Genomic DNA, 55,494 nt, shown 5'->3' with positions numbered 1-55,494 from the left:
CGCGATGACCTCATCGCGCTCGCCGGCCCGCCACGCCGCCCGCAGCGCCAGCCCGACCAGGCCGCCGTGCAGCACCGCGAACACCGGGGCGAAGGCGTTGCCCGCCAGCCAGCCCAGGATCGCCGCGCCCCACATCAAGCCGGTACAGGCCACGAACAACGTCACGAACTGCCGCCCATTCAGCGCCCGCGGGGGTCGCAGCGTCAGCCGTGTTCCCCGCCCTTCCGGGCCCTGTGTCGCCACTTCGATCATCGCGCCTGCCGCGCCCTTGGCTGCGGAAAACGCCTGAATGGTAGCCCCGCGATCCGGCGTGCGGCAACCGACAAGAAATTGTGCAAACGCACATAAAAGCGTTTCCGGCTCAATGACTTGCACCCGGCCTCGATCGGCGCGTCCGGGTCCTGGCAGTTCGCTGCGACGATGGTCGTAGTCGGGCGGCCGACTCGTCGCCCGTGTACAACGGGCAGGCAGGCGTCAGCACGGCCGGATGCGCGTTGGGAAAACCACTGGCACGCTTTGTGCTGCACTGCGGGTAAGACCAATGATGAGGGACCGGCGCGCGGGGGTACGCCGGGATCGAGAGGGGAGTCGTCGCCATGGACAACTCGGTGTTCTTCAGCCTGATCAGCGACTGCCTGCTGGCGCTGGTGCTGTTCGCCCTGTTTGCCTACGTGGCCCACGTCTCGCGCACGCTGTACGGCATCGCGACCTGGGGCCTGGCGCACCTGGCCTACACCCTGGGCGCGGACAGCATCGATGTCCTGGCCAGTGCGCTGCACCAGGCCGGCCATCCGCTCGTGGCCATGCTGGCGATCAACCTGGGCGCGATGCTGGCCTGCGCCGGCATGGCGGGGCTGGCCTGGGCGCTGGTGCAGTTCATCCAGCAGCGCCGCCTGCACCGCTGGGAGTTGGCGTGGATGCCCCTGAGCCTGGTGCCGCCGGCGATCGCCTGGCTGGCGGCCGGCACCACCGATGCGCAGGGCCTGGCCCTGAGCCTGGTCGAAGTGGTGGCCCTGCTGACGATGATCTGGCAACTGCGTCGGCTGCGCGGCTCGCTGGACAAGGTGCCCGCGCGCATGATGATGGTCACCTGCGCGCTGCTGATCTGCATCTACAGCAGCGGGATGTCGGACTGGTTCGAAGGCCAGGGCCACTACGACATCAACGATGTGTGGGTCAGCGCGGATCTGGCGCTGTGGTTCATGCTCAACTTCTGCATGCTGATGCTGAGCAGCTTCCACGCCGCCGAGGCGCTTCGCCGCGGCGCGCTGGTCGACCCGCTGACCGGCGCGCTCAATCGCCGCGGCCTGAGCGACAGCCTGGACGAGCGGCGCACGCCCGGCGGCGCCGCCGCGCCCTACGGGCTGTCGGTGCTGGCGCTGGACCTGGACCGCTTCAAGCAGATCAACGACAGCCACGGCCACCGGGTCGGCGACCAGGTGCTGCAGGCGTTCTCCGACACGGTGCGCGCCTGCATCCGCCAGCACGACCTGTTCGCGCGCACGGGCGGCGAGGAATTCGTGGTGATCACCGCCGGCATGAGCTGCGAGGAGGCCATCCGCCTGGGCGAGCGCATCCGGCAGTCCACCGGTGCGCTGCGTCTGCTGCCGCACCTGGGCCTGCGCGTGAGCGTCAGCGTCGGCGTGGCCTGCGCGACGCGACGCATCGCCGTGGAGGACCTGATGGACCTGGCCGACCAGGCCCTGTACGAGGCCAAGCGCGGCGGCCGCAACTGCGTGGTGCACCTGCACGAGGCGCCCTAGGGCCTCATCGACGCCGGTTGCGCCGCGCACAAAAAGCGAACCCCGCACAAGGCGGGGTTCGCGAACGTCGGCTTGCCGCGTGGATCAGAACTTGTAGGTGTACGACCCGGCCAGCACGTCGCCGCCCACGTCGAACGCACCCACCAGCGAGCTGCCGGTGACCGCGGTCTCGTTGACGGTCGGGTCGGAGACGAACAGGTGGGTATAGCCCACGTTCCACTCGCTGCTCGGCGACGGCGTCCAGGTCAGGCCCAGCGACACCCACTTGCGGGTGTTGTCCGGCACGCGCACGTCGCGGTACCGCGCCTGGGTCGGGGTCTGGTCGTAGGCCAGGCCGCCGCGGAAGGTCAGCGTGTCGCTGTACTTGTAGTCCGCGCCGATCGAGCCGAACGTGGTGTCGCGGTAGTTGAACACCAGCGTGTTGTCGGGCTGGGCCGAGTCGAAGTCGACGGTGATCTTGTCGAACTTGCTCCACGCCGTGCGGCTCACGTCCGCCATCACCGTCCAGCGATCGTTGATGATGTGGGTGAAGCTGGCCGTGGCGCTGGCCGGCATGATGATCTTGGCGCTGCCGCCGGTGTTGACGTACTGGCCCGGCGCGGCCACGGCCAGCACGGCCTTGGCGAACGGCGGCACGTCGAAGGTGGCCTTGCCGTCGTCGATCTTGTGGTCCACGCGCGAGCGGTAGGTGAAGCCGATGTGGGTGTTCTCATCGACGCTGAACAGGCCGCCCAGGGTGAAGCCGACCTCGGTGCTGTCGCCCTTGACGCGGGCGAAGCCGTCCTGGCTGCCCGGCGTGGCGCCCGGCACGCGCTGGGCGTAGAGGGCGGTGCCGAAGTCGATGGCGTTGGTCAGGTCCACGTCCAGACGCTCGGCGAACACCGAGGCGCCGAAGGACACCCACGGATTGACGTCGTAGGAGAACGCCAGGCCGGCGTCGATGGTCTGCAGCTCGGTCTTGATGCCCTGGTAGCGGCCGACCCAGTCGCGGTCGTATTCGGTCTTGAAGCCGAACGGCACGGTCAGCGAAGCGCCGAAGTGCATGTTGTCGCCCACCGGCATGGCGAAGTACACCGCCGGCAGCGCGGCGATGGTGCCGGCATCGCCACCGTCGCCGCCGCTCACCGGCGCGCCGGTGCCCGGGCCGGTCGCGCCGACGTAGCGGCCGGAGCCCTTGAAGTCGGCGCTGAAGCTGATCGCGCTGGCGCCGATGGACAGCTGACGGCCATCGAGCAGGCGCATGGCGGCCGGGTTGTTGGCGACCACGGCGACATCGCCCGGGGCGCTGGCCGAACCGGCGAACGCGCGGCCCTGGCCCTTGGCGCTGTTTTCCTTCAGCTGGAAGGCGGCGGCGTGGGCGTGGCCGCTGGCCAGGGCACCGGCGACGCCGGCGGCCAGAAGCGAAATTCTGAATAGGTTCGAGGACAGCATGTGCATGGACTCCGGAAGACGAAAGAAAAAACGCCTGCGCCGCAACACGGGCCGGCGCGGCCAGACGGCCGCCGGACTTCCGTGCGCCGGAAATTCCCTCCCCGACATACGACGCCGTATGCAAGTATATCCCCGCAATCTAACGGCGCTGTCAGCTGGCCGGTTAGATTTTAGTCGCGTGTGCGCGACGATGGCACGCTGCCATTCCCGACTCTTCGAAGCCCTGCCTTGCCCGTGTTCGTCGCCACGCCTTCCCGCCGCAAGCCCTCCGTGCGCTGGGCCACGCCCGTGCTGTTCGCCCTGCTGTGGCTGGCCTTCCTGTGGGCCATCACCCGCCCGGTGGGCATGTACCGCGGCCTGCTGCTGCAGTGGGGCGCACTGACCGGCGGCCTGGACAGCCTGCAGGAGTGGCGCACCGGCCTGACCGACGGCTCGATCCTGCGCCTGTTCACCGCGCTGTTCCTGCATGCGGACTGGGCGCATCTGCTCGGCAACCTGGTGTTCCTGCTGATCTTCGGACTGCCCGCGGAGCGGGCGATGGGGCCGTGGCGCTTCCTGGTGCTGTTCCTGCTCGGCGGGGCGGTGTCCAACTTGGCCGCGGTGCTGGCGATCGGCGCGCCGGACCGGGTGATCATCGGCGCCAGCGGCGCGGTGTCGGCGGTGATCGGCGCCTATCTGGCGCTGTTCCCCGGCGCCAAGCTGGGCGTGGTGGTGCCGCTGGGCCTGTTCCTGCAGTTCGTGCGCGCGCCGGCGGCGGTGCTGATCGGGGTCTGGGCGGTGCTGCAGGTGGTATTCGCCTACATCGGCCCGGCGTTCGGCGCGGTGGCCTGGTCGGCGCATCTGGCCGGCTTCCTGTTCGGGGTGGTGTTCGCGCTGTTCGTGCGCGCAGCCATCGCCCGCCGCCTGCGCCGGCGCTACGGTTTCTAGCGGGCCACGCGCCCGGCGCGAGGTTGCAAAGCGCCGCCGGTGCCCAGATCTTGCCGACCTTCCTCCATCGCCTTTCGCACGCCGCAATGTCCAAGCCGCTCTACAAGGTGACCTTCCTCAACCACGGCAAGGTCTACGAACTCTACGCCCGCCGCGTGGCGAGCTCCGATGCGCTGTGGGGCTTCACCGAGGTGAGCGAGCTGGTGTTCGACGTGCACGACGGACTGGTGGTGGACCCGACCGAGGAACGCCTGCGAGAGGAGTTCGGCGACACCCGCGTGCTGCACCTGCCGATGCAGAGCATCGTGCGGGTGGAGGAAGTGGAGAAGAAGGGCGCCAGCGCGATCCGCGATGCCGCCAGCGGCGAGAAGGTGGTCACGCCGTTCCCGATGCCGGGCAAGCCGCGCTGAGCGCGATGCGCGTCCTCATCGCCGACGATTACCAGCGCGCCACCGCGGCGCTGCCGGCGCTGGCCGCGCATGCGCAGGGGCTGGACGTGCAGGTGCTGGGCGCGCTGCCCGAGGCCCTGGAGGCGCGCGCGGCGCTGCTGCAGCCGGCGCAGGCGCTGCTGCTGATCCGCGAGCGCACCCGCATCGACGCGGCGCTGCTCGAGCGCCTGCCGCAGCTGCGCCTGATCAGCCAGACCGGCAAGGTCGGCGCGCACGTGGATGTGGCCGCCTGCACCGCGCGCGGCGTGGCGGTGGCCGAAGGCGTCGGCTCGCCGATCGCGCCGGCCGAGCTGACCTGGGCGCTGGTCATGGCCGCGATGCGCCGCCTGCCCGCCTATGGCGCGGCGCTGCAGGCCGGCCGCTGGCAGGACACCGGCGATGTGGTCCTCGGCCGCACGCTGCATGGGCGCACGCTGGGCGTGTGGAGCTACGGCAAGATCGGCCGCCTCGTCGCCGGCTATGGCCGCGCGTTCGGCATGCAGGTGCTGGTGTGGGGTGGCGAGGCCGCGCGCGCCGCCGCGCAGGCCGATGGCGTCGACGTGGCGGCCTCGGTGGAGGCGCTGTTCGAACGCAGCGACGTGCTCAGCCTGCATCGTCGCCTCGTGCCGGCCACGCGGCACCAGGTCGACGCGGCGCTGCTGGCGCGCATGCGGCCCGATGCGCTGCTGGTCAACACCAGCCGCGCCGAACTGATCGCCCCGGGCGCGCTGCTGGCCGCGCTCGAGGCCGGCCGCCCGGGCATGGCGGCGCTGGATGTGTTCGAACACGAGCCCGCGGTGCCGCAGCGCGAGCCGCTGCTGACCCATCCGCGCGTGCTGGCGATGCCGCACCTGGGTTACGTCGAACAGGACAGCTACGCGCTGTACCTGGGCACGGCGCTGGACAACGTGCGGGCGTTCGCCGACGGCACGCCGCGCAATCTGGTCAATCCCGAAGCGCTGACGCGCAACCGCTGATCCCGGCAATCCCCGTGGGAGCCGGCATGCCGGCGATGAGGCTTTCCCGGTGAGGCCCCATCGCCGGCATGCCGGCTCCCACCGGGCTACGGCGTGGCCGGGACTTCGGCCGGCTTGGCCGGCGTGGGGGCGACAGGCTTGGCGGACGCAGGGGTGGTTGGCTTGGCGGCTTCCGGCACCGGCGCTGGCGCCTTCGGTGCGGGCTTGGGCTTGGCGGCGGCCGCCTTGGCCGCGGCGGCCTGCTGCGCGGCCGCGACCGAGCCCGGGTGCTTCAACTCGGCCAGCGCCTCTTCGATCGGCTTGTCGCCATTGAGCACATCGCCGGCCGCATAGCCCTCGGCGCCTTCCTGATCGCCGCGCAGGTGACCGGGCAACTTGGCCTCGCTGTAGTCGGCCAGCGAGGGCGGGATGTCGCGGTCGGTCGCTTCGTCGGGCTTGAGCACCACATCGGGCACGATGCCGGTGGCCTGGATCGACTTGCCGCTGGGCGTGTAATAGCGCGCGGTGGTCAGCTTGACCGAATCGCCGTTGTCCAGCGGCAATACGGTCTGCACCGAGCCCTTGCCGAAAGTGCGGCTGCCGATGATGCGCACGCGGTCGTTGTCGCGCAGCGCGCCGGCCAGCACCTCGGCCGCGCTGGCCGACCCGGCATCGACCAGCACCACCACCGGCACGCCCTTGAGGCGATCGCCCGGGGTGGCGTCGAACTTGGCGTCGCTGATGGCGATGCGCCCGCGCGTGGTGACGATGGTGCCCTTGTCCAGCAGGTCGTCGGCCACCTGCACCGCGCTGGTCAGCAGGCCGCCCGGATTGCTGCGCAGGTCCAGCACCACGCCCTTGAGCGGGCCCTTGGCTTTGAGCCCGTCGACCGCCTTCTGGAAGTCAGCGCCGGTGTCGGCCTGGAAGGCGCTGATGCGGATGTAGCCATAGCCCGGCTCGAGCAGGCGCGAGCGCACGCTGGCCACGCGGATGGTCTCGCGGGTCAGGGTCTTGTCGAAGGGCTTGGCGACCTTGTCGCGCACGATGGTCAGGGTGACCTGGGTGCCGACCTTGCCGCGCAGCGGCTCCATCGGATCGTTCATGCCGCCCAGCGGCTTGCCGTCGATGGCCACGATGGTGTCGCCGGACTGCAGGCCGGCGCGCGCGGCCGGCGTGCCGTCGATCGGCGAGATCACCTTGAGCGTGCCGTCGGGCTGGGCCAGCAGCTCCACGCCGACGCCGTCGTAGGCGCCGTTGGCCTGCTCGTCGAAATCCTTGGCGTCTTCCTTGTCCAGGTAGGCGCTGTGCGGGTCCAGGTCCAGCAGCAGGCCGCGGATGGCCGAGTGCATCAGCTTCTCATCGTCCACCGGCTCGACGTAGGCCTGCTTGACCGCGTTGAACACCGAGACGAAGCGGCGGATCTCGTCCAGCGGCACCTCGGAGGTCTTGGCCTCGGTCCCGTCCGGATCGTCGCTGGAGGGCACGGCCGGGGCGTCCTCGTCGCTGTCCTGGGCCGCCGGCTTGGCCGGCGCAGCGGCCGGCGCAGCGGCCGGCGCGGGCGCGGGCGCGGACTGCGGCGTGTCCTGGGCGGCGGGCGCGGCCTGTTGGGCCAGGGCCGGCGCGATCGCCAGCAGCAGGGACGACAGCAACAGGGACACACGCATGCGGCGACTCCGGGTGGATCGTGAGGGACCTAACGCCCCGGATTATGCGGGAAGCGGGAGAAAGGAAAGCGCAGCGGGCGAGGCGGCGTCAGGCGCGCGCAAGCGCAGGAGCAGCGCGTGCTTGCGGCGGCACCGGCTCACCGCGCGCTCCGCTTCATTCGCTGCTCTCCGCTCAACGCCGCTGCAGCCACGCCCCCGGATCCACCGGCGAGCCGCCCTTGCGCAGTTCGAAGTACAGCGCCGGCGTGCCCCAGCCGCCGGAGCTGCCGACCTTGGCGATGGGATCGCCCTTCTTCACCACCGCGCCGGCGTCGCGCAGCAGCGCCTCGTTGTGCGCATACAGGCTCATGTAGCCGTTGCCGTGGTCGATGATCAGGATCATGCCGTAGCCGGTCATCCACTCGGAGAACACCACCGTGCCATCGGCCACCGCCGAGACGGTCGAGCCCACCGGCGCGCCGATCAGCACGCCCTGGCTGGTGCGGCCATCGGGCAGCTGCCCGCCGAAGCGCGCCAGCAGGTTGCCCGAGGTCGGCCAGCTCAGGCCGCCGACCTTGAGCGCCGGCGCGCTCGCCACCACCGGCGGCGGCGGGGCGACCTTGCGCGGCGGCGGCGGCGGACGGCCTTCCGCCTTCGCTTCGGCGCGGTCCTTGGCCGCCTGCTCGCGGGCGGCGGCCTCGCGCGCGGCCTGCTCGCGCCGCGCACGCTCGGCGGCGGCGCGGCGTTCGGCCTCGGCCCGCGCGGCGGCCGCGCGCAGGTTGGCCAGCAGGGTCTCCAGGGCCTTGGCGTCGCGACCCAATTCCTGGGCCCGGTCGCTGCGGTCCTCGTAGCGTTCGTCCAGCTGGGCGACCAGCTGGGCCTGGGCGCTGCGGTCGCGCTGCAGCTGAACCACCTGGGTCTGCTGGCGCTTGTGGGCGTCCTGCAGCGCGGCGCGGCGCGCCTGGATCTCGCGCTCCAGCGTCTGCAGCTCCTGCAGCTGGCCGGTGAGCGCGGCGATCTTGCCGGCCACGTCGCCCTGCACGTAGCGGTGGTAGACCATGGCGCGGTTGGCGTCGGCCACGCTGTCCTGCGACAGCAGCACCTTCAGCGGTGCGTTGCTGCCGGCCATGTAGGCCGCGCGCAGCAGCTGTTCCAGCTCGGCGCGCTGGCCGGACAGGCGCTGCTGCATCTGCGCGCGCTTGTCCTGCAGCTGCGCCAGGGCGGCTTCTTCCTTGCGCAGCGCGGTCTGGGTCTGGGTAAGCTGGCGGCTGGACTGGCCGACCTGCTCATCGGCCGCGCGCAGCTTGCGCGAGGCCTCGCCGCGCTTGCCCTCCAGGTCGCGGCGCTCGGCGGCGATGGACTTGAGCTCCTTGCGGACGGTCTCGAGCTTCTTCTGGGCTTCCTTCTGGCTCTGCGCCCAAGCCGGTGCGCAGGCGCCCGCGGCCAGGACCAGCAGCGCCGCCAGCGTGGCGCGGCGGGCAGGCGTTGAGCGAAGCGACTGGGGCACGGATGCATCTTCGGCGACGGAGCAGGCCCCGATTGTAGCCAGGGCCGCCGTCGCATCCTGTCCAGGCGCCTTCCGCGCGTTTAAACCCTGGGCACGATGGCCGCATCCAAGCCCGTACATCACCCGCACAGGAACCGCATCCATGACCGTCTCGTTCTCCCGCCCCGCCCTGCTCGCGCTGGGCATCGCCCTGGCCCTGGCCGCCAGCGGCGCATCGGCCCAGCAGTCCATCGACAAGGTCCTGGGCAGCATCACCGCGCAGTCCGGCCAGGCCTACGGCGACCTGGAAACGGTCAACGGCAGCATCACCATCGAGGCCGGCGCCACGGTCAAGGAAGCCGGCACCGTCAACGGCTCGATCAAGGTCGAGGACAAGGCCGTCACCGGCGACCTGGAGACCGTCAACGGCAGCCTGAGGCTGGGCCGCCAGGTCACCGTCAACGGCAGCCTGGAGACCGTCAACGGCAGCGTCTTCGTCGACCAGGGCGGCAAGATCGCCAAGGGCATCGAGAACGTCAACGGCGCCATCGGCATCGTCGGCACCGAGGTCGGCGGCAGCATCGAAACGGTCAACGGCGATCTCACCGTCGGCGCAGGCTCGCACGTGCGCGGCGGCATCAAGATCGAGCGCAACCAGGGCTGGTCGAGCCGCAAGCAGGAGGGCAACCCGCCGCGCGTGATCATCGGCCCCAACGCGGTGGTCGACGGCGCGCTGGTGTTCGAACGCCCGGTCAGGCTGTACGTGCATACCAGCGCCAAGATCGGCCCGGTGACCGGCGCCACGCCGATCGCCTACAGCGGCAACACCGCGCCGACCGAGTAAGCCGCGCCTGCCGCGTCCCCGTTCCCGGCGGGGACCCCGTGCCTTGGCCCTCTCTCTCCAAGATCACGGGGTTCCCGCTTCCATTGCGACCACCGGTTCGCCTCCGCCCCAGGCGGACGTCCCACGTGGCCCTGTCCGGATCGACAGGCCCCGCGCGCCGAGGATCGGCCCAGTCTGGCTAGAATCCCGGGTTCCCGTTCACCGCAAGGAACCCGCATGTCCCGCACGCTGCTGCTGGGCCTGGCCACGCTGACCGCGCTGGCCGCCTGCAAGAAGCCGGACGCGCCGCCGGCGCCGGCCGCCTCCACGCCCGCCCCTGCCCAGGCCGCATCCGCGCCTGCGCCGCATGCCTTCTCGCCGAAGATCGACGCCGGCGATTTCGGCGAACTGGTCAAGACGCTGTCCTCCGACGCCTTCGAGGGCCGCGGCCCCGGCACGCCGGGCGAGGACAAGACCGTGGCCTACATCACCGAACAGATGCAGCGCATCGGCCTGAAGCCCGGCAACGGGGACAGCTGGACGCAGGACGTGCCGATGGTGGAGACCACGGCCGATCCCTCGACCACGCTGACCATCACCGAGGCCGACGGCAGCACGCAGACGCTGGCCTTCGGCGAGCAGATGGTGATCGGCACGCGCACCGGCAAGCCGGAGATCGATGTCAAGGACAGCGAGCTGGTCTTCGTCGGCTACGGCGTGGACGCCCCCGAGCGCAAGTGGAACGACTACGCTGGGACCAAGAGCTGGAAGGGCAAGACCGTGGTGATGTTCGTCAACGACCCGGGCTTCCACACGCACGATGAGGCGTTGTTCGACGGCAAGCGGATGACCTATTACGGCCGCTGGACGTACAAGTTCGAGGAAGCCGCGCGCAAGGGCGCCGACGCGGCGATCATCATCCACGACAGCGAGGGCGCCAGCTACGGCTGGGACGTGGTCAAGAACTCCTGGGCGGGCAAGCAGTACGACCTGCCGGCCGCCGACGATCCGTCGCCGCGCATCCCGGCGCAGGGCTGGATCACCGGCGAGGTGGCGCGCACGCTGTTCGCCAAGGCCGGGCTGGATCTGGACCAGGCCTACAAGGACGCGTCCAAGCCCGGCTTCAAGCCGGTGCCGCTGAAGGCCAAGCTGTCCTTCGACCTCAAGAGCACGATCGGCCAGGCCAAGTCGCGCAACGTGATCGGCGTGCTGCCCGGCAGCAAGCGCCCCGACGAGGCGGTGCTGTACATGGCCCACTGGGACCATCTGGGCAAGCACGACAACGAGGACGGCGACAACATCTACAACGGCGCGGTGGACAACGCCACCGGCGTGGCCGGCATCCTGGAGATCGCCGATGCCTTCGCGCATCAGGAGCCCAAGCCTGAGCGTTCGGTGGTGTTCCTGGCGGTGACGCTGGAGGAGTCGGGCCTGCTGGGTTCGAAGTACTACGTCGCCCATCCGACCTTCCCGCTGAACAAGATCGCCGGGGTGATCAACATCGATGCGATGTCGGTGGCGGGCAAGGCGCGCGATGTCACCGTGACCGGCATGGGCGCCTCGCAGCTGGAGGACCTCCTCAAGCCGCTGGCCGCCGCGCAGGGCCGCACGCTGCATGCCGAGGCCTCGCCGCAGAACGGCTCGTACTTCCGCTCGGATCACTTCAACTTCGCCAAGGCCGGTGTGCCGGCGCTGTACGTGGACGGCGGCGAGGACCTGATCGAGGGCGGAGAGGCCGCCGGCAAGGCCGCCGCGAAGGAGTACGGCGAGCAGCGCTACCACTCGCCCGCCGACGAGTACGACCCGGACACCTGGAAACTGGACGGCACCATGCAGGACCTGGAGCTGGTCTACGGCGTGGGCCGCGAGCTGGCCGGTGGCGACCAGTGGCCCAACTGGTACGACGGCAATCCGTTCAAGGCCGCGCGCGATGCGATGATGAAGGCGCCGGCCAAACGATAGGCCAGCGGTTCGAGTCGAGGAAAAGGCGCCGCACGGCGCCTTTTCTTTTTCCGCCGATGAAAGCCCTCGCGCTCAGCGCGCGTCGTGATCCCAGCCGAACAGGTCCAGCGCGCGCATGAACTGTGCATCCAGCGGCGCCAGCGCTTCGATGCGTGCGCCGGTGTGCGGATGCAGGAAGGCCAACCGGCGCGCGTGCAGCAGCATGCGATGCACGCCGCGCATGCGGAAGGCGCGGTTGTGGCGGCCCTCGCCGTGGCTGGTGTCGCCGATCAGGGGATGGAAGGCGTGCTTGAGGTGGCGGCGGATCTGGCGGAAGCGCCCGGTGTGCGGACGCGCGCGCAGCAGGGCGTAGCGTGAGGTCTCGAAGCCGCCGGACGGCACATCCAGTTCGCCGCTGGCCAGGCGCACGAAGCCGGTCATGGCCGGCTTCTTCTCCGGCTTGCCCGGGCCGCCGTCCAGGGCGTGGTCGATGGTGAACTCGGCTTCGGGCCAGCCGCGGCAGACGGCCAGGTAGTCCTTCTCCACCTCGCGCGACATGAAGCCCTGGCCGAGCACCGAGGCGGTGTCGCGGTCGAAGGCCACCAGCAGGCAGCCGCTGGTGGCGCGGTCCAGGCGATGGATCAGGAAGATCGGCCGATCCAGCTGCGCGCGCAGCAGATCGGCCAGGAACACCTCCTCGCCGCGGGCCAGGCCGCTGTCGTGGACCATCAGCCCGGCCGGCTTGTCGACCACGGCCAGATGGGCGTCCTGGTACAGGAGTGCGATGGGCGGTAAGGGCGAATCGGAAGCGAAGCTCATCGCGCCATTGTCCTCGGCCCACTGGCGTGGCGCGAGTCGGGTTGTCCGGCCATCAACGAGTCCTTGCGGAATGCCGACCCGATCCCGTGGGAGCCGCTATGGCGGCGATGAGGCTCTACCGGGAAGGCCGCATCGCCGCCATTGGCCGAAAAGGCCACAAGGGCGTCTCCTACCTGTAGAGCGGAGCTCGCTCCGCTGCTCTTCTTTCAGTTCGTGGGGAAGGCCCCAGCGGAGCAAGCTCCGCTCTACAGGCAGGCCACTGCGAAATGCGAGGGGACAGTTGCTCCCACCGAAGGATGGAGGCGCGGCCAATCCTCTCCCGCCAAAGAATCAGCCAGGAATGGCGACTGAGCCGAGGCGCGCGCCCGGTCGGGGCGAAGCTGGCTACCGAAGTGTGGGGCCAGCCTCGCACTCCAGAGAAGACCCAAACCAACAAAAAGGGCGACGCCGGATGGCATCGCCCTCGTGATCGCCAGGGCGTCCAACGCTCCGGCGCATGCGGCCGCGCTTAGAAGTGCAGGCCCATCTTCACGCCCACGGCCATGGCGCTGTTGTCCTTGAACTCGCCAGCGTAGCTGTGCGCGCCGGTTTCGGCGGTGGCATCGCCCAGCCAGAAGTACTTCACGCCCGCGCTCAGGTCGATCTTGGGCGTGGGGCTGTAGCGCAGGCCGACGCCCACGTTCCAGTAGCCGTCCGTCGGGCCCAGGGTGGTCACCGGGTTGCCGGCGCCGCCGTCCCAACCCACCGAGAACGAACCGGACACCGTTTCGGTCAGCTTGCGGCCCAGGCCCAGGTTGGCCGACCACTGGTCCTTGGAGTAGTCGACCAGATTGAAGCCGTCCGGCTTGCCGATCAGCGGGCCGACGGCCTCGGCGAGCTGGCCGAACTGGGCCGGACGCACCGCGAACTTGGACCACTGCACCCAGCGCACATTACCGAACAGCACGGTGTCGGCCATGATGCCGGTCTGGAAATCCAGGTTGACCGACTGCGGCGTGGTGATCGAGGTGGTGCCACCGCTCAGGCCGCCCAGCGAGCCCAGCGTCCCGGCCAGCGCCTGACCGGTGGCCGCAGGGAGGCGGCCGGCCAGCACCAGCTGCTGGATCAGGCCGGCCAGCTGCGCGCGGTTGGCGCCCAGCGCGGTGACCAACGGCATCGATTCGTTGGCGTTGATGTCGTAGTCGATCTCCGAGCGGTAGGTCAGCGAGACCTGCAGGGCGATCTCCGGCTTCTGGTAGGCGATGCCGGCCAGCCAACCCCAGTCGCGCTTGGACGGGATCGACAGGTCGTAGCCGTTGAAGGCCGAGTAGGTCGAACCGCGCAGCGACACCTCGCCCTTGATCTCCTGGTAGACGCCGCCGGCGTAGAGGTTCCAGTTCTCGGTCGGCTGGAAGCCCACCAGCGCCGACAGGCTCTTGGTGCGCACTTCCACGTCGGTGTCGCCGGTGATGCCGGCATTGAGGCCGTAGGCGGCCAGCTGGCCGTTGCTGACGACGCTGGGGCCGGTCACGATCGGCAGGCCGCTCAGCACCACGTCGCGCGGGTTGGCGGTGAAGGCGTTGGCGCCGTGGTACTCGGCCGACGCGCCGAAGGGCTCGTCGTAGATGAAGCCGAAGGAAAACTTCTCGGTGGGCTGGAACTTGATCGCGCCGCCGACGAAGTTGTAGCTGTTGGCCACGTTGCCGGTGTCGGTGCCGTTTTTGTCCTTGCCGTCCACCTTGGGGTTGAGGAAGCTGCCGCCGTATTCGGCGTAGTTGCCTGGCTTCAGGAACGGCGCGATGGACTGGCCGGAGCGGTCAAGCGCCGAGGCGAAACCCGCCCCGCTGGCGGCGGCGCAGATGGCGCCCACGGTGATGGCCAGCGCATTCTTCTTGTTCAACATGTATCCCCTCCGGATCCACGAGTTTGTCGTTGTCTTGCATGCCGATCGGCACGCGTCCTTGATTCATTGCATCTGCAACTTGTTCGCCCGCGGCGTGCCTAGCCCTCGCCGTACGCCACGGTACGGGGCCATTCTGGCCCAGCGGGACTGCGCAGGCTACTTACAAGAACAAAAGATTTACATTTTGGGCTTCGACTTTAGTCGTAGGGCGCGGCATGCCCGCCCCCGCCACGCCGCGTTCCACGCATGCGTGCGCTGGGCCATTGACGCCGGGGACCCGGTCCGCCAACCATCGCCGTTCCCTTCCCCATTGGCCTGTCCACCATGAAGCGCTTGATGCCGACCCTGCTGTTGCTCGCCGCCACCGGCGCCGCCCTGGCCGCCGACCTGCCCTACAACCCGCAGGCCAACGCCAAGGCCGAGGTCGCCCAGGCGCTGGCCGCCGGCAAGCAGGCGCACAAGCCGACCCTGCTGATCTTCGGCGCCAACTGGTGCGGCGACTGCCGGGCGCTGGATACCTCGCTGCACAGCGAGAAGAACGCCGCGCTGGTCAACCAGCACTTCGAGGTGGTCAAGGTCGACGTGGGCAACTGGGACCACAACCTGGACATCGCCAACACCTACGGCAACCCGATCGAGAAGGGCATCCCCGCCGCGGTCGTGGTCTCGCCCACGGGCAAGGTCGTCTACACGACCAAGGCCGGCGAGCTGGCCAACGCCCGCAAGATGAGCGACGAAGGCATCTACGACTTCTTCAGCAAGGTCGCCAAGGGCGGCTGAGGACGCTCAGTCGGGCGCGCGCACGGCGACCAGTTCGCCCTTGCCCACCGGCAGGAGGGCGCAGGTCAAGGCATCGTCCGCGCGCAGCATGGTCTCGAACGCCGCCAGCTCGGCGGCGTGCGAGATGGCGTTGTCCACCACCAGCGTGCCGCCGGGGCGCAACACCCGGCGCAGGTCCGGCCACCAGACCGGATAACGGCTGCGGTCGGCGTCGAGGAACACCAGGTCGGCCGACGCCGTCTGCGCCGCTGCCAGCCATCCACCCGCGTCGTCCTGCACCGAGGTGATCGTCGCGGCCAGCCCGCTGCGCGCGAACGTGGCCTGGGCCAGCTCCCACTTGTCGGGCGCGAATTCCAGCGTGGTGACCCGTCCGCCGAGGGCCGCGGCCGCTTCGGCCAGCCACAGCGTCGAATAGCCGTTGGAGGTGCCGATCTCCAGTACCCGGCGCGCCTGGGTGGCGCGCACCAGCACCGCCAGGAACTCGCCGGTGTCCGGCGTGATGTTGAGCATCCGCGCGCCACGCGCCTGCTGCACGGCGTCGTTGCGCTCGCCGTGGGCGAACAGCTCGGCCTTCAGGGCCTGCAGCGAGGTGTCGGCGTGCACCGTCTCGGCGCCTTCAGCGTCGCAGCCAGGCCGACAGCAGCGCCAGCGTGCCCAGCGCGCCGGTGAACCAGGTCCACAGCGGCACGCCCCACAGGCTCGGGCCGCCGACGCCGAAGGCGTGCAGCACCGCGGCCACCACCAGCAGGCCCGCGCCGCCGATGGCGGTGACCACGCGCCGCTGCAGGCGCTGCAGGGTCAGGTTGAGCGCGGCCAGGTCCTTCGAACGCATCGACAGCTCGTGCTGGCCATCGACCTGCTGCTTGAGCCAGGCATGCACCAGCCGCGGCATGTCCGGGGCGTGGGTCATGATCTCGGGGATGCGCTTGCGCAGCTCGTTGACCGCATGCAGCGGGCTGTAGCGCTTGACCAGGATGCGCTGCAGCACTGGCTTGGCCACCGCCCAGATGTCCAGTTGCGGATCGAGCTGGCGGCCGACGCCTTCGATGTTGAGCAGGGTCTTCTGCAGCAGGATCAGCTGCGGCTGCAGGGTCAGCTCGTACTTCTGCGCGGTGCGGAACAATTTGATCAGCACCTGCGCCAGCGAGATCTCCGACAGCGGCCGGGTGAAGTACGGCTCGCACACCGCGCGCGCGGCCGCCTCCAGCTCGTCGATGCGCACGGTGGCCGGCATCCAGCCGGCCTCGACGTGCAGCTCGGCGATACGCCGGTAGTCCTTGTTGAAGATGGCCATGAAGTTCTCGGCCAGGTAGTACTGGTCCTGCTGAGAGAGCTGGCCGACGATGCCGAAGTCCAGCGCGATGAAGCGCGGGTCGTCCTTGCGCAGCGGATCGGGATCGACCCAGATGTTGCCGGCGTGCGCATCGGCGTGGAAGAAGTTGTCGCGGAACACCTGCGTGTAGAACACGCGCACGCCCTTGGCCGCCAGCGCCTTGCGATCGATGCCGGCCGCGTCCAGCGCGACGATGTCGTCGGAAGGAATGCCGACCACGCGCTCCATGGTCAGCGCGCGCTCGGCGGTATGGGTCCAGATGATCTCCGGCACGTACAGGTCGGGCGAGTCCTGCCAGAAGCGGCGCATCACGCTGGCGTTGGCGCCCTCGCGCTGCAGGTCCAGCTCGGCGGCGAGCGTAGCCTCGATCTCGGCGACGATCTCCTTGGGCCGGATCTTGTCGGCCGACGGATGCGCGTAGTCCACCAGCGCCGCGCCGGACTTGAGCAGCGCGATGTCGCCGGCGATCTGCGCCTCGATGTCCGGGCGCAGCACCTTGACCACGACCTCGCGGCCGTCGTGCAGCGTGGCCGCATGCACCTGCGCGATCGAGGCCGAGGCCAGCGGCGTGGTGTCGAAGTGGGCGAAGGCCACCTCGATCGGCACGCCCAGCGCCTGCTCGACGATGGCCCGGGCGCGCTGCCCATCGAAGGGCTTGACCCGGTCCTGCAGCAGGGTGAGTTCCTGCGCGACGTCCGGCGGGATCAGGTCACGGCGGGTGGAGAGGATCTGGCCGAACTTGACGAAGATCGGCCCCAGCTCCTGCAGCACCAGGCGCAGGCGCGCGCCACGGCTGAGCGCGGCCACGTCGTCGCGGGCGCGCGGCACGAACGGCCGGGCCAGCCTCAGCCACGGGCCGGCCGGCGTGTCCTCCAGCAGCGCGTCCAGGCGGTAGCGGATCAGCACGCGGCCGATCTTGTTGGCGCGCACGGCGGCGCGCACGCTCTTCATCCCCGGCCACGCCATGCTCATGCGCGCGCCGCCAGGCGCGACAGGCGCGCAGCCAGGCGCTCGACATCGTCGCGCAGGCCGTCGACCTCGTCGTGGAAGGCTTCCAGCTCGGCCTTGGCGACCACGTCGCGCGATTCCTCGGTGACGAACTCGGCGGCGCTGCCGGCCAGCTCGCTGCCGGTCTCGCGCAGGCGCAGCAGGGTGGTGCGCAGCGCGCCGGCGATCTGCACGCCCAGCACCGGGCCGAACATGCTCACCAGCGGCTGCGCCCAGTCCGGGTCGAAGCGCCTGGCCAGCGTCTGCAGGCGCCGCGCCAGGTCGGCATCGCCGGACACGCGCAACTTGCCGACCGGCGCGGCATCGTCGCGGCGCAGGAACGGCAGCTGGCCCAGCAGGCCGCCCAGCGTGCTGCGCACGGCCAGGTCCGGCTCGCTGGCCGGGTCGACCGGCCCCACGTGCAGGCGCTGGGCCTCCACGGCGATCTCCAGCGCCAGCGGCGGGGAATCCAGCGCGATGGCGATGCGTCGGCCGGCCAACGGCGCCAGCGCATCGCGCGTGTCCGGGTCGAGCGCGACGGCACGGTTGAGCGCGGCTTCCAGCGCGCGGCCGGCCAGCAGTTTGAGGGCATCGAAGGGGGTGGGCGACATGGCGGGCATTCTAACCGGGGGATGCGCGTGCCCCGCGCGATGGCAGGCCTGCAGAAGCGTGCGAGTCGATACCTCCGGTGGGCGCGGGCTGGCTTTGCGGCGCCTGGTCGACCTGCCGCTAAGTCGCGCCGCAGCAAGAACCTTGCGGTCCGCCTGGCCTCCCCATTCCCCTGCCCCGACTGGGCAGCGACCCGCGGATCGGGTCATCCTGTGCGCCCTTGAAGAGCAGCGATGGACAGGTCGGTGGGCAAGACGCGCGTGGGCATTCTTTTCGGCGGCAAGTCGGCGGAGCACGAGGTGTCGCTGCAGTCGGCACGCAACATCGTCGAGGCGCTGGACACGACGCGCTTCGAGCCGGTGCTGATCGGCATCGACAAGCAGGGCCAATGGCACCGCTGCGACCCTCAGGCCTGGCTGCTGCATGCGCACGACCCCAAGCGCATCGCGCTGCGACCCGGCGAAGCCGGAGTGGCGCTGGTACCCGGCGCGACGCAGGGCCAGCTGCGCGCGGTCGATGCGGCCACCGCGCTGGCGCAGATCGACGTGGTGTTCAACATCGTGCACGGCACGCTGGGCGAGGACGGCGCGCTCCAGGGCCTGCTGCGGGTGGCCAACCTGCCGTTCGTGGGCTCCGGCGTCCTCGGCTCGGCGGTGGCGATGGACAAGGACGTGGCCAAGCGTCTGCTGCGCGACGCCGGACTGGTGGTCGCGCCCTTCGTTTGCCTGACCCGGCGCAGCGCGGCGCAGGCCGACTTCGAAGCACTGGTCCAGCGCCTCGGATTGCCACTGTTCGTCAAGCCCGCCAACCAGGGCTCGTCGGTCGGCGTGAGTCGCGTGACCGAGGCGGAAGGCTTGGTCAGGGCGCTTGAGGAAGCCTTCCGCTACGACCACAAGGTGCTGGTGGAGGCGGCGATCGCCGGCCGCGAGATCGAGTGCGCGGTGCTGGGCAACGACGATCCGCAGGCCAGCGTCTGCGGCGAGGTGGTCGTGCACGACGCCTTCTACGCGTACGACACCAAGTATCTCAACGAGGACGGCGCCGAGATCGTGGTGCCGGCCAAGCTGGATGAGGACACCCAGCAACGCATCCAGCAGATCGCGCTGCGGGCCTACCAGGCGCTGGACTGCGCCGGACTGGCCCGGGTGGATGTGTTCCTGACCCCGCAGGGCGAGGTGGTGATCAATGAGATCAACACCCTGCCCGGCTTCACCCGCATCAGCATGTATCCCAAGCTGTGGCAGGCCAGCGGTATGACCTATCCGGAGTTGGTCACCCGCCTGATCGAGCTGGCGCAGGAGCGTCATGCACGTGACAGCGCCCTGGCGAGCAGCGTGGCGCTGGACAAGTGAGCCGGATGCCCATGCTGCGAGACGTTGCCCCGACCGATCTGCCGGCCCTGCTGGCGCTCAACAACGCCCATGCCGCGGCGCTGTCCTGGCAGACGCCGACGCAGTTCGCGCAACTGATCGGGATGGCCTGCTTCGCCCGGACCTGCGGTCAGGCCGATGCCTTGCTGATCGCGCTGGACCAGGACGCGGTCTACGACAATCCGAACTTCGCCTGGCTGTCGGCGCGCTTCGAGTGCTTCGTCTACATCGACCGGGTCGTGGTGGCCGAGCACGCGCAGGGCCGCGGGCTGGCCGGCGCCCTGTATGAGGCGTTGAAGCAGCAGGCGCGCCTGCAAGAGCAGACGCGCCTGGTGTGCGAGATCAATCTGGACCCGCCCAATCCCGGCTCGGTCGCCTTCCACCAGCGACTGGGCTTCGAGCAGGTCGGCCAGGCCGACCTGCCCAGCGGCAAGCGGGTCGGCTATTTCGCCTGCCCGCTCTGACGCGGTCGCCTACGCTTTTTTGCGGAAGAACGAGATCACGGCCAGGATCAGGAACACCACGAACAGGACCCAGGCGATGCTGGAGGCGGTTCCGGCGATGCCGCTGAAACCCAGCACGCCGGCGATCAGCGCAATGACCAGAAAGACGATGGCGTAGTGAAGCACGGCGGTGATTCCTTGTGGCGCGCCGGATCGGCGTGCGACCAGCCTGTGGCCTGGCGCATCGCGGCCGCGTGAGGATTCAGCCGGATTCGCTCCACGCGCTCTTCAGGCGGGCCAGGCCCTCGGTCATCGACACGCGCGGCACGTAGCCGAAGTCGCGCCGCGCCGGCTCCATGCTGTACCAGTGCGGCGTGCACAGCTGTTCGGCCAGGAAGCGGGTCAGCGGCGGCTCGCCCTTCAGCGGCAGCGCCTTCCACAGCACTTCGCAGGTCGCGCCGATGCGGTAGGCGGTCTTGAACGAGAGGGACTTGCGCACCGGCGGCGTGCCGGTGGCGGCCAGCAGCGCATTCAGGACCTCGCGCATCGGCCAGGGCTCGCCGTTGGAGATGAAATAGGCCTTGCCGGCGCAGACCGCGCCCGGCGCCAGGTGATCGAACGCGTCCAGATGCGCCTGCGCGGCATTGTCGATGTAGGTGGTGTCGACCTTGTTCATGCCGTCGCCGACCAGGCGCAGGCGGCCGCTGCGCGCGCGTTCGACCAGGCGCGGCAGGATCTGATGATCGCCCGGCCCCCAGATCAGGCGCGGACGCAGCGCGATGGTGGCCAGCGAGGCGTCGTTGGCCGCCAGCACGCGCTGCTCGGCGATGGCCTTGGTAGCCGCGTAAGGCGCCTGGAAGTCCTCGCCGTAAGGCACCTCGTCGGCGCCCAGACCTTCGACCGGATGGGTCGCGCGATGGGTGACGCTGGGCGTGGAGGTGTACACCAGCCGCGAGGTGCCGTGCGTGCGGCAGGCGGCGATGACGTTGTCGGTGCCGACCACGTTGGCCTGGTGATAGCTGTCGTAGCTGCCCCAGGCGCCGGCCTTGGCCGCGTTGTGGAAGACCGCATCGACCCCGGCCACCGCGTGGCGGACCGCATGCGCATCGGCCAGATCGCCCTGGATCTGGCCCACGCCCATCGCCGCCAGCGCCGGGTAATGCCCGCGCTGGAAGCTGATGACCTCATGCCCGCGTTCGAGCAGGCCGCGGCACAGCGCCTGGCCGAGGAATCCACCACCTCCGGTGACCAGCAGCTTCATGCGGATATCGCTCCTTGTTCGGCGGCCCAGATCGCCAGCTTCTCGCGGCCGATCTTGGCGTTGTGGCGGATGTCCACCGGGAAACCCGGATGGCGCAGGAAGGTGGCGATGCCGCGCAGATGCGCGTGGCGCTGGGCGATGGCGCGCAGGTCGGCGGCGACGGCATCGGCGCGCTGCGGCGAGACGCCCGGCAGCAGTTCGAAGCACAGCACCGGCACCTGCGCGCCCGGCGTCCCGACGCCGACCAGCGCGGTGCGGCGCACTTCGCCGTGCACGTTGAACACCGGCTCGGCCTGCTCCGTATAGAGCGGCCCGGCGGCGGTTTCCACGCGCTGGGTCTTGCGGCCGCAGAACCACAGTCGGCCCGCGGCATCGAAGTAGCCGACATCGCCCATGCGATGCACCACGCGCGTGCCGCCGTCGGCCAGCGTCTCGCGGATCTTGGCGCTGCGCGTGGCGGCGTCGCGGTTGAAGTAGCTGTCGGTGGCGGTCGGGCCGGCGACGGTGATCTCGCCGACCTGGCCGGGCGGGAGTTCGCGCACGCCGTGCCACTCGGGAATGGCCGCATCGTCGATGGCGATGACGCGCACCAGGTTGGGCTCGACCGGGCGGCCGACGCAGGTGCCGGCGCCGGCCTCTGTGGCCTGCCGGGTGGCGTCCAGTTCGCGGCCTTCGATCACCGCGACCGGCAGGCATTCGGTGGCGCCGTACGGCGTCCAGAACTGGCCATCGTCCGGCAGCAGCGCGCGGATCTTCTCCACGATGTCCGGCGGCACCGGCGCGCCGGCGGAGGTCACGCGCTTCACCGTCGGCAGCGGATGGCCGTACTCGGCCAGCACCCGCATCAGCGCCGGCGAACCGAACAGCTGGGTCACGCCGAAGCGGCGGATGGCCGCGTGCAGCTTGGCCGGGTCGGCCTTGGCCGGGCGCGTGGGGTCCATGTCCGGGATGACGCTGGTCAGGCCCAGCGCCGGATCGAACAGCGCGAACGGCGGAAAGGTCGGCAGGTCCACGCCGCCGGGCACCATGCCGAACGCCTTGCCCAGCAGCTCGATCTGGCCGACGAAATGCCGGTGCCGGTACACCACGCCCTTGGGCACGCCGGTCGAGCCGCTGGTGAACAGGATGCCGGCCACGTCCTCGCCGTCGGTCGCGGCCAGCTGCGGGCCGGCGCCGGCGCCGTCACGTTCGACCTGGGCCAGGGTGACGCCGCCCCAGCCCAGCCGGGGGCCGGCGGTGACGATCCGGGTCGCGCTGCGCGCCCAGCCCAGCAGCAGGCGCGCGGCCTGCGCCAGCGGGATGCCGATGAAGCCTTGCGGCTGCGCCTCGTCCAGGCACTGCTTCAGCGCGCGCCGGTCGATGCCCGGGTCGACCAGCACCGGCACCGCGCCGGCCTTGAACAGCGCGAACATCAGCAGGAAGAACGCCGGCGAGGGCCGCACCATCACCACCGTGCGCGTGCCCCGGCCGATGCCGTGCCGGGCCAGGCCCGCGGCGATGGCGTCGCTGCGCGCGTCCAGCTGCGCATAGGTCAGCGCGATGTCGTAGCGCCCGCCGCGGCCCGGGCAGCGCAGCGCGATCTGGTCGGGGCGCTCGCGCGCCAGTTCGGGCAGCCGTGCGGCAATGTTGCAGACGGTGGTCATCGCGCCATTGTCGCCGATGGCGCTGCCGCGCACGCCGTCGCCGCTGCGCGCGGATCGCGTCAGCCCATGGCGCACGACCGGGCGTTTGCACACAATGGCCGCAGGCGCCCCTTCGCGGTAGACCGACGATGCACGCATCGACCACCTACACCGCGGCGGAAGGCGCAGGCTACGAACGCAACATGGGCCGCTGGAGCCGCCAGCTCGCGCTGCCCTTCCTCGACTTCGCCGGCACCGGCGCGCGCGAACGGGTGCTGGACGTCGGCTGCGGCACCGGCGCGCTGTCGGCGCAGCTGCTCGCCCGCGAGGCGTCCTGCGAGGTCCATGCGGTCGACCTCACCCCTGCCTATGTCGCCCACGCGCACCGGCATCTGCCGCCGCCGCGCCCGGCCTTGGCCGTCGGCGACGCCTGCGCCCTGCCGTATCGGGACGGCGTGTTCGACCGGGTGCTGTCGCTGCTGGTGCTGCACTTCGTCCCGCAGCCCGCGCAAGCCGTTGCGCAGATGGTGCGCGTCGCCCGGCCCGGCGCGACGGTGGCGGCGGCCGTGTGGGACGCGCGCGGCGGCTTCGTCGCCGGCCGGATGTTCTTCGACACCGCTGCCGCCCTGGATCCGGGCGCGGCGCAGCAGCGCGCCCGCAACTTCACCCGGCCGATGACGCGGCCGGGCGAACTGGCCGCCGCCTGGCGCGAGGCCGGCCTGGTCGAGGTCGAGCAGACGCAGGTGGGCATCCGCATGGCCTTCGCCGACTTCGAGGACTACTGGAGCCCGTACCTGGGCAAGGACGGACCCGGCGCTGCCTACGTGGCCGGCCTCGACGCGGCCGGGCGCACAAGGCTGGAAGCGGCCATGCGCGCGGCCTATCTGGACGGCGAGGCGGACGGCCCGCGCGCCTATGCCGCGCTGGCCTGGGCGGTGAAGGGCCGGGTGCCGCTCGCCTGAACCAGGCGCAGCGCTTGCGCGCGCCGGCGGTTCGGGCAGAATCCGCGCCCTTGTCCGACCTCGCCGCGCGCCGCCCGGCAGCCCCCATGCATCCCTGCCTCAGCTGCGGCGCCTGCTGCGCCTATTTCCGCGTGAGCTTCCACTGGAGCGAGGCCGAGCCGACCCTGGGCGGACACGTCCCCGTCGAATTGACCGACTCGCTGCGCACCCACGAGCGTGTCATGCGCGGCACCTCGCAAAGCCATCCGCGCTGCATCGCCCTGGACGCGGACATCGGCCGCTACAGCCGCTGCACCATCCACGACCGCCGCCCCTCGGTATGCGCGGCGGTGCCGGCGTCGCTGGAGTTCGGCCAGCGCAGCGCGCAATGCGACAAGTCGCGGCTGGCGCACGGCCTGCATGCGCTGACCGAGGCCGACTGGATCGGCGTCAGCGACATCGAGCGCAATCCGCTGCCCGCGGACTGAGGAAACCTCAGCCTTGTGGGTGGTGGGAGCCGCCATGGCGGCTCCTACCGAGCGCACCGCTAGGCGGGTTCCGTCACCGGATGCGCATCGAGGAAGGCGCGGATCTGCGGTACCAGCACCGCGTGCTTGTCTTCCAGCACGTAGTGGCCGGCATCCTCGAAGGCGGCCAGCTGCGCCTGCGGCAGCGCCTGGCGGAAGCCGTCGAGGAAATGCCGGTCGAACACGAAGTCCCGCAGCCCCCAGCCGATGAAGGCAGGCCGATCGGCGAAGGACGGCAGCGCACGCCCGGCGGCCTCCAGCAAGGGCCAGGCGCGATCGGCCGGCGAGAGCGGGATGTCCTGCATGAAGCGCACGGTCGAGATGCGGTGCGCCCAGCTGTCGTACGGCGCCACATACGCCCGACGCACGTCCGGAGGCATCTTCCTCTCCACGCCCACGCGCGAGGCGCCGCTGGAGAAGGCGTTGAACGCGCGGATGAGAAATGCGCCGAACAGCGAATCGCGCCCCAGCGCGATCTGCCACGGCATCGCCTTGGCCGCCGGCAGTGGGAACGCGGCGGTGTTGGTGATCACCAGCCGCCGAACCTGCGCCGCATGCGCCAGCGCCCAGCCGAAGCCGATCATGCCGCCCCAGTCGTGCACCGCCAGCGTCACCGGCGTGGCATCGTCGATGCCGGCATGCCGCAGCAGCGCCTGCAGGTCGTCCACGCGCGATTGCAGGGTGTAGTCGTAGGCCGGCAGGCGGCCGTGCGCATCGGGCCTGCCGTGCGGATGGCGCAACCCGCCGCCGTCGTCGGGCTTGTCGCTCAGGCCCATGCCCACATGGTCGGGCACGATGCAGCGATAGCGATCGCGCAGGCCCGCCACCAGATGGCGCCAGTAATAGCTCCACGACGGATTGCCGTGCAGCATGACCACGACTTCGCCCTCGCGCGGGCCCTCGTCCAGGTAGTGCAGGCCGATGCCGGGGCGCACCTCGAAGCGGTGGCTGCTGAAGTCGTAATCGGGGAAGCGCACGCGGGTCTTGAGGGGCGTTTGCGGGTGCGCATTGTAGCGGCCGGCCCCGCGCCACGACACGCGCGTCCCCGATGCGCTCTACCATGCGCCTCCTCACTGTCCCTGTGCCGCCTCCGCCATGTCCACGCCTACCGCTCCTCCCGCCTACCTCGACGACGCCCAGATCGAGCAGCTGTCCGATCTGCTCGACCAGCGCGCGGTGCCCTTCAAGGGCTTCAATCTGGAGGCGCTGGACGGCTTCCTGTCGGCGCTGGCCGTCTCGCCGTCCACGGTCCCCGTGGAGGAATGGCAACCGGTGGTCTGGGGCGGCAAGGCGCCGCGCTGGGACGACGCGGAGGCCGCGGCGCAGGCCCAGTCCCTGCTGATGGGCCACTGGAACATGGCCAGCGCACGCACCCGCCACGACGAGGACAGCCTGCCCGACCACCTCGCGCCGCTGCTGTGGCTGCCCGAGGACCCGGAGCTGACCGGCGAGGAGGCCCTGCACGAGGACGAACTGGATGTCGGCCACGACTGGGCGCTGGGCTTCTTCACCGCCGTGGAGCTGCGCGAGGCCGAATGGGACCAGTGGCTGGACGAGAACGAATGGATCGAGGAGATCTTCGACCAGCTCGATCGCCTGGCCAGCGGCGAGGCGATCAACCCCGACGACCCGAGCGCACCGGGCACGCCGATCGGCTATCAGGAACGGCTGGCGATCGTGGCCAGCCTGCCCGGCATGCTGGCCGACCTCAACCACCACCGCGTCGATGCCCTGACCCCGCGCACCCCCATCCGCCGCGACACCGCCCCCGGCCGCAACGACCCCTGCACCTGCGGCAGCGGGAAGAAGTACAAGAAGTGCTGCGGCGCGCAGTAAGCGCGGCAGCGTTGCGTAGGTGCGGGCAGCGAGCTGCCAGGCATTCGATTGCGGAGGTCGTGGTGGCTCAACGACAGGCGCTCGGTGCGCTCACAAGGGCTGTGCGCCTTCGCTGAGGATGTCCAGGTAGCGCTGGTAGGCGAAAACGCGGTGGCGTTGCTGTCCGGTCAACTCGTTGACGATCTCCAGGTCTTCCAGCGCGCGTACCGCCGCGCGGATGGTCGGGCGACTCAGCGCCAGCCGCGGGGCGACCTGGGGCACGGTGAGCACCACGCGCCGAGCGAACTGCTCGAACACCAGGCCGACATTGCCGGCGCGCTGGCCCAGGGCGGCGATGCGGGCCCGATCGCGGGCCAGCAGCGCCAGCAGGCGCTGCGCGGTGTCCACGGCCTGCTGCGCGGTTTCGGCCACGCCGTCGAGGAAGAATCCCAGCCAGCCCTCCCAGTCACCGCTCACGCGCACTGCGTTGAGTCGATCGTAGTAGTCGGCGCGGCGGCGCTTGAAGTACAGACTCAGGTACAGGCTAGGGTCTCGAAGCACGCCCTCGTTGCACAGGATCAGCGTAATCAACAGGCGACCGAGCCGCCCGTTGCCGTCGCTGAAGGGGTGGATGGTCTCGAACTGCACGTGCGCCAGCGCTGCCTTGACCAGCGGCGGCATCTGTCCGGGTGGGGCATGCAGGAATCGCTCAAGCGCGGACAGGGACTCAGGCAGCGCTTCCGGCGGTGGCGGAACGAAATGGGCCAACGCAGGCGAGCTGCCTCCGACCCAGACCTGACCTTTACGAAATTCGCCCGGCTGCTTGCCGGCGCCACGCCCACCCTTGAGCAGCAGCGCGTGCATTTCGCGGATCAAGCGCAACGACAGCGGAAAGTCGTCCTCGCGCATGCGGCGCAGGCCGTGGTTGAGCGCCGCCACGTAGTTGGAGACTTCCTCGACATCGTCGATGGGCACACCCGGCGCTGCGTCCACTTCGAACAGCAGCAGGTCCGAGAGCGAAGACTGCGTGCCTTCGATCTGCGAGGACAGCAAGGCTTCCTTGCGGACGTACTGGTAAAGGAACAGCTCCGGGTCGGGCAGCATCATGGTGATGCCATCCAGGCGCCCCAAGGCCTGGTCGGCCCGCTCTTTGCGCGGCACCAGGTCCGCCAGGGAAAAATCCAGCGGCGGGCTGGGCGGCAACGGATCAGGCACGAAGGCCTGATAACGGCTCCCGGCGAGGGAGCCAGAGACGTAATGCCCGGTCGTCTTGCGCGCCATGAAATTTTCCTTGGAGGCGCAGTTCACCGCCTCAAGGAAATTTATACGCCGTATTTTTACCTAAGAATAGCGTCGCGCCAGGGCAAGGAAGATCCCTGCCTTGGCTCCGCGCCTCACCACACCACTTCGGCCATGGTGCAGTTCAGGCCCGAGCCGATGCCGAGCAGGGCGATGCGGTCGCCCTTCTTCAGGCGGCCCAGCTCCTTGAGCTTGCTCAGCACGATCGGCACCGAGGCCGGGCCGATGTTGCCGTGCTCGCCGAAGATGGTCATGACCTTCTTCGGGTCGATGCCGAAGGTCTTGATGAAGGCCTGGGTGTGCGGCTGGCTGACCTGGTGGATGATGAACTGGTCGATCTCGTCGACCGCCCAGCCCAGCACCTGACGCGCGGCCACGAAGGTCTTCTGCGCCAGCTTCATGCCCTCGATCAGCAGCATCTTGGTGTCGGTGACCATGCGGTCCAGGTTGCCGCGACACAGCTTGTTCCACTCGGTCGCCGAACGGGTCACGCCGCCCTTGTAGACCGGCGCATCGGGCACCAGCTCGCGGCGCGCCATCACCATGGCCACCGAGCCGCAGCCCAGGGTCAGGGCAGCCAGCTCGTCGCGGAACTCGGCCTCGGTGACGTTGGGCGCGGTCATGCGCTCGAGGGTCTTTTCGTAGACCAGGTTGGCGGTCTCGCCGTCCACGACCAGGGCGTACTCGATCTCGCCCCGCTCGATCATGCGCGCGGCGATGTCCATGCCGTTGATGAAGGCCAGACAGGCATTGGCCACGTCGAAGGCCATGCAGTGGTCGCCCACGCCCAGGTTGCCCGAGACGATCGAGGCCGTGGACGGTTCCAGGAAGTCGCGGCTGACCGAGGTGTTGACCAGCAGGCCCAGGCGCTCGGCGCCGATGCCGGCATCGATCAGCGCCTTCTTCGCCGCCAAGGTGGCCGCATCCGAGGACTGCACCTCGTCGTCCCACAGGCGGCGCGCGTGCACGCCGGCCACGTCGTTGAGCACGTCGGTGCGGATGCCCAGCCGGTCGAAGGTCGGCTGCAGGCGTTCGTTGATTTCCTTGGAAGTCAGCACATGCGGCGCATCGACATGCGCCAGTCCCGCGATGGAGACGTTCTGGAAAAGCATTGGACGAGTGCCCAGGCTAGAGGCGAAGGGGCGCCAAGGGTAGCGGTTTCCCACCCTTAACGCATCTTTGACGCAGCACGCAATGCCGCGTGCGCGCGCCTTACGTCGCCGTACGGGTTCGTATCGTGAACCTATTCAGTCAGAACTGTCAGCGGCAGCGCAGTCCGACGAAGCGCTGCTCGCCATCGGTGGGCGCGGTCAGGGGCTGGATGGCGTCGGCCTGCAGGGTCAGGGCTTCGTTGCGGGCCAGGGTCTCCAGCTCGTCGCGGACCTTGAGCTCGTTGCGCTCGTAAAAGGCCACCTTGTCCTTCACCGAGACCGAGATCTCGCCCAGCTTCTGGCAGCTGCTCGGCGTGCCGGCCGGCAGCACCTTGATCGCGCTGGCCTGCGGGGTCAGTTCCACCCAGGTGCAGGCGGTCAGGACGGGCAGCAGGGCGGCGGACAGGACGAGCAGGCGCATGGGAGCTCCGGTCGAAGGCAAGGACGGATGGAAGGCCTGCATGGTGCCGCAGCCTGGATGAATGGGGAAGGCGAAAACCCGGGTGCGCGCGTGCTCTGTAGAGCGGAGCTTGCTCCGCTGGGGCCTTCCCCCACACGAACCGAACGAAGAGCAGCGGAGCAAGCTCCGCTCTACAAGGAGGCCGCAGCCTGACCTGAGAGAAAGTTGCTTCCAAATAAAGAGGTGCCGCAGAAAGCCCCATAGAAGCGCTTGCGGAAGGCCCTGACAGCAAGACAAGGCCCCGGCCCGCACTGGGCGGACCGGGGCCTTGGGTCACGCAGCGCGGCGGCTTACTTGCCCGTCACCGGCTTGCCGTCGGCGTCGACCACGCTGACCTCGCCCAGCTTCAGCGCGCGCACCGGGGCCTCGATCTTGGACAGATCGCCCACAATCACCCAGGTGAGCGCATTCGGATCGATGCCCTTGGCCGCGGCATTGGCCTGTTCGGGCGTGAACGCGGCGACCTGCGCATTGCGCACCTGCACCCAGTTGTCCGGACGCCCGTAGCGCACGATGCTGCCGATGGTGCCCATCACCGCGGAGGCGGTCTCGTAGGCACCGGGCTGGCTGCGCAGTTCGTTGGCCACGACCTTGTCGACCTCGGCCGCGGTCGCCGGCGCCTTGCCGGTGGCGTAGTCGGCGATCTCGCGCTGCATCTCGGCCACCGACTCGGCGGTCTTGTCGATCTGCACCGGCGCGATGGACAGGAACGGGCGCTGGCCCAGCGCGCCGGCCAGTACGGTGCGGGCACCGTAGGACCAGTGCTTGTCCTCGCGCAGGTTCATGTTCAGACGCGAGGTGAACGAACCACCCAGGATCTCGTTGCTCATCTCCAGCTTGACCGCGCCGGGATCCTTGCTGGAAGGCAGCAGCTCGCCGGCGTAGATGTTGGCCTGCACCGCGCCGGGCTGGTCGATCAGGTACACGCGCGGCTTGGCCGGACGCTTGGCCTGCGGGATGTCCACGCCGGCCTTGGCGACGCCCTCGCCCTTCCAGTCGCCGAAGTACTTGTCCAGCACCGGCACGATCTGCGCCAGCGTGGTATCGCCGACCACGATCACCGTGGCCTTCTCCGGACGCAGCCACTGCTGCTGGTAGTTCAGCAGGTCCTGGCGGGTGAGCGAGGTGATCGCCGCTTCCGTGCCCGAGCCGGTGAACGGGATGCCATAGGGATGCGTGTCGCCGTACAGCAGCGGCGGCAGCACGCGCAGCGCGGCGGTCTGCGGACGCGCCTTCTCCTGGGCGATGCCGGCGATCCACTGCGCCTTGACGCGGTCGATCTCGGACTGCTCGAAGCGCGGCGCGCGCAGCATGCTGGCGAACAGGCCGACCGAGGCGTCCAGGTTCTCCTTCAGCGCCGACAGCGAGGCGGTGGCGCCGTCGAGCGAGGCGCCGGATTCCAGCGACGCGCCCAGTTCCTCGGCGCGCGACTTGAAGGCCAGCGCGCCCAGATCGCCCGCGCCTTCGCCCAGCATCTTGTTGGTGAAGCCGGCCGTGCCCAGCTTGCCGCCGTGGTCGCTGGCATAGCCGCCGTCGAAGTCGTAGGCGATGTCCACCACCGGGATCTCGTGGCGCTCGGCCAGGACCACGGTGCTGCCGTTCTTGAGCGTGGCCCGCTGCAGGGCCGGGAACTTCAGCGCCGGGAAGCTCTCCACCTTGGGCACGCCATCCTTGCGGTCCACGGTGCTGGCCAGGGTGGTGTACTTGGGATCGGGCTTGGGCGCGTTGAACGGCGTCGGCTTGGCGGAAGGTTCTTCCACCAGCGGCGTGCGCGTGCCCGGCTTGACCACGAAGGTGTGGCTGGGATTGCCCAGCCACTTGGCGGCCGCGGCGCGCACGTCGGCCACGCTGGCCCCCTCGATGTTGGCCAGCGACTCGCGGAAGCAGCCCGGATCGCCGGTGAAGGTGGCGCACGAGGCCAGGGCGTCGGCCTTGCCGCCGAAACCGCCGATGCGCTCGATGCCGCGGATGAAGCCGGCGCGGTAGTTGGTCTTGGCGCGGGCCAGTTCCTCGGGCGTGGGGCCCTGCTTGATCAGGCGCTGCAGCTCCTCGTCGATGACCGCCTCGACCTTGGCCGGATCCACGCCCTTCTTGACCAGCGCGTTGACATAGAAGTTGCCGTCCAGCTGCGAGCCGTAGTTGGCCGTGCCGATGTTGTCCACCAGCTTGTCCTGGTGGGTCAGGCGCGCGTCGAGCCGCGAGCTGGCGCTGCCGCCCAGCACGTCGGAGACCAGGTCGAGCAGGTCGGCATCCCTGGTGCCGAACTGCGGCACGTTCCACATGCGCCGCACCATCACCTGCGGCACCTTGTCCTCCAGTTCGGTGCGGCCGGACTGCTTGAGCACGGCCACGTCCACCTTCGGCTGGGCCATGGTCGGCGTGGCGGGAATATCGCCGAAGTACTTGGCCGCCTTCTCCTTGGCCGTGGCCAGGTCGATGTCGCCGGCCAGCACCAGCACGGTGTTGTTGGGCCCGTACCAGGTCTTGAACCAGGTCTTGACGTCGTCCAGCGAGGCGGCGTTGAGATCGTTCATCGAGCCGATCGTGGTGTGGTGGTACGGGTGGCCCACCGGATACATCGTGCGCGCGATGACTTCGCGCAGCTGGCCGTAGGGCTGGTTTTCGCCTTGGCGCTTCTCGTTCTGGACCACGCCGCGCTGCTCGTCCAGGGTCTTCTGGTCGATCGCGCCGACCAGATGGCCCATGCGGTCGGACTCCATCCACAGCGCCATGTCCAGCGCGGTGGTGGGCACGTTCTCGAAGTAGTTGGTGCGGTCGGTGTTGGTGGTGCCGTTCATGTCGGTGGCACCGGCCTGCTCGAACGGGGCGAAGAACTCGCCCGGCGCGTTCTCGCTGCCGTTGAACATCAGGTGCTCGAACAGATGCGCGAAGCCGCTGCGGCCGGCCGGCTCGTCCTTGCTGCCCACGTGGTACCACAGGTTCACCGCCACGATCGGCGCCTTGCGGTCGGTGTGCACGATCACGCGCAGGCCGTTGGGCAGGGTGAACTGCTCATAGGGGATGTCGACCTTGGCCGGGGCGGTCGCCGTGGTGGCCGGTGCCTGGGCGACGGCGCCGGTGGCCACGCCGCCGAGCAGCGCAGTGGAAAGGGCCAGGGCCAGCAGGCGGATCTGGGGACGCGTCGAAGTGCGCATGGAACTCCTTGTGGATGCAGTGCCCGCGGCGGCGCGATGCCGGGCGGGTAGACGAGGAACAGCCCAGCGATGCTAGGCGCGGGCGCCGGTGTTTTCACTAGGCCACAAGCCATGCGGGCGCTGACGATGGCGACAGCCGCAGGCGCGCCGCCTGCTGCCGCAAGGGGTCTGGCCGGGATCGGGGTATTCGCCCCCCTGCCTGTCGCAGGTTCGACGTCTGATCTGGCGTTCGGCAGGCATGCCGCCGGCGATTCAAGCCCGTCCGATCCAAACCCTCGGACAGTTTCGCGCATCGGAGCAGGTGTTCGCGGACACCGCTGCGGACACCGGACACTCCACCGCTCGGCGGAATTCCATTCAAAAACAATCATTTGGAGTTGGCACGCGTCCTGCGTTGCTCTGCCCCGCGCAACACCGCCCTCTCGAAACTTGAACAGTTACTGAACACAAGCGAAGTCCGATCACTTCGCGCTTGACCGAACTGATTAGGTGTTTTACTTTACTACCACACCACCTGACGACATCACTACGGAGACCCACCATGAACACCAACACCCTGCTCCCGCTGGCCGCCGCTTCCCTGTTCGCCCTGTGCGCCGGCTCCATGCTCCTGTCGCGCCACGGTGCGCCGGACTCCGCGCCCGTCGCCCAGGCCAGCCAGGCCGCCCACGTCGTCGACCTCCCGACCGTCAGCGTCCGCCCGGACCCGGCCGACCTGGCCTACTTCAACGCCACCCGCAGCGCCCGCGTGGTCGATCTGCCGGCGGTGAAGGTCACCCCGGACCTGAGCGATCTGGCCTACTACCAGGCCTCCCGCGGCGCCGAGCGCGTGGTCACCCTGGCCGCCGTCACCGTGCGCCCGGCCGCCGAAGACGTGGCCTATTACATGTCCCAGCAGGCCGGCCAGGTCGCCGCCGTGCAGGCGCAGCAGGTCAACGCCCAGCTGGCCACCCAGGCCGCCAGCCTGATCAGCGGCGCCGCCTCGCGCTGAAGCCGGTTCGCGCAGTCCTTCTGTAGTTCGCACCTTCTGTAGTTCGCAGCACCTGAGCATTCGCCGAGGGTCGGAAGTCCCCAAGGCAGGTTGACGATGGCAGCGCTCGCGCGGGTTGTCGCAAGCCGTACGCAACACCCCTCGACGCGGGCGCTTGGCAGGCCTATCGATGCCGAGCAAGTTTCGCAAGGCGCCGTGCTAGTGGCAGATCCCTTGGCCTGGGCCAGCGCAGGTTTTCGATTTACCGCTTCATCCTGACGATCGTCCGGCTCGTCCGGCGCCCCGCGAGGGCGTTGTGGCAGGGAAAGGTCGGCAACGCTTCGAAGTCGCGCACGAGCCGCACGCAATACCGTTCGCTTGTCGGGTCCGCGCGATGCAAGCTTGATCGCAAGACCTTCAGCGCGATGCGGGATCCGGCGCGCGCGCCTCGAGGTCGGCAGGCAGCCTAGACTTGGCCGCCCTTCGCCCCTCGGCTCACGCAGCATGGCTCTTTCGCACTCCGGCGTCCTTCGCTACACGGTGACCGCCTCTCGCCTGGGTACCGCATGAGCGCGCCGTTTCAACTCGATGTGCTGCTCTACCAGCCGGAAATCCCGCCCAATACCGGCAACGTGATCCGGCTGTGCGCCAACACCGGCGCGCGCCTGCACCTGATCCGCCCGCTCGGCTTCGCGCTGGAGGATCGCCAGCTCAAACGGGCCGGACTGGACTACCACGAATACGCCGCGCTCCAGGTCCACGACGACCTGCCGGCCGCGCTGGCCGCGATCGCACCGCGCCGCCTGTTCGCCCTCAGCACCCGGGGCCGCCAGCGCTACGACACGATCGAATACGCCCCGGGCGACGCCTTTCTGTTCGGCCCGGAGACCCGCGGCCTGCCGGGCGAGGTGCTCGACGCGCTGCCGGCGGAACAGCGCCTGCGCCTGCCGATGCGGCCGGACAACCGCAGCCTCAATCTATCCAACACCGTGGCGATCATGGTGTTCGAGGCCTGGCGCCAGCAGGGGTTCGTCGGCGGTACCTGAAGCCTGGCAAAACCTATCGCTTGCAATTCAATCGCGCACGATGTAGTTTGCGCGCCATGGACTCCTCGGACACTTCCCGCGACCTGCTGCAGTTGGACAACCAGCTGTGCTTCGCGCTGTATTCGACCAATCTGGCGCTCAGCCGCACCTACCGCGGCCTGCTGACCGCCCTGGGACTGACCTACCCGCAGTACCTGGTGATGCTGGTGCTGTGGGAGCGCGACGGGCAGACCGTCTCGTCCATCGGCGAGAAGCTGTTTCTGGATTCGGCTACGCTGACGCCGCTGCTCAAGCGCCTTCAGTCGGCGGGCCTGGTAACCCGCACCCGCGCCGCACAGGACGAACGACAGGTCGAGATCCACCTCACCTACGCCGGCCACGCCCTGCGCAGCCGTGCCCAGTCCGTCCCCGAAGGCCTGTTCTGCGCCATGGACTGTTCCCCCGATCAGCTGCGCACGCTTAAGGCGCAGCTGGAAGACCTGCGCGACAAACTCTCGCGTGCCACCCCCACCGTTTGAACCGCTCCACCCTCCACTTCGTCGTTCCCATGAAATCGCACGCGATTCAATCGCAAACAACCCAGGAGTTCACAATGAAACCCGACAAGATCCTCTACACCGCCACCGCCATCGCCAAGGGTGGCCGCGAAGGCCGCGGCATCACCCCCGACGGTCCGCTGGACCTGCAGCTGTCCACGCCGAAGGAGCTCGGCGGCGCCGGCGGCCCGGGCACCAATCCCGAGCAGCTGTTCGCCATCGGCTACGCGGCCTGCTTCATCGGCGCGATGAAGGCCGTGGGCGCGCGCGAGAAGATCAAGGTGCCCGATGACGTGGCCATTGAAAGCAAGGTCGGCATCGGCCCGGCCGGCAGCGCCTTCGCCATCGCCGTCGAGCTGAAGATCGAGCTGCCCGGCCTGGATCGCGAGACCGCGCAGAAGCTGGTCGACACCGCGCACCAGGTCTGCCCGTACTCCAACGCGACCCGCGGCAACGTGGACGTGGTGCTGACCCTGGTCTGATCGACCCGCACCGCTTCACAACCGGACACGGCGCCCAAGGGCGCCGTGTCCGTAAGTGCTGTTGTGCTTTGTGAGAGCCGCCATGGCGGCGATGAGGCTCCACCGGGAAAGCCTCGTCGCCGCCATGGCGGCTCCCACCAAGCTGGAGAGCTGCAAAGCCTCACCGCCCTCGTTCGCGCGAAAACGGGAACCAGCGGCTTTCGCAAGAAGCGCACAAGGCACTGGATTCCCGCCCGCGCGGGAATGACGGCTCAGCCGGCTGCCTTAAATATCCAGATACAGATCCGCGCTGTTCTTGACCTCTTCCATCACCGCATAGGTGCGGGTCTCGCGCACGCCGGGCAGCTTCCACAGCACGCGGCCGGCGATGTCGCGGTAATCGGCCATGTCGGCCGCGCGCAGCTTGATCAAATAGTCGAAGCCACCGGCGACCAGGTGGCACTCCATGACCTCGGGCTGGTCGCGGATCGCGGCCTGGAACTCCTCCAGGATGTGCGGCGTGGTGCGGTCCAGCAGCACCTCGACGAAGACCAGCATGCCGGCGCCGAGCTTGTGCGGATTGAGCCGCGCGCGGTAGCCGATGATGTAGCCCTCGGTGGTCAGGCGCTTGACCCGCTCCAGGGTCGCGGTGGGCGACAGATGCACGCTTTCGGCCAGCTTGAGGTTGGTGATCCGGCCGTCGCGCTGGAGCAGGGCGAGGATTCTGCGGTCGGTCCGGTCCAGGGCGGCAGGAAGTTGGCTCATCCGCGGATCATAGCCCGCCTAACGGAGATTCATCCGGCGCATCGCCGATCAGAATGCACATCCTCAAGTCCATTCTTCTCCAGGCGGTCATTTATGCGGTTGCCCATCCCTTATCGGCCCGAAGCCGATGTGCTCGCCCCCCTGCTGCAACGCCTGCAGGACCTGGACTGGGCCCTGGCCAGCGGCGATGCGATCGGCTGGATCGGGCAGGTCCGCGCGGCCAAGCCGTCGGCCTTCGCCATGGAGACGCTGCTGCGCGAGTTCCCACTGTCCAGCGCCGAGGGCCTGGCCCTGATGCGTCTGGCCGAGGCCTTGCTGCGCGTGCCCGACGCCGACACCGCCATGACCCTCACCGCCGACCAGCTGGGCCGCGCCGATTTCTCCGGCGCCTCGCAGTCGTGGCTGGCCACCCTGTCCAACCAGGCCATCAGCCTGTCCAAGAAGATGCTGGGCGAGGACGGGCAGAAGGCCGGGTTCCTGGCCAGGATGGGCGCCAAGGCCGTGGTCGCCGCGACCGTGCGCGCGGTGCAGCTGATGGGCAAGCAGTTCGTCATGGGCGAGACCCTGGACGAGGCGCTGGACGATGCCCGCAAGCAGCGCAAGGCGCGCAAGGGCCTGCGCTTCTCCTACGACATGCTGGGCGAAGGCGCGCGCACCGACGCCGATGCGCAGGCCTACATGCGCAAGTACCACGCCGCCATCGCCGCGCTGGCCAAGTCGCGCGATCGTAGCGTGCCGGTGGAACAGGCCGACGGCATCTCGATCAAGCTCTCGGCCATCGACGCGCGCTACGAGGCCGTGCAGCACGACCATGTCATGGCGCTGCTGGTGCCGCGCGTGTGCGAACTGGCCGAGGCCGCGGCCCAGGCCGATCTGAACCTGACTATCGACGCGGAGGAAAGCGAACGCCTGGAGCTCTCGCTGGAGGTGTTCGAGGCGGTGGCCACGCGCACCGCGGCCCGCTACCCGCAGTGGAACGGCTTCGGCCTGGCCGTGCAGGCCTACCAGACCCGCGCGCTGGAGACGATCGAGGAAGTCGCCCGTATCGCCCGCGCGCTGAAGGTGCGCTTCATGGTGCGCCTGGTGAAGGGCGCCTACTGGGACTACGAGATCAAGCGCGCCCAGGAGCTGGGCCTGGCCGCGTTCCCGGTGTTCACCCACAAGCACCACACCGACCTGTCCTACCTGGCCTGCGCCCGGGCGATGCTGGCCATGCCCGATGCGATCTATCCGCAGATCGCCGGTCACAACGCCGGCACCATCGCCGCGGTGCTGCACCTGGCGCGCGCGGCCGGCGCGCCGTTCGAGCTGCAGCGCCTGCACGGCATGGGCGATGCGGTGCACGAGGCCGCGCACCGGCAGTACCCGGACGTAGGCCTGCGCGTGTACGCGCCGGTCGGCCCGCACAAGGACCTGCTGGCCTATCTGGTGCGCCGTCTGCTGGAGAACGGCGCCAATTCCTCCTTCGTCCACCAGCTGGCCGACGAGACGCTGCCGGCCAGCGCGCTGGTGAGCTCGCCGCTGCACATCGCGCCGCAGAGCGCGGTGACGCTGCCGGCCGACATCCTGGGCGTTCGCCGCAACACCGCCGGCACCGACGTGAGCTGCGAGCCGATGGCCAAGACGCTGCTGGCCGCCTATCCGGCCGCTGCGCTGCCGACGCCGGCGCTGACCCCGGTCGCGCAGATCGACGCCCTTGTGCAGACCCTGGCCAAGGGTCAGAAGCGCTGGAACGCCACGCCGGTCCAGACCCGCGCCGCCGCGCTGGAACAGGCCGCCGACGCGCTCGAGCGCGACCTGGCGCAGTGGTGCGCGCTGATCGTGCGCGAAGGCCATCGCACCTGGGGCGATGCGGTGTCCGAAGTCCGCGAAGCGGCCGACTTCTGCCGCTATTACGCGCTGCAGGCGCGCGGCCTGATGGCACCGCAGCTGCTGCCGGGCGTCACCGGCGAGCGCAACACCTACGCCCTGGCCGGACGCGGAGTGTGGGCATGCATCTCGCCCTGGAACTTCCCGCTGGCCATCTTCACCGGCCAGGTGGTCGCGGCGCTGGTTACCGGCAACGCGGTGGCGGCCAAGCCGGCCGAACAAACGCCGGGCGTGGGCGCGGCGATGATCGCCCTGCTGCACCGCTGCGGCGTGCCCGAGGACGCGCTGATCGGTGTGTACGGCGCCGGCGAGACCGGCGCGGCACTGGTGGCGCATCCAAAGATCGCCGGCGTGGCCTTCACCGGCTCCACGCCGGTGGCCAAGGCCATCGCCCGCACCCTGGCCGGCAAGGACGGCCCGATTGTGCCGCTGATCGCCGAGACCGGCGGCCTCAACGCGATGATCGTCGACTCCACGGCGCTGCCCGAGCAGGTGGTCGATGCGGTGGTGCAGAGCACCTTCCGCAGCGCCGGCCAGCGCTGCTCGGCGCTGCGCGTGCTGTGCGTGCAGGACGACATCGCCGATGGCGTGATCGAGATGCTGGCCGGCGCCATCGCGCTGCTCCAGGTCGGCGACCCGTCGCGCCTGTCCAGCGATCTGGGCCCGGTGATCGACCAGGAGGCCTTCGACAAGCTGCAGGGCCAGATCGCCGCGCTCGAGGGCCGCGCGCGGCTGATCGCGCGCGCGCCGCTGCCGGCCGACGCGCCGGCGAACAGCATCGCGCCGGTGGCCTTCGAGATCGGCGCGCTGGAACAGGTGCGCGAGGAAGTCTTCGGCCCGGTGCTGCAGGTGCTGCGCTGGAAGGGCGAGGTGGAAACGCTGGTCGAGCAGATCAACGCGCTCGGCTACGGCCTGACCCTGGGCGTGCAGACCCGGATCGACACCCGCGCCCAGGCCATCGCCGCACAGGCGGAGGTCGGCAACGTCTACGTCAACCGCAACATGATCGGGGCGGTGGTGGGCGTGCAGCCCTTCGGCGGCGAGGGGCTGTCCGGTACCGGTCCCAAGGCCGGCGGACCCAACTACCTGCCGCGCTTCTGTTCCGAGTCTGTCGTCACCGTCAACACCACGGCGGCGGGCGGCGACGTGGACTTGTTGATGGCCTCGCACTAGCGGTCTTGCGTGACGCGCGCGGACACACCGCGTCACGCGAATGACACCGGGCCTAGAGTTCCCAGACTGTCGCCTGAATTAATAAACGGTTAAGTACAATATTCACGTGGGATTTCGGCTCTGGCGCCGATAGTGGTCCCGTGATCGCTGGGGTGGCTCTGGCGATCACGGCGAGGCGGTGCGACCTCTCTCCCGCATCCGACCTCCGCAAAGCCCGGCCTTTCAAGGCCGGGCTTTTTTATTGGGCTTTCCGCGCCCAGCCATCTTGGCCGCACCCATGCTGCACCGCAGATCTTGGACGCACAGCGCGCGACGCAGGCGTGAGACGCGTGGCGGATGGGCGTCCTGACGGCGGCATCACTTCCCAGGCGCGATGTTCGGTCTGAAGGGGTGCAGTTTTCGTCGGACGTCGCGCGATGCCGGGCTGTCAATGCCGTCATGTGACGCGTCGCCTGCGAATCCTCACCCTGCCTTGTGCGCGAAGCGCGCGCTGCTGGCGAGCAGCCTCGCAGGAGGCTGCCGCAGTTGCCGTTCACGCCTGAAGGCACCATCCATTAAGCGCGCCGCGCCCGCGTCGCGGGCGCGGCCAATCGCATGACAACCCAACAGGAGGTGGAAGATGCATGTCATGGCAGACCGTATCCGTCAGGCTCGACGCTTGAAGACCCTGTCGCAGACCCAGCTGGCCGAACAGGTCGGCGTGCAGCGCAGCGCCGTGGCGCAGTGGGAGCGGGTGGGCGGCACGCATCCCAGCGTGGAGCATCTGGCGCAGATCGCGGTGATCACCCAGGTCCTGTTCGAGTGGCTGGCCACCGGGCGTGGTCCGATGACCAGTGAGGCCACGCAGGCCGAAGCGGCGTCCGGCGCGCCGACGACGCTTCCGGCCGAGCGGCTGGCGCGCGATGAGGTGGAAACGCATGTGCTGCAGCTGATCCGTCGCCTGTCGCCGCATCGGCGTTCGGACGCCTGCGATCTGCTGCGCTCGATGGTGGGCTGACGAGCACCGCGCCGGCGCGCCGACCATCGCGTCGCGTGGCCGGGCGCGGGCGTTCGAGCCCAGGGAAAATTATCTACTCGCGATCGGGGGATTGCTTCGGCTGAGCGTTGTGGGTTCGGAGGGGCAGAGGTCCGGCGGGCGGTGGCCGCTTATCCCTCAATCAGGGCATCCTGCCCCGATTCGGGCGCTCGGCTTCCTGCCTCGCTAGGCGCGGCCACCGCCCGCCGGATCGCTGCCTCGCGCGTCGAGCTAAACCGCTTCGTTGGAGGAACCGCGCGGCTACGATCAGTGCGTTCATTGGCCTCGCACTTGAACGAAGAGCCAAAAAAAATCCCACCCTTTCGGGTGGGAGATTTCATGATCGCAACGCGATAGGGCTACTGGAACAGGGTTTCCGGATACTCCGGTTTCTGTTCGCGCGCCAGCAGGCGCTCCAGGCCTTCGGCCGGGGTGATCTCGCCGTGCAGGACATCGCGCACGGCCTCGCTGATCGACAGGTCGATGCCGTAGCGGCGCGCCTGGCGCATGACCTCGTCGGCGGTCTGCACCGACTCGACCACCTGGCCGATCTCGCGCACGGCCTCTTCGATGGACTGGCCGCGCCCCAGCGCCAGGCCCAGGCGGCGGTTGCGCGACAGGTCGCCCGTGCAGGTCAGCACCAGGTCGCCCAGGCCGGCCAGGCCCATCAGGGTCTCCGGGCGCGCGCCGATGGCCGCGGCCAGGCGCAGCATCTCGTTGAGGCCGCGGGTGATCAGGCCGGCGCGCGCGTTGAGCCCCAGGCCCATGCCGTCGGCCACGCCGGTGGCCACGGCCAGCACGTTCTTCATCGCACCGCCCAGCTCGGCGCCGACCATGTCGTTGCCGGTGTAGGCGCGGAACGTCGGGCCGTGCAGCACATCGGCGACCTGCTGGCAGAACGCCTCGTCGGCACCGTGGATGGTCAGCGCGGTGGGCAGGCCCTGGGCGACCTCCTTGGCGAACGAAGGGCCGGTCACCACGGCCAGCGGCACCTCCGGACCCAGCACGTCCTCGGCCACCTCGTGCAGGAAGCGGCTGGAGCCGGGCTCGAAGCCCTTCGTCGCCCAGCTCACGCCCGCCTGCGCAGGACGCAGCGGCGCCAGCGCGCGCAGGGTGTCGGTGAAGGCATGCGAAGGCACGACCACCAGCACCAGATCGGCGTCGGCCATGGCCGCGGCCAGGCTGGTGGTGGCGCGCAGGGTCTCAGGCAGTTCGATGCCCGGCAGGTAGCGCGGATTCTCGTGGCGGAGGTCGATGGCCTGGGCCACCGCCTCATCGCGTCCCCACAGCACGGCCTGGTGGCCGTGCCGGGCGATCAGGGCCGCCAGCGCGGTCCCCCAGGAACCGGCGCCGAGCACTGCGACTTTCAACGCGTTCATTGCATCCCCCCGCCTGTGTGCAGGGGGCCAAGCTTTATCACAGACGCCATCGAAATCAGGCGTTGCCCACCGGCGGATCGTTCTCGATCACGCCCTGCTGGCCCTGGGCGGCGCGCTGGCGCAGGGTCTCGGCGTACAGGCCGTCGAAGTTGATCGGCTGCAGGAAGAACGGCGGGAAGCCGCCGGCCTGGATCAGGTCGCTCAGCAGCTGGCGCACGTACGGGAACAGGATGCTCGGGCACTGGGTGCCCAGCAGCGCGTCGATGGTCTGCGCGTCGAAGCCGGCCAGGCCGAACACGCCGGCCTGCTGCACTTCGGCCACGTAGGCGGTCTTGTCGCCGGCCTTGCAGGTCAGGGTCACGCCCAGGATCACCTCGAAGGCGTTCTCGGCCAGGCGCTGCACGCGCTGGTTGAGGTTGAGGTTCAGCTCGGGGGCGATGTTCTCCGAATAGATCGCCGGCGCGCCGGGGACTTCGAAGGACACGTCCTTGACGTAGATCTTTTCGACGGTGAAGTTCGGGCCGTTGGCCTGGGTGGCGGCTTCGTTAGCGCCGTTGAGGGTCTCGTCGGACATCGTGTACTCCGAATGGGTTGCGGTGAATGGGCCAAAGCCCGGGATTATCGCATGGGGGTGGCGCCACGCCCGGGCCGCTTCAAGGCCCGCGCGCGACGCGACGCGTGTTCAGTGTCAGGCGCGGCCCTTGACCAGCGGCAGGTCGACGGCCTGCCAGGCCCCGACGCCGCCATCGAGCACATAGACCTTGGCGAAACCGGCCTTCTTCAGCTGGGCGGCGGCGCCCGGCGCGGTCTGGCCGCTGCGGCAGACCAGCACCACCGGGCGATCGCCCGCGCCGGCCAGCAGCTTGTGCTTGGGGTCGAACTTGCCGGCCAGGTTCTTGCTGCCGGGGATGTGGCCCTTCTCGAAATCGCCACTGGCCGACAGATCCAGCACCAGCGCGTTGTCGTTGTTGATCAGCGCGGTCAGCTCGCCGGGGCGCACGCCCTTGTAGCCGCGGAACAGGCGCATGACCTCGGTGACGAGGATCGCCAGGGTCAGGCCCACCAGGGCCATGGACAGCATCGCGTTGTCGGCGGCGAAAGCCTTGAGTTGTTCGAAATTCACGGCAGGAAAGCGTCGGCTGGGCGCGAAAAGGCCGGCGATTGTCGCACAGCCCCGGCGACTATTGCCCCTGCCAGAGGTCCGGCAGGCCGTCCTGCAGCCACCACTGCTCGGCCGCCGGGTCCCAGCGCCAGCGCTCGCGCACCCGCACGGTGCGCTCGGCCATGGTGTGGCGGTTGACCACGCGCACGTCGACCATGCGCGCCACCGTGCCGTCGGGTTCGCCGGCGCTGCCGATCTCGCTGTAGCCGGTGATCTCCACCTGCTGGTAGCGCGAGAGCTCCAGCGCGCTCAGCCCGGCGCCCTGGCGGGCCTCGGGGTCGACCACGCTCCAGGCCTGCTCGAACTCGCCCCAGCGCATCGCCTTGGTGAACAGGGTCTGGGTATCGGTGAGCTTGCGCTGCTTGGCGCGGTTGCTGATGGCCTCGGCCGGGCCGGCGCTGGCCAGCACCAGCAGCGCGGCCAGCAGCATCCACAGAAGTCGTCCCACGTGCGTGTGTCTCCCCAGGCGTGAACGAAGGATGCTACCCCTTTGCCAGGGCGACGTAGCGGCCGCTCAGTTCGGCGGCCACGCCGCCGTCGGGCAGCAGCACCTGGGCCAGCAGCGGGGCGCGCGCCTTGCCGCGGCGGCGGAAGGTGTCGATGAACTCGGCCCAGTCCGCCTCCGGCGCCAGCCAGGCCTGAGCGGCCAGGTCGTGCAGCAGCGGGGCGCGGTAACGCACGGCGCTGTCGGCCACGTAGACCTCGGCCCCCAGGCCGGCCTGGCGCAGGCGCAGCGTGGTCAGCGCCCAGCCGGCCAGGGTCATCAGCGCGACCAGGCTGCCGCCGAAGGCGGTGCCCTTGTCGTTGACGTTGGCCGCCAGCGGCGCGCTCATGTGCAGACGCGTGCCGTCGAAGTCGCGCAGCGCGATGCGCATCGCCACCACCGGCGGCATCTGCGCGCAGGTCGCGCGCAGCGCGTCGAGCAAGGCGTCGTGATCCATCGCGTACTCTTGATTCATGGGCCAAGGCAAAGCGCGCGCATGGTACGTCATCTCCCTGCGGCCTCAGGGCGGCCACGCCGCGCTGCGCCAGGCCGCCGCGCGTGTGGGCGCCGGGGTGATCGCGCTCTCGCCGTGGTCGCTGGCGGCCTGTACGGATGCACCGGCGCGGCAGGCCTGGGACGCGGCGCGGGCCTGCGAGGTGGTGGTGTTCACCAGCCCGGCGGCAGTGCGCTTCGCCCACGCACTGGCGCCCATCGCCGCGCGGCCCGGCCAGGTGCTGGTCGGCACCGGCAGCGGCACGCGCGCGGCGCTGGCAAGGCTGGGGCTGGAGGCCGTCGCGCCTGCGCGCATGGACAGCGAGGGGCTGCTCGCGCTGCCCGAACTGGCCGCGCTGGACCAGCGCCCGGTCGGCCTGGTCACCGCGCCCGAGGGACGCGGCACGCTGGCCCCCGCGCTGCGCAGGCGCGGCGCGCAACTGCACCTGGCCGAGGTCTATCGACGCCAGCCGATCCCGCTGTCGACGCGCGCCCTCGCCCGGCTCGATGCGCTGGACGCGCCCGCCTGCGTGCTGGTGACCAGCAGCGGCGCGCTGGGCGAGGTGTTCCAGCGCCTGCCAGGCCATGCGGCCGCGGCGCTGCGCGCGCAGCCGGCCATCGTGGCCAGCGCGCGGCTGGCGACCGTCGCGCTGCAGGCCGGGTTCGAACACGTGCTGCAGGCCGAAGGCCCGCGTCCTGCGCAGCTGATGGCCACCGCACAGGCCATGTACTCACATCGCTTGGGCTAGCATGCGGCCGATCCCGCCGCGCCTTCACGCGCCTGTTCCACGGCTTCTTTGTTGGAGTGCCCCCCTTGAACGATGCCATCGCCAGCGCCGAGTCCGACACGCGCCCGCGCCGCCGCATCTGGCCCGCCCTGATCGTGCTGCTGCTCATCGCCGCCTTGGCGGCCGTGGGCTGGTACGGCTGGCAGCAATGGCAGGGCTGGCGCGCCGCGCAGGAAGGCCAGATCCAGCGCCAGCTGGCCGCGCTGGACCAGCGCATCGATGTCCTGCGCGGCGATGCCCGCGCCCAGGGCGAGCGCATCCAGGACGCGGCCGCCACCAACCGCGTGCTGCGCGATGAAATGCTCGGCCTGAGCCAGCGCGGCGCCCTGCTGGAAGACACCGTGGCCAAGCTGGCCGACTCCACCCGCCAGGGCGCCACCGCCCTGCGCCTGGACCAGACCCAGCTGGAGCTGCAGCTGGCGGCCCAGCGTCTGAACATCGCCGGCGACCTGGCCGGCGCGCAGCAGGCCTACGCCCTGGCCGCCGACACCCTGGCCGGCCTGGACGACCCGCGCGTGCTCAATCTCAAGCAGTCGCTGGAACAGGAGCGCGCCGCAGTCCTGCGCCTGGGCGCCGGCCCGAAGGCCCAGGCCCTGCAGCAGCTCGACGCCGCCAGCGCGGCATTGGCCCAGCTGCCGCGCCAGGTGCCGGTCGATCCGGCCGCGCGCCCGGCCTGGCAGCGCGTGCTCGCGCCGCTGGTCGATGTGCGTCCCAGCGGCGCGCGCGTGGCGGTGGTGCCGGCCCAGCGCGCCGCCTTCGACAACGCCCTGCAGCTGGAACTCACCCTGGCCCGCGCCGCCGCCGAGCGCAACGACACGGCGGGCTTCCGCGCCGCGGCGCTGCGCGCGGCCGGCTGGATCCCGCGGCTGTGGCCGGCCACGCCGCAGGCCAACGCGCTGGAGCGTCAGCTGCGGCAGATCGCGGCCCTGCCGCTGCAGCCGCAGATTCCCGAACTGGGCAGCACCCTGGCCCAGCTGCAGGCCCAGCGCGGCAAGGCGACCAGCACCGCGCCGGCGCCGCCGGCACCGGTGCCGGCACCCCCTCCACCCTCCGCGCCCACCGCGCCGGCCCCAACGGAGACCACGCCATGAAGATCCTGCGTCTTGTCGTGATCGTGCTGGTCCTGGTCGCCCTGGGCGTGTTCGGCGCGCAGTGGCTGGCGCGCGATGAGGTCCGCGACTGGGGCGAGGTGTTCGTGCGCGTGGGCGGCTACGACGTCACCGCCACCGTGCCGGGCGCGATCCTGGCGCTGGTCCTCGCCGCCGTGCTGCTGTGGATCGTCTGGACCCTGCTGGCCCTGCCTTTCCGCGCCTGGGGCCGGCATCGCCGCAAGCGCGCCCGCGCCCAGCTGATCGAAGGCCTGGAAGCGGTCCAGCACGGCCATTGGCTGCGTGCGGAGAAGCTGCTGGACCGCGCCGCGCAGGACCCCGAGGTCGGCAGCGCGGCGCGCATCGCCGCGGTCCGCGCCGCGCAGGCGCGCGCCGACGCGCAGGCCCTGGAGCGCCATCTGCAGGCCCTGGCCCAGCGCGATCCCACCGCCCACGCCCTGCTGCTGGCCGACGATGCGCTGGCCGCCGGCATGCCGACCCAGGCGCTGGTCGCCCTGGACGCACCCGGCGCCCAGCCGCTGCCGCCGCGTGGCCTGGCGCTGCGCGCGCAGGCCCTGGCCGAGGTCGGCCGCGCCGGCGATGCCTGGGGCCTGCTCGGCCCGCTGCGCCAGCACAAGGCGCTGTCGGCCCCGGACTACGCCCAGCTGGAAACGCGCCTGGCCGCGCAGTCGCTGGAGCAGGCCGGCGACGCCAATGCGTTGGCCGAGCGCTGGGAACTGGTGCCCAAGGCCCTGCGCACCGAACGCGCCGTGGTGGCCGCCTACGCCACCCGCGCCGCCGCGCTGCGCTGGGACGATGCGGCCACCCATGCCCTGGAACATGCGCTGGACAGCCGCTGGGACGAAGACCTGATCGCCCTCTACGGCCGCCTGCCGGTGGGCAAGCTCGATTCGCGCCGGGCCAGCGCCCAGCGCTGGCTGCAGGCCCATTCCTACAGCCCGGCGCTACTGCTGACCCTGGCCCGGCTGGCGCGCCAGCAAGGGCAGTGGCCGCAGGCGCAGGAGTTCCTGCACCGCGCCCTGGCCCAGGGCGGCGGCGCCGAAGCCTGGGAGGAACTGGGCCACGGCTACGCTGCCGCCGGCGAGGACCTGCTCGCCCGCCGCAGCTACGCCAACGCCCTGGCCGCCCAGCGCGGCGAACTGCCCGCCACCGCGCCCGACCGCGACCTGCGCCAGCAGATCCACGACCAGGCCGTCACCGAGACCCGCGACGAACACGGCCTGCCGCGCCTGCCCGAGTGATGCGTCAGCCGCGTGGGTGACGCGGCTTGAACTGGTTACGCAAGCGGCGCATCAACACTGAGCTCGCTCGCCGTCGCATCCGTTCGGCTCGCCATGGTTTCGTCGAACACGCCGCTGCGCGCGGGGCCCCGAACGTGGCGTCAGCGCAGCGTCCCAGCTGCCCTGCGCGCCAGCAGCGCGCTGGCCGCTGCCGCGGTCAGGGCCGCGACGCCGGCCAGCAGGTAGATCGCGCCGAAGCGCCAGGCCAGCGCGAGCGCGCCCGCCAGCGGGCCGGTGATCGCCAGCGCCAGGTCCAGGAATAGCGAGTACAGCCCCAGCGCGGTGCCACGGTTGCTGTCGCTGACCCGGCGCACGGCTTCCATGCCCAGCGACGGGAACACCAGGGCGAAGCCCGCGCCGGTGATCGCCGCGCCCACCGCGGCCAGGGCCGGCAGCGGCGCCAGCCAGATGCACAGCAGGCCGGCGGCCTCCACGCAGAGCGAGACCACCGCCACGCGGTAGCCGCCGTGGCGGTCGATCACGCGCGGGAAGACCAGCCGCACCGACACGAAGGTCGCCCCCAGCAGCGTCATCGCCAGCGCCGCGTGCGGCCAGCCGCGCTGGGCGTAGTACAGCGCGATGAAGGCGGTGATCGCACCGAACCCCACCGACGCCAGACCCAGACACAGCCCGAACGGCAGGACCCGCGCCAGCACGCGGCGGGCCGGGATATGTTCGCCCGGCACCGGCCGCACGCCGTGCCGCGGCAGCACGCAGGCCAAGGCGGCCAGCGCCAGCACGACGGTCAGCGCGCCCAGCGCGGCCAGACCGAAGCGCTGGCCCAGGGCCACGCCGACCGGGGCCGCCAGGGCCAGCGCGCCGTAGGTGGTGACGCCGTTCCACGAGATCACCCGGCCGGTGTGGACCGCACCGACCGCGCCGATCCCCCAGATGATCGTGGCGGTGGTGATCAGGCTTTCGCCGCAGCCCAACAGCAGGCGCCCGACGAACAGCACCGCCAGGCTGGCCGCCGGCCAGGCCACCATCAGCGCGGCGGCCGCGGTGCAGGCGCCCGCCAGCGCGCACGCGCCCAGGCCCAGCAGCACCGAGACCTTCGGCCCGCGCCGGTCGCATAGGCGCCCGGCCACAGTGCGGCTGAGCAGGGTGGCGACGTACTGCAGGCTCACCGCCAGGCCGGCCAGCACCGTGCCGTAGCCCAGCGTGGTGTGGACGAAGCCCGGCACCACCGCCAGCGGCAAACCGACGCAGAAATAGCCGACGAAGTTGAACACCACGACGCTCAGCACGCGGCGGGTGAGGCGCGAAGGCACCGCGGCGGCGGCATCTGCAGGCGTCAGGGAGGCGGGTGAATCGTCCAAGGCGATACGCGGCGGCCCGCGCGAGGTCATGCGCGCGCCGGCAAACGGGGGGAGGGCCTGGACATGATGCGCCTGGCAGCCGGTGCACGCCGCACCGGCCTTGCCGAATTCCAGTCAGCGGCGCGTGCGCTGTGGGCACGGACACGTGCCTCGGAAGCGGCATTCAGGGGCACGCTAGTACTTGGTCGTGCTAGTGGCCCCCGCCCGCTCGGGATCGGGCTCGGTGGGAGCCGCCATGGCGGCGAGGGGCTCTCCCGGAAAAGCCCCATCGCCGCCATGGGGCTCCTACCTGTAGAGCGGAGCTCGCTCCGCTGCTCTTCGTTCGGTTCTTGGGGTAAGGCCCCAGCGGAGCGAGTTCCGCTCTACAGGCGGGCAGCTGCTGGGTTTGAGGAAACAGTTTCTCCCCCAAACTTGCTGCGATTAGCGGGGAAAAGCGGAGCAGCCCCTCAGCGCTCGACGATGGCGACCACGCCCATGCCGCCGGCGGTGCAGATCGAGACCAGCGCGCGGCCGCCGCCGCGCTGGGCCAGCTCCTTGGCCACCGTGCCGATGATGCGCGCGCCGGTGGCGGCGAAGGGATGGCCCGCGGCCAGCGAGGAGCCGTTGGGGTTGATCTTCTCCGGATCGATGCGGCCCATCGGACCGGGCAGGCCGAGGCGATGGGTGCAGTACTCCTCGCTCTCCCACGCGCGCAGCGTGCACAGCACCTGCGCGGCGAAGGCCTCGTGGATCTCGTAGATGTCGAAGTCCTGCAGGCTCAGGCCATGGCGCGCCAGCATCTGCGGCACGGCCACGGTCGGCGCCATCAGCAGGCCCTCGCCGTGAACGAAATCCACCGCCGCGCTCTGCACGTCCTTCAGATAGGCCAGCGGCGTGTGGCCATGCGCGGCCGCCCATTCATCGCTGGACAGCAGCACCGCCGCCGCGCCATCGGTCAGCGGCGTGGAGTTGGCGGCGGTCAGCGTGCCGCGACCGGAAGTCTTGTCGAACGCCGGCTTGAGCGTGGCCAGCTTCTCCAGGGAGGTGTCCGGGCGCAGGATGTTGTCGCGGCTCACCCCGCGGAACGGCACGATCAGATCGTCGAAGAAGCCGCGCTCATAGGCTGCGGCCAGCTTCTTGTGCGAGGACACCGCCCAGGCGTCCTGCGAATCGCGCGAGATGTTCCACTCTTTGGCCATGTCCTCGCAGTGCTCACCCATCGACTTGCCGGTGCGCGGTTCGCCCACGCCAGGGAACTCGGGCTTGAGTTCGGAAAAGCGGAAGCCCTTGAGCAGTGCGCGCGCCTTGTCCTTGGGCGTCTTGGCGCGGTTGACCTCGAGCAGGCGTGCGCGCAGCTTCTTGCCGTAGACGATCGGCACGTCCGAGGTGGTGTCCGAGCCGCCGCCGATGCCCGCCTCGATCTGCCCCAGCGCGATCTTGTTGCCGATGTGGGCGATGGTGTCCAGGCTGGTGCCGCAGGCGCGTTGCAAGGTGATGCCGGGAGTCAGCGGCGACAGGCCGGAGGACAGCGCGGCCTCGCGGCCCAGGTTCCAGTCGCTGGAATGCTTGATCACCGCGCCCATGGCCACCTCGCCCAGGGTCTGCCCGTGCAGACCGAAGCGCTCGACCAGCGCGCCCAGGGTGCGCACCGACATGCCCAGGTTGCCGACATCCGAATACGCGGTGTTCTGGCGGCAGAAGGGGATGCGAACGCCGCCGAGGATGGCGACGGGACGGGCGACTGGCATGGGAAGACCTCGGTGGACGGCCATGTTCAAGGGAGACCCGCACATGCGCAGGCGTATGGTGGAAGTGTAGCGGCGTCGTTCGACGCCTGTCATTGCGCGTCAACGACCTTCTCTGCTGCGCCGTGAACAGCACGTGCGCGTTCATCGTGTCGCGGCGGTCACCCGGCAGGTGGCTAGAATGCCCACAGATTGCATTGGCCTTGCTGTTCCTTCCATGACCCACCCCAACGAAACCGCGCAGGTGATGGGCCTGATCGCCCTTGAGCTGGCCGGCGGCGCCCCGCCGCGGCAGCCCGCCCTGCCCCAGGCCGAGGCCGGCGCGCTGGCCGAGAAGATCGCCCGCGACCTGGCCGGCCTGGTGCCGCAGGTGACCGCGCTGGAGCTGACCCTGGCCGCCGCGCACTTCGACCCCGCCGAGGCGCTGCGCCCCGGCTGGCCGCTGCATCGCCGCCTGGACGAGCTGCGCCAGCGCGCGCCGGGACGCGATCAGGGCCCGCGCGTGATCGCCTTCGGCGCGGCCAGCGATGGCCAGGTGCCGATGCCGTTCCAGGCCGACCCGGACCTGACCGGTGGCGCGCTGCGGGTGCTGCCGTTCCTGCTCAGCGGCACGCCGGAGGATGTCGATGCGGTCGGCGAGGCATTGGAAGAGGTGCTGATCGAGCGCGGCATGGCCGGCGCCGACACCGCGCTGCAGTTGCAGGACGGGCTGGGCGCCAAGGTCGAGCATGTGCGCTTCATGACCCTGCACGACCTGGCCGCGATGATGGCGCTGCAGTACCAGCACCAGCACCTGGAAGGCCTGTGGCCGGTAATCGAGACCGCGCTGCTGGCGCCGGACGAGGAGCAGTGGCTGGACGCGCCGCCCGAACCGCTGCTGCGCTATGCCGATGGCCAGGTTCAGATGGCGCTGCTGGACGCGGCCACCTGGAAGTCGCGCAACACGCCGGGCACCGACGAGCCCGAGCGCCTGGCCCGCGCCTACGAGCACTATCTGATGCGCAAGCGCCAGCTGGCCGCGGTGCTCGAGGCGCACGGCATCCCCGTCACCTACGTGCACTGCCCGGGCGAGGGCGACCTCTGCGCGCACCTGCGCAGCTGAAGGCGGCTTTCCTGCCCGCGCAAAAGAGAAGGCGCCCAGTGGGCGCCTTCTTTCTCCCTGCGGACCTCGCGGGCGCACGCATCGCGCCGCCCGCGATGGCGCGGCTTACATCGCCGCCGGCGCGGCCTCGATCACGCCGCAGGCCAGGCGGCCACCGGCATCGCCGGTCGGCTGGGTTTTGTAGTCGTCCGGCTTCTCGTGGACGATTACGCCCTTGCCGACGATGTCGTACTTGTCGCCCTTGCCGATGTCGGTATTGGCCGAGAGCATCTGGTCGATGGTCACGTTGCCTTGCGCGTCGGCGGTGATGTTGTTGCTGTCGCCGGCGTGGTGGGTCGGCGCGGTGACCTGGCCGTGATCCACGCCGTCGGGATTGAAGTGGCCGCCGGCGCTGCTGCCGTCCGGCGCGCTGCAGTCGCCCTTCTCGTGGATGTGGAAGCCGTGTTCGCCCGGGGTCAGGCCGGTCAGCGTGCCGGTGACGTGCACGCCGCCTTCCATCGCCATGAAGTTCAGCTCGCCGGCGACCTTGTTGCCCTTGGTCGGCTTGAGCGTGGCCTTGGCCGAGGCCATGGCGGTGGTGGCCGGCGAGCTCGACGGCGGCGTGTTCTCGGCCGGGGCCGAGCTGGCCGCGGGATCGCTCACCGGCGCGGGCGCGGCCTCGGGTTCGGACTTGTTGCACGCGGCCAGGGCCAGCACGGTGGCGGCACACAGCAGGGTTTGGGTCAGTCGCTTCATCGGAACGCTCCTCGTGTTGCTTCTAGGGAATGCGCGCCATGAGGCACGCGGTCAACGGATCGCCTGGATCACGCCACAGGCCACCCGCGCACCGGACTTGCCCGCCGGCTGGGTGGCGTAGTCGTCGGGGTCTGCATGCACCACCAGCGCGCGGCCGAGAATGTCGTTGGGCGCGCCGCCGCCCAGGGTGACCTCGCCCAGGCGCGTATCGACCCGGGCCACGCCTTCCAGATCGGAGGTGAGGTTGTCCATGTCGCCGGCGTGGTGGGCGCCGATCTTGGCGTTGCCGTGCGGCTGGTGGGTGGGATTGAAGTGTCCGCCGGCGCTGCTGGCATCGACCGCGCTGCAGTCGCCGACCTCGTGCACATGGAAGCCGAAACGCCCCGACGGCGGCAGGCCGCCGATGGTGCCGGCGATGCGCACGCCGCCGGCCACCGGGCTCAGCGTCAGCTTGCCGCTGACCAGGCTGGCCGAGGCCGAGCGCATGATCGCCTGCGCCTCGTGGACCGTCGCCTGGGCGGGCACGACGACCGGAGGCGCGGGCTTGGGCGCCGGTGCGCTGCTGCAGGCCGACAGCGCCAGCGCCGCGCCCGAGGCGAGGGCCGGCAGCAGCAGGCGATGGAAGCGGTGGTGAGGCATCGGGCCGCCACGCTATCGGCGGCGGCGTTCAGTTGCAATGAAGTTGGGTACAAAGCGCGCGGCGGCGCGGTGACCATCGCGTCATCGCATCGCCGTCCCTGCCCGCACGCAATCAGCTGCGACGGCGCCCGGAACCCAGCTTGCGTGTGATCGTGTTGCGGCCCACGCCCAGCCTTGCGGCGGCATCGGCACGACGCCCGTTGGTGAACTGCAGCGCCGCTTCCAGCAGGGCGCGGTCCAAGCGCGTGCGCGCCTCGGCGTGCAGGCCATCGGCACCTTCGGCCAGGCGCGCGCGCGCCCACTGGCCGAGCAGCGCGTCCCAGTCGGCGGCATCGCGCGTGGACGACCTGGCGCCATGTGGCAGGGCCTGTTCGACATCGCCCACGGTGATGGTATCCGACGGCGCCAGCGCGGCCAGGCGCCAGCACACGTTCTCCAGCTCGCGCACATTGCCGGGCCAGTCGTGAGCGCGCAGCGCCTCGCGCGCGGATGGGGCCACGCGCTTGGCCGGCATGCCGAGCTTGGCGCAGGCCTGGGCCAGGAAGTTCTCGGCCAGGCGCGACACGTCGCCGCGGCGCTCGCGCAGCGGCGGCAGCTGCAGGCGCACCACGTCGAGGCGATGCAGCAGGTCGGCGCGGAAGCGGCCGGCCTGCACCAGGCCTTCCAGGTCTTGGTGGGTGGCGGCGATCACGCGCACGTCCACGCGGATCAGCTCGCGCCCGCCGACGCGGAAGAACTCGCCCTCGGCCAGCACGCGCAGCAGCCGCGTCTGCAGCGGCAGCGGCATGTCGCCGATCTCGTCCAGGAACAGCGTGCCGCCGTCGGCCTGCTCGAAGCGGCCGATGTGGCGCCGCTGCGCGCCGGTGAACGCGCCGGCCTCATGGCCGAACAGCTCGCTTTCCAGCAGCTCGGCCGGAATGGCCGCGGTGTTGAGCGCCACGAACGGCTTGCGCGCGCGCGGGGACTCGTTGTGCAGGGCGCGCGCGACCAGCTCCTTGCCGGTGCCGGTCTCGCCGGTGACCAGCACCGACAGCGGCGCCTGCGCCAGGCGGCCGATCGCGCGGAACAGCCCGCGCATGGCCGGCGTGTCGCCGATCAGCTCCGGCGTACCGTTGCGCGTCTCCGCCACCGGTTCGGCGACGGCGGCCTCGCTTGGCTCCAGGCTGGGCAGCGCGCGCGCGGCCAGGGCCACCGCATCGTCCAGGTCGAAGGGCTTGGACAGGAACTCCTGCGCACCGCCGCGGAACGCGCCGGCGGTGCTGGCCACATCGGTATAGGCCGACATCACGATCACCGGCAGGCTCGGATGCGCGTGCTTGAGCCGGTCCAGCAGCTTGAGGCCGTCCTCGCCGGGCATGCGCACGTCGGTGAACAGCAGGTCCGGCACGCCGCGCGTGCCCAGTGCCTGCAGCGCCGAGGCGGCGCTGTCGAAGCCGTCCACGTCGTAGCCCGCGTCGCGCAGCGCGGTGGCCAGCACGAAGCGGACCGAGCGGTCGTCGTCGACGACCCAGATGCGCTGGCTTTCCTCAGTGGGCATGGCGTCCCTCCTCGGCGGCATCGCGCGATTGCGGCAGCAACAGGGTGAAGACGGTGTGCCCCGGGCGCGAGCGGAAGCCCAGCGAGCCGCGATGCTCGCGCGCCACCTGCTGGGCCAGCGCCAGGCCCAGGCCGCTGCCTTCGGCGCGGCCGCTGACCAGCGGCAGGAACAGGTGCTCGGCCAGCTCCTCGGGCACGCCGCGGCCGTCGTCGATGATCTCCAGCCGCAGCGCGCGCGCATGCAGCTGATCGTGGATGCGCAGCCCGTGCTCGACGCGGGTGCGCAGGGTGATCAGCGCGGCCCCGGCCTGCATGGCGTTGCCCACCAGATTCCACACCGCCTGGGTCAGGCGGTCGGCGTCGCCGTGCAGCTCCGGCAGGCTGGGGTCGTAATCGCGCTGCAGGCGGCCGTGCCAGGCGCCCTCGGCCTCGGCCAGGCGCAGCACGCGCTCGAGCACGGCGTGGATGTTGAGCGCGGCGTGCGGGCGCTGCGAGGTCGGCGACAGCAGCCGGTCCAGCAGGGCATTGAGCCGCTCGGCCTCGGACTCGATCAGGCCGATCAGGGCGCGTTCGTCCTCGTTGTCCGCGCGGTTCTGCGCGCGGCGCGAGAGCAGCTGCGCGGCGCCCTTCAGGCCGGCCAGCGGGTTGCGCAGTTCGTGGGCCAGGCCGCGCAGGGCGGCGGCCAGCGCGCTGGGCATGGCCTGGGCCGGGTCCAGCGCGGGGAAGTCGTCGACCGGATGGGCTTCCAGCAGCCAGCCGCCGGTGTCGGCACGCGAGAGCCAGCCCTCGGCGAAGCGCGCGGCCCCGCCGGGGAAGCCCAGGGCGACGCGGTGCAGGCGCAGCAGGTCGCGGTCGGTATTGCGGAGAAAACGGGCCATGGCATCGCCATCCATTTCCAATGCGGCCAGGGGGCGTCCGACCAGGCGGCGCTGGCTGACACCCAGCCAGCGCGCGAAGGCGGCATTGACGCCCAGGACCGTGCCGGCGGAATCGGCCCAGGCCACCGGCGTGCTCAGCGCGTCCGGGGTGGGAATCTCGCTCACAGCGCGTTCCGGGGGTTCGGGAAGCGGGTCCGTGGAGTCCGGCGGCAGCATTGCACCATCTTAGTGCAATGCCGCCGCCGGGCGCGGTCAGGCCTCGTAGGCCGCCTCGCCATGCGAGGTGATGTCCAGGCCCTCGCGTTCGGCGTCCTCGCTCACGCGCAGGCCGAACACCAGCTTGGCAATCGCGAAGCCCACCACGGACACCACGCCGATCCAGGCCACGGTGATCGCCACGCCCTCGATCTGGATCAGCACCTGGTGCGGGATGGAGTAACCATCGCCCTTCACCCCACCCAGCGACGCGGCCGAGAACACGCCGGTCAGGATGGCGCCGACGATGCCGCCGATGCCGTGCACGCCGAACACGTCCAGCGTGTCGTCGGCCTTGAGCAGCTTCTTCAGGCCGGTGACGCCCCACACGCAGACGAACGCGGCGATGGCGCCGATGGCGATCGCGCCGAACGGACCCACCGTGCCGCAGGCCGGGGTGATGCCGACCAGGCCGGCCACCGCGCCGGAGGCCACGCCCAGGGCGGAGGACTTGCCCTTGAACAGCTTCTCGGCCAGCGCCCAGGCCAGGATCGCCGCGGCGGTCGCCAGCATCGTGTTGAGGAAGGCCAGCGCCGCGCCGGCGTTGGCTTCCAGGTTGGAACCGGCGTTGAAGCCGAACCAGCCCACCCACAGCAGCGCCGCACCGACGAAGGTGTAGGTGACGTTGTGCGGCCGCAGCGCGACCTGGCCGAAGCCGATGCGCTTGCCGACGAAGTACGAGCCCACCAGACCGGCGACACCGGCGTTGATGTGCACGACCGTGCCGCCGGCGAAGTCCAACGCGCCGCGCTCGAACAGGAAGCCGCCGGTCGCCCAGACCATGTGCGCGATCGGCAGGTAGCCGGCCGTGAACCAGATCAGCGCGAACAGCAGCACCGCGGCGAACTTCACGCGTTCGGCGAAGGCGCCGACGATCAGCGCGCCGGTGATGCCGGCGAAGGTCAGCTGGAAGCAGACGAACACC

General features: G+C 70.4%; 52 protein-coding genes (2 of these 52 only partly in view). 22 read left to right on the top strand and 30 right to left on the bottom strand.

Annotation, left to right across the window (positions count from 1 at the left end):
- On the bottom strand, positions 1 to 252 hold the 5' portion of the coding sequence (locus tag WFQ05_RS07980) for a DUF2244 domain-containing protein (RefSeq protein WP_130521662.1). 219 nt of this gene lie to the left of the window's left edge; 252 of the gene's 471 nt are visible here — the first part of the coding sequence; its start codon is at positions 250 to 252; the stop codon falls past the left edge of the window.
- A 344-nt stretch (positions 253 to 596) separates the two neighbouring features.
- On the opposite strand from WFQ05_RS07980, the gene WFQ05_RS07975 reads away from it, so the two are divergent.
- On the top strand, positions 597 to 1,763 hold the full coding sequence (locus WFQ05_RS07975; protein WP_337053370.1) for a GGDEF domain-containing protein: 1,167 nt from the start codon (positions 597 to 599) through the stop codon (positions 1,761 to 1,763).
- A gap of 84 nt (positions 1,764 to 1,847) precedes the next feature.
- On the opposite strand, the gene WFQ05_RS07970 is transcribed toward WFQ05_RS07975, so the two are convergent.
- Positions 1,848 to 3,194, bottom strand: coding sequence for an outer membrane protein transport protein (locus tag WFQ05_RS07970; RefSeq protein ID WP_306994972.1), 1,347 nt, complete (start codon positions 3,192 to 3,194; stop codon positions 1,848 to 1,850).
- 234 nt (positions 3,195 to 3,428) lie between these two features.
- Here WFQ05_RS07970 and WFQ05_RS07965 point away from each other — a divergent pair, with 234 nt between their 5' ends.
- The 3 genes from WFQ05_RS07965 (at position 3,429) to WFQ05_RS07955 (ending at position 5,526) form a co-directional block, all read left to right on the top strand.
- Entirely contained in the window at positions 3,429 to 4,121 is a 693-nt protein-coding gene (locus WFQ05_RS07965; protein WP_130521661.1) for a rhomboid family intramembrane serine protease, read from the top strand.
- 86 nt (positions 4,122 to 4,207) lie between these two features.
- Positions 4,208 to 4,531 carry a DUF1820 family protein gene (locus WFQ05_RS07960; protein ID WP_130531977.1) on the top strand — a complete coding sequence of 108 codons (324 nt, stop codon included), beginning with the start codon at positions 4,208 to 4,210 and terminating at the stop codon, positions 4,529 to 4,531.
- 5 nt (positions 4,532 to 4,536) lie between these two features.
- Positions 4,537 to 5,526, top strand: coding sequence for a D-2-hydroxyacid dehydrogenase family protein (locus tag WFQ05_RS07955; protein ID WP_337053368.1), 990 nt, complete (start codon positions 4,537 to 4,539; stop codon positions 5,524 to 5,526).
- Between the two features lie 86 nt (positions 5,527 to 5,612).
- On the opposite strand, the gene WFQ05_RS07950 is transcribed toward WFQ05_RS07955, so the two are convergent.
- A complete protein-coding gene (locus WFQ05_RS07950) occupies positions 5,613 to 7,169 on the bottom strand; it encodes a S41 family peptidase (RefSeq protein WP_337053367.1) in 1,557 nt (518 codons plus the stop codon).
- Between the two features lie 172 nt (positions 7,170 to 7,341).
- A complete protein-coding gene (locus WFQ05_RS07945) occupies positions 7,342 to 8,613 on the bottom strand; it encodes a peptidoglycan DD-metalloendopeptidase family protein (protein WP_228257938.1) in 1,272 nt (423 codons plus the stop codon).
- Positions 8,614 to 8,797: 184 nt separating this feature from the next.
- Here WFQ05_RS07945 and WFQ05_RS07940 point away from each other — a divergent pair, with 184 nt between their 5' ends.
- Both WFQ05_RS07940 and WFQ05_RS07935 read left to right on the top strand, forming a co-directional pair.
- Positions 8,798 to 9,478 (top strand): hypothetical protein, encoded by a 681-nt coding sequence (locus WFQ05_RS07940; protein WP_337053366.1) that lies wholly within the window; start codon positions 8,798 to 8,800, stop codon positions 9,476 to 9,478.
- A 216-nt stretch (positions 9,479 to 9,694) separates the two neighbouring features.
- The gene (locus tag WFQ05_RS07935) at positions 9,695 to 11,419 is read left to right on the top strand and encodes a M28 family metallopeptidase (RefSeq protein ID WP_337053365.1); all 1,725 of its coding nucleotides are present in this window, start codon (positions 9,695 to 9,697) and stop codon (positions 11,417 to 11,419) included.
- Positions 11,420 to 11,491: 72 nt separating this feature from the next.
- Here WFQ05_RS07935 and WFQ05_RS07930 read toward each other — a convergent pair whose 3' ends face one another.
- Together WFQ05_RS07930 and WFQ05_RS07925 are read right to left on the bottom strand one after the other, a co-directional pair.
- Positions 11,492 to 12,217, bottom strand: a complete 726-nt coding sequence (locus WFQ05_RS07930) for a pseudouridine synthase (protein WP_130521490.1) — start codon at positions 12,215 to 12,217, stop codon at positions 11,492 to 11,494.
- Between the two features lie 508 nt (positions 12,218 to 12,725).
- Positions 12,726 to 14,099 carry an outer membrane protein transport protein gene (locus WFQ05_RS07925; protein ID WP_130531973.1) on the bottom strand — a complete coding sequence of 458 codons (1,374 nt, stop codon included), beginning with the start codon at positions 14,097 to 14,099 and terminating at the stop codon, positions 12,726 to 12,728.
- Between the two features lie 336 nt (positions 14,100 to 14,435).
- Here WFQ05_RS07925 and WFQ05_RS07920 point away from each other — a divergent pair, with 336 nt between their 5' ends.
- Positions 14,436 to 14,879 carry a thioredoxin family protein gene (locus tag WFQ05_RS07920; protein WP_234852742.1) on the top strand — a complete coding sequence of 148 codons (444 nt, stop codon included), beginning with the start codon at positions 14,436 to 14,438 and terminating at the stop codon, positions 14,877 to 14,879.
- A 6-nt stretch (positions 14,880 to 14,885) separates the two neighbouring features.
- Here WFQ05_RS07920 and WFQ05_RS07915 read toward each other — a convergent pair whose 3' ends face one another.
- Genes WFQ05_RS07915 through WFQ05_RS07905 form a run of 3 tightly spaced genes read right to left on the bottom strand, consistent with a single transcriptional unit; the run spans position 14,886 to position 17,810 of the window.
- Entirely contained in the window at positions 14,886 to 15,482 is a 597-nt protein-coding gene (locus WFQ05_RS07915) for a class I SAM-dependent methyltransferase (protein ID WP_337053364.1), read from the bottom strand.
- A 13-nt stretch (positions 15,483 to 15,495) separates the two neighbouring features.
- Positions 15,496 to 17,154 (bottom strand): ubiquinone biosynthesis regulatory protein kinase UbiB, encoded by a 1,659-nt coding sequence (gene ubiB / locus WFQ05_RS07910; RefSeq protein WP_337053566.1) that lies wholly within the window; start codon positions 17,152 to 17,154, stop codon positions 15,496 to 15,498.
- A gap of 26 nt (positions 17,155 to 17,180) precedes the next feature.
- A complete protein-coding gene (locus WFQ05_RS07905) occupies positions 17,181 to 17,810 on the bottom strand; it encodes an SCP2 sterol-binding domain-containing protein (RefSeq protein WP_337053363.1) in 630 nt (209 codons plus the stop codon).
- Between the two features lie 243 nt (positions 17,811 to 18,053).
- Between WFQ05_RS07905 and ddlA the strand changes: the two genes are divergently transcribed.
- Both ddlA and WFQ05_RS07895 read left to right on the top strand, forming a co-directional pair.
- Positions 18,054 to 19,160 (top strand): D-alanine--D-alanine ligase, encoded by a 1,107-nt coding sequence (ddlA, locus tag WFQ05_RS07900; RefSeq protein WP_337053565.1) that lies wholly within the window; start codon positions 18,054 to 18,056, stop codon positions 19,158 to 19,160.
- Between the two features lie 11 nt (positions 19,161 to 19,171).
- A complete protein-coding gene (locus WFQ05_RS07895) occupies positions 19,172 to 19,642 on the top strand; it encodes a GNAT family N-acetyltransferase (protein WP_337053361.1) in 471 nt (156 codons plus the stop codon).
- A gap of 9 nt (positions 19,643 to 19,651) precedes the next feature.
- Here the strand turns inward: WFQ05_RS07895 and WFQ05_RS07890 are convergent, their stop codons facing one another.
- The 3 genes from WFQ05_RS07890 to oleC form a co-directional block, all read right to left on the bottom strand.
- Positions 19,652 to 19,807, bottom strand: coding sequence for a DUF1328 domain-containing protein (locus WFQ05_RS07890; RefSeq protein ID WP_130521481.1), 156 nt, complete (start codon positions 19,805 to 19,807; stop codon positions 19,652 to 19,654).
- Positions 19,808 to 19,883: 76 nt separating this feature from the next.
- Entirely contained in the window at positions 19,884 to 20,882 is a 999-nt protein-coding gene (oleD, locus tag WFQ05_RS07885; protein WP_337053360.1) for a 2-alkyl-3-oxoalkanoate reductase, read from the bottom strand.
- A complete protein-coding gene (gene oleC / locus WFQ05_RS07880) occupies positions 20,879 to 22,525 on the bottom strand; it encodes an olefin beta-lactone synthetase (RefSeq protein ID WP_337053564.1) in 1,647 nt (548 codons plus the stop codon). The genes oleD and oleC overlap by 4 nt, the downstream gene beginning before the upstream one ends.
- Positions 22,526 to 22,653: 128 nt before the next feature.
- Here oleC and WFQ05_RS07875 point away from each other — a divergent pair, with 128 nt between their 5' ends.
- Together WFQ05_RS07875 and WFQ05_RS07870 are read left to right on the top strand one after the other, a co-directional pair.
- A complete protein-coding gene (locus WFQ05_RS07875) occupies positions 22,654 to 23,466 on the top strand; it encodes a class I SAM-dependent methyltransferase (protein ID WP_337053359.1) in 813 nt (270 codons plus the stop codon).
- Positions 23,467 to 23,552: 86 nt separating this feature from the next.
- Entirely contained in the window at positions 23,553 to 23,933 is a 381-nt protein-coding gene (locus WFQ05_RS07870) for a YkgJ family cysteine cluster protein (RefSeq protein WP_130521475.1), read from the top strand.
- A gap of 59 nt (positions 23,934 to 23,992) precedes the next feature.
- On the opposite strand, the gene WFQ05_RS07865 is transcribed toward WFQ05_RS07870, so the two are convergent.
- Positions 23,993 to 24,949, bottom strand: a complete 957-nt coding sequence (locus WFQ05_RS07865) for an alpha/beta fold hydrolase (protein WP_337053357.1) — start codon at positions 24,947 to 24,949, stop codon at positions 23,993 to 23,995.
- A 118-nt stretch (positions 24,950 to 25,067) separates the two neighbouring features.
- On the opposite strand from WFQ05_RS07865, the gene WFQ05_RS07860 reads away from it, so the two are divergent.
- Positions 25,068 to 25,808, top strand: coding sequence for a UPF0149 family protein (locus tag WFQ05_RS07860; protein ID WP_130524632.1), 741 nt, complete (start codon positions 25,068 to 25,070; stop codon positions 25,806 to 25,808).
- A 90-nt stretch (positions 25,809 to 25,898) separates the two neighbouring features.
- On the opposite strand, the gene WFQ05_RS07855 is transcribed toward WFQ05_RS07860, so the two are convergent.
- The 4 genes from WFQ05_RS07855 to WFQ05_RS07840 form a co-directional block, all read right to left on the bottom strand.
- Positions 25,899 to 27,068 (bottom strand): Fic family protein, encoded by a 1,170-nt coding sequence (locus WFQ05_RS07855; RefSeq protein ID WP_205954319.1) that lies wholly within the window; start codon positions 27,066 to 27,068, stop codon positions 25,899 to 25,901.
- A 113-nt stretch (positions 27,069 to 27,181) separates the two neighbouring features.
- On the bottom strand, positions 27,182 to 28,198 hold the full coding sequence (locus WFQ05_RS07850) for a 3-oxoacyl-ACP synthase III (RefSeq protein ID WP_130521835.1): 1,017 nt from the start codon (positions 28,196 to 28,198) through the stop codon (positions 27,182 to 27,184).
- Positions 28,199 to 28,346: 148 nt separating this feature from the next.
- A complete protein-coding gene (locus WFQ05_RS07845) occupies positions 28,347 to 28,658 on the bottom strand; it encodes a DUF4156 domain-containing protein (protein ID WP_130521836.1) in 312 nt (103 codons plus the stop codon).
- Positions 28,659 to 28,987: 329 nt separating this feature from the next.
- Positions 28,988 to 31,852, bottom strand: a complete 2,865-nt coding sequence (locus WFQ05_RS07840) for a pitrilysin family protein (RefSeq protein WP_337053355.1) — start codon at positions 31,850 to 31,852, stop codon at positions 28,988 to 28,990.
- A 541-nt stretch (positions 31,853 to 32,393) separates the two neighbouring features.
- Between WFQ05_RS07840 and WFQ05_RS07835 the strand changes: the two genes are divergently transcribed.
- The 4 genes from WFQ05_RS07835 (at position 32,394) to WFQ05_RS07820 (ending at position 34,886) form a co-directional block, all read left to right on the top strand.
- Positions 32,394 to 32,843, top strand: a complete 450-nt coding sequence (locus WFQ05_RS07835; RefSeq protein WP_130524630.1) for a hypothetical protein — start codon at positions 32,394 to 32,396, stop codon at positions 32,841 to 32,843.
- 545 nt (positions 32,844 to 33,388) lie between these two features.
- Positions 33,389 to 33,868, top strand: coding sequence for a tRNA (uridine(34)/cytosine(34)/5-carboxymethylaminomethyluridine(34)-2'-O)-methyltransferase TrmL (trmL, locus tag WFQ05_RS07830; RefSeq protein ID WP_130524629.1), 480 nt, complete (start codon positions 33,389 to 33,391; stop codon positions 33,866 to 33,868).
- 56 nt (positions 33,869 to 33,924) lie between these two features.
- Positions 33,925 to 34,386 (top strand): MarR family transcriptional regulator, encoded by a 462-nt coding sequence (locus WFQ05_RS07825; RefSeq protein ID WP_337053353.1) that lies wholly within the window; start codon positions 33,925 to 33,927, stop codon positions 34,384 to 34,386.
- A gap of 74 nt (positions 34,387 to 34,460) precedes the next feature.
- Positions 34,461 to 34,886: an organic hydroperoxide resistance protein gene (locus WFQ05_RS07820; protein ID WP_130521841.1), complete on the top strand. Its 426-nt coding sequence runs from the start codon at positions 34,461 to 34,463 to the stop codon at positions 34,884 to 34,886.
- A gap of 264 nt (positions 34,887 to 35,150) precedes the next feature.
- Here the strand turns inward: WFQ05_RS07820 and WFQ05_RS07815 are convergent, their stop codons facing one another.
- Positions 35,151 to 35,630, bottom strand: a complete 480-nt coding sequence (locus WFQ05_RS07815; RefSeq protein WP_130520851.1) for an Lrp/AsnC ligand binding domain-containing protein — start codon at positions 35,628 to 35,630, stop codon at positions 35,151 to 35,153.
- A 93-nt stretch (positions 35,631 to 35,723) separates the two neighbouring features.
- On the opposite strand from WFQ05_RS07815, the gene WFQ05_RS07810 reads away from it, so the two are divergent.
- Together WFQ05_RS07810 and WFQ05_RS07805 are read left to right on the top strand one after the other, a co-directional pair.
- Positions 35,724 to 38,672 carry an L-glutamate gamma-semialdehyde dehydrogenase gene (locus tag WFQ05_RS07810; RefSeq protein ID WP_337053352.1) on the top strand — a complete coding sequence of 983 codons (2,949 nt, stop codon included), beginning with the start codon at positions 35,724 to 35,726 and terminating at the stop codon, positions 38,670 to 38,672.
- A 619-nt stretch (positions 38,673 to 39,291) separates the two neighbouring features.
- A complete protein-coding gene (locus tag WFQ05_RS07805) occupies positions 39,292 to 39,669 on the top strand; it encodes a helix-turn-helix transcriptional regulator (RefSeq protein WP_337053351.1) in 378 nt (125 codons plus the stop codon).
- Between the two features lie 377 nt (positions 39,670 to 40,046).
- Here WFQ05_RS07805 and WFQ05_RS07800 read toward each other — a convergent pair whose 3' ends face one another.
- From WFQ05_RS07800 to WFQ05_RS07780, 5 genes are all read right to left on the bottom strand, one after another.
- On the bottom strand, positions 40,047 to 41,066 hold the full coding sequence (locus WFQ05_RS07800) for an NAD(P)H-dependent glycerol-3-phosphate dehydrogenase (protein WP_337053350.1): 1,020 nt from the start codon (positions 41,064 to 41,066) through the stop codon (positions 40,047 to 40,049).
- Positions 41,067 to 41,121: 55 nt separating this feature from the next.
- Positions 41,122 to 41,640: a protein-export chaperone SecB gene (gene secB / locus WFQ05_RS07795; RefSeq protein WP_130520844.1), complete on the bottom strand. Its 519-nt coding sequence runs from the start codon at positions 41,638 to 41,640 to the stop codon at positions 41,122 to 41,124.
- A 114-nt stretch (positions 41,641 to 41,754) separates the two neighbouring features.
- On the bottom strand, positions 41,755 to 42,189 hold the full coding sequence (locus WFQ05_RS07790; RefSeq protein ID WP_337053349.1) for a rhodanese-like domain-containing protein: 435 nt from the start codon (positions 42,187 to 42,189) through the stop codon (positions 41,755 to 41,757).
- 58 nt (positions 42,190 to 42,247) lie between these two features.
- A complete protein-coding gene (locus WFQ05_RS07785; protein WP_130524758.1) occupies positions 42,248 to 42,658 on the bottom strand; it encodes a hypothetical protein in 411 nt (136 codons plus the stop codon).
- Between the two features lie 52 nt (positions 42,659 to 42,710).
- On the bottom strand, positions 42,711 to 43,169 hold the full coding sequence (locus WFQ05_RS07780) for a YiiD C-terminal domain-containing protein (RefSeq protein ID WP_337053563.1): 459 nt from the start codon (positions 43,167 to 43,169) through the stop codon (positions 42,711 to 42,713).
- Positions 43,170 to 43,185: 16 nt separating this feature from the next.
- On the opposite strand from WFQ05_RS07780, the gene WFQ05_RS07775 reads away from it, so the two are divergent.
- The 3 genes from WFQ05_RS07775 to WFQ05_RS07765 all read left to right on the top strand — a co-directional run bounded on the left by WFQ05_RS07775 (position 43,186) and on the right by WFQ05_RS07765 (position 46,342).
- Positions 43,186 to 43,953 carry a uroporphyrinogen-III synthase gene (locus tag WFQ05_RS07775; RefSeq protein ID WP_337053348.1) on the top strand — a complete coding sequence of 256 codons (768 nt, stop codon included), beginning with the start codon at positions 43,186 to 43,188 and terminating at the stop codon, positions 43,951 to 43,953.
- Between the two features lie 116 nt (positions 43,954 to 44,069).
- Entirely contained in the window at positions 44,070 to 45,083 is a 1,014-nt protein-coding gene (locus tag WFQ05_RS07770) for a hypothetical protein (protein WP_337053562.1), read from the top strand.
- Positions 45,080 to 46,342 (top strand): heme biosynthesis HemY N-terminal domain-containing protein, encoded by a 1,263-nt coding sequence (locus tag WFQ05_RS07765; protein ID WP_337053347.1) that lies wholly within the window; start codon positions 45,080 to 45,082, stop codon positions 46,340 to 46,342. Before WFQ05_RS07770 ends, WFQ05_RS07765 begins: the two co-directional genes overlap by 4 nt.
- Positions 46,343 to 46,482: 140 nt before the next feature.
- Here the strand turns inward: WFQ05_RS07765 and WFQ05_RS07760 are convergent, their stop codons facing one another.
- On the bottom strand, positions 46,483 to 47,700 hold the full coding sequence (locus tag WFQ05_RS07760) for an MFS transporter (RefSeq protein WP_337053346.1): 1,218 nt from the start codon (positions 47,698 to 47,700) through the stop codon (positions 46,483 to 46,485).
- 446 nt (positions 47,701 to 48,146) lie between these two features.
- Positions 48,147 to 49,427 (bottom strand): acetyl-CoA C-acetyltransferase, encoded by a 1,281-nt coding sequence (locus tag WFQ05_RS07755; RefSeq protein ID WP_130524622.1) that lies wholly within the window; start codon positions 49,425 to 49,427, stop codon positions 48,147 to 48,149.
- A gap of 214 nt (positions 49,428 to 49,641) precedes the next feature.
- On the opposite strand from WFQ05_RS07755, the gene WFQ05_RS07750 reads away from it, so the two are divergent.
- Positions 49,642 to 50,526 carry a hypothetical protein gene (locus tag WFQ05_RS07750; protein WP_130520829.1) on the top strand — a complete coding sequence of 295 codons (885 nt, stop codon included), beginning with the start codon at positions 49,642 to 49,644 and terminating at the stop codon, positions 50,524 to 50,526.
- A 105-nt stretch (positions 50,527 to 50,631) separates the two neighbouring features.
- On the opposite strand, the gene WFQ05_RS07745 is transcribed toward WFQ05_RS07750, so the two are convergent.
- From WFQ05_RS07745 to WFQ05_RS07725, 5 genes are all read right to left on the bottom strand, one after another.
- Complete coding sequence (locus WFQ05_RS07745; protein ID WP_337053345.1) at positions 50,632 to 51,261, bottom strand: superoxide dismutase family protein; 630 nt, start codon at positions 51,259 to 51,261, stop codon at positions 50,632 to 50,634.
- Between the two features lie 51 nt (positions 51,262 to 51,312).
- Complete coding sequence (locus WFQ05_RS07740) at positions 51,313 to 51,900, bottom strand: superoxide dismutase family protein (protein ID WP_130535364.1); 588 nt, start codon at positions 51,898 to 51,900, stop codon at positions 51,313 to 51,315.
- Positions 51,901 to 52,012: 112 nt separating this feature from the next.
- Entirely contained in the window at positions 52,013 to 53,437 is a 1,425-nt protein-coding gene (gene ntrC, locus WFQ05_RS07735; protein WP_130520823.1) for a nitrogen regulation protein NR(I), read from the bottom strand.
- On the bottom strand, positions 53,427 to 54,530 hold the full coding sequence (locus WFQ05_RS07730; protein WP_130535363.1) for an ATP-binding protein: 1,104 nt from the start codon (positions 54,528 to 54,530) through the stop codon (positions 53,427 to 53,429). Before WFQ05_RS07730 ends, ntrC begins: the two co-directional genes overlap by 11 nt.
- Before the next feature lie 36 nt (positions 54,531 to 54,566).
- Positions 54,567 to 55,494, bottom strand: the 3' portion of a protein-coding gene (locus tag WFQ05_RS07725; RefSeq protein WP_130524756.1) for an ammonium transporter. The gene runs 275 nt beyond the window's last position; 928 of the gene's 1,203 nt are visible here — the last part of the coding sequence; the start codon falls outside the window, past its right edge; the stop codon is at positions 54,567 to 54,569.

Origin of the sequence: Pseudoxanthomonas sp. USHLN014 (genome assembly GCF_037153335.1) — a bacterium.
GTDB lineage: Bacteria > Pseudomonadota > Gammaproteobacteria > Xanthomonadales > Xanthomonadaceae > Pseudoxanthomonas_A > Pseudoxanthomonas_A winnipegensis.
The sequence above is the reverse complement of the archived record's forward strand: the minus strand, read 5'-3'. Positions and strand labels throughout refer to the sequence as shown.

Coding starts and splice junctions, on each gene's coding strand:
- WFQ05_RS07955 (WP_337053368.1), top strand. CDS start 4,537: ATGCGCGTCCTCATCGCCGACGATTACCAGCGCGCCACCGCGGCGCTG.
- WFQ05_RS07925 (WP_130531973.1), bottom strand. CDS start 14,099: ATGTTGAACAAGAAGAATGCGCTGGCCATCACCGTGGGCGCCATCTGC.
- WFQ05_RS07860 (WP_130524632.1), top strand. CDS start 25,068: ATGTCCACGCCTACCGCTCCTCCCGCCTACCTCGACGACGCCCAGATC.
- WFQ05_RS07815 (WP_130520851.1), bottom strand. CDS start 35,630: ATGAGCCAACTTCCTGCCGCCCTGGACCGGACCGACCGCAGAATCCTC.
- WFQ05_RS07905 (WP_337053363.1), bottom strand. CDS start 17,810: ATGTCGCCCACCCCCTTCGATGCCCTCAAACTGCTGGCCGGCCGCGCG.
- WFQ05_RS07745 (WP_337053345.1), bottom strand. CDS start 51,261: ATGAAGCGACTGACCCAAACCCTGCTGTGTGCCGCCACCGTGCTGGCC.
- WFQ05_RS07740 (WP_130535364.1), bottom strand. CDS start 51,900: ATGCCTCACCACCGCTTCCATCGCCTGCTGCTGCCGGCCCTCGCCTCG.
- WFQ05_RS07970 (WP_306994972.1), bottom strand. CDS start 3,194: ATGCTGTCCTCGAACCTATTCAGAATTTCGCTTCTGGCCGCCGGCGTC.
- WFQ05_RS07940 (WP_337053366.1), top strand. CDS start 8,798: ATGACCGTCTCGTTCTCCCGCCCCGCCCTGCTCGCGCTGGGCATCGCC.
- WFQ05_RS07950 (WP_337053367.1), bottom strand. CDS start 7,169: ATGCGTGTGTCCCTGTTGCTGTCGTCCCTGCTGCTGGCGATCGCGCCG.
- WFQ05_RS07850 (WP_130521835.1), bottom strand. CDS start 28,198: ATGCTTTTCCAGAACGTCTCCATCGCGGGACTGGCGCATGTCGATGCG.
- WFQ05_RS07975 (WP_337053370.1), top strand. CDS start 597: ATGGACAACTCGGTGTTCTTCAGCCTGATCAGCGACTGCCTGCTGGCG.
- WFQ05_RS07810 (WP_337053352.1), top strand. CDS start 35,724: ATGCGGTTGCCCATCCCTTATCGGCCCGAAGCCGATGTGCTCGCCCCC.
- WFQ05_RS07825 (WP_337053353.1), top strand. CDS start 33,925: ATGGACTCCTCGGACACTTCCCGCGACCTGCTGCAGTTGGACAACCAG.
- WFQ05_RS07875 (WP_337053359.1), top strand. CDS start 22,654: ATGCACGCATCGACCACCTACACCGCGGCGGAAGGCGCAGGCTACGAA.
- WFQ05_RS07785 (WP_130524758.1), bottom strand. CDS start 42,658: ATGCTGCTGGCCGCGCTGCTGGTGCTGGCCAGCGCCGGCCCGGCCGAG.
- oleD (WP_337053360.1), bottom strand. CDS start 20,882: ATGAAGCTGCTGGTCACCGGAGGTGGTGGATTCCTCGGCCAGGCGCTG.
- WFQ05_RS07845 (WP_130521836.1), bottom strand. CDS start 28,658: ATGCGCCTGCTCGTCCTGTCCGCCGCCCTGCTGCCCGTCCTGACCGCC.
- WFQ05_RS07765 (WP_337053347.1), top strand. CDS start 45,080: ATGAAGATCCTGCGTCTTGTCGTGATCGTGCTGGTCCTGGTCGCCCTG.
- secB (WP_130520844.1), bottom strand. CDS start 41,640: ATGTCCGACGAGACCCTCAACGGCGCTAACGAAGCCGCCACCCAGGCC.
- WFQ05_RS07835 (WP_130524630.1), top strand. CDS start 32,394: ATGAACACCAACACCCTGCTCCCGCTGGCCGCCGCTTCCCTGTTCGCC.
- WFQ05_RS07805 (WP_337053351.1), top strand. CDS start 39,292: ATGCATGTCATGGCAGACCGTATCCGTCAGGCTCGACGCTTGAAGACC.
- trmL (WP_130524629.1), top strand. CDS start 33,389: ATGAGCGCGCCGTTTCAACTCGATGTGCTGCTCTACCAGCCGGAAATC.
- WFQ05_RS07730 (WP_130535363.1), bottom strand. CDS start 54,530: ATGCTGCCGCCGGACTCCACGGACCCGCTTCCCGAACCCCCGGAACGC.
- WFQ05_RS07840 (WP_337053355.1), bottom strand. CDS start 31,852: ATGCGCACTTCGACGCGTCCCCAGATCCGCCTGCTGGCCCTGGCCCTT.
- WFQ05_RS07855 (WP_205954319.1), bottom strand. CDS start 27,068: ATGGCGCGCAAGACGACCGGGCATTACGTCTCTGGCTCCCTCGCCGGG.
- WFQ05_RS07920 (WP_234852742.1), top strand. CDS start 14,436: ATGCCGACCCTGCTGTTGCTCGCCGCCACCGGCGCCGCCCTGGCCGCC.
- ntrC (WP_130520823.1), bottom strand. CDS start 53,437: ATGCCCACTGAGGAAAGCCAGCGCATCTGGGTCGTCGACGACGACCGC.
- WFQ05_RS07750 (WP_130520829.1), top strand. CDS start 49,642: ATGACCCACCCCAACGAAACCGCGCAGGTGATGGGCCTGATCGCCCTT.
- WFQ05_RS07820 (WP_130521841.1), top strand. CDS start 34,461: ATGAAACCCGACAAGATCCTCTACACCGCCACCGCCATCGCCAAGGGT.
- WFQ05_RS07870 (WP_130521475.1), top strand. CDS start 23,553: ATGCATCCCTGCCTCAGCTGCGGCGCCTGCTGCGCCTATTTCCGCGTG.
- WFQ05_RS07755 (WP_130524622.1), bottom strand. CDS start 49,427: ATGCCAGTCGCCCGTCCCGTCGCCATCCTCGGCGGCGTTCGCATCCCC.
- WFQ05_RS07780 (WP_337053563.1), bottom strand. CDS start 43,169: ATGGATCACGACGCCTTGCTCGACGCGCTGCGCGCGACCTGCGCGCAG.
- WFQ05_RS07775 (WP_337053348.1), top strand. CDS start 43,186: ATGGGCCAAGGCAAAGCGCGCGCATGGTACGTCATCTCCCTGCGGCCT.
- WFQ05_RS07960 (WP_130531977.1), top strand. CDS start 4,208: ATGTCCAAGCCGCTCTACAAGGTGACCTTCCTCAACCACGGCAAGGTC.
- WFQ05_RS07800 (WP_337053350.1), bottom strand. CDS start 41,066: ATGAACGCGTTGAAAGTCGCAGTGCTCGGCGCCGGTTCCTGGGGGACC.
- WFQ05_RS07930 (WP_130521490.1), bottom strand. CDS start 12,217: ATGAGCTTCGCTTCCGATTCGCCCTTACCGCCCATCGCACTCCTGTAC.
- oleC (WP_337053564.1), bottom strand. CDS start 22,525: ATGACCACCGTCTGCAACATTGCCGCACGGCTGCCCGAACTGGCGCGC.
- WFQ05_RS07935 (WP_337053365.1), top strand. CDS start 9,695: ATGTCCCGCACGCTGCTGCTGGGCCTGGCCACGCTGACCGCGCTGGCC.
- WFQ05_RS07895 (WP_337053361.1), top strand. CDS start 19,172: ATGCTGCGAGACGTTGCCCCGACCGATCTGCCGGCCCTGCTGGCGCTC.